53 protein-coding genes and 3 tRNA genes (1 of these 56 running past the window's edge) are annotated in these 55,318 nt (G+C 41.7%); 42 read left to right on the top strand and 14 right to left on the bottom strand.

Features of this window, described 5'->3' with window-relative positions; translation table 11 throughout:
* Positions 1 to 132 precede the first annotated feature (132 nt).
* From ABIL39_00500 to speY, 3 genes are read left to right on the top strand one after another with little or no spacing between them, the layout of a single operon-like run.
* Positions 133 to 1,005: a DUF2330 domain-containing protein gene (locus ABIL39_00500; GenBank protein MEO0164602.1), complete on the top strand. Its 873-nt coding sequence runs from the start codon at positions 133 to 135 to the stop codon at positions 1,003 to 1,005.
* 12 nt (positions 1,006 to 1,017) lie between these two features.
* Positions 1,018 to 2,145: a type III PLP-dependent enzyme gene (locus tag ABIL39_00495; GenBank protein MEO0164601.1), complete on the top strand. Its 1,128-nt coding sequence runs from the start codon at positions 1,018 to 1,020 to the stop codon at positions 2,143 to 2,145.
* A gap of 8 nt (positions 2,146 to 2,153) precedes the next feature.
* Positions 2,154 to 3,317: a deoxyhypusine synthase gene (gene speY, locus ABIL39_00490; protein MEO0164600.1), complete on the top strand. Its 1,164-nt coding sequence runs from the start codon at positions 2,154 to 2,156 to the stop codon at positions 3,315 to 3,317.
* Positions 3,318 to 3,386: 69 nt separating this feature from the next.
* Here the strand turns inward: speY and ABIL39_00485 are convergent.
* The 4 genes from ABIL39_00485 to ABIL39_00470 form a co-directional block, all read right to left on the bottom strand.
* Positions 3,387 to 3,458, bottom strand: a tRNA-His gene (locus ABIL39_00485).
* A gap of 6 nt (positions 3,459 to 3,464) precedes the next feature.
* A tRNA-Lys gene (locus tag ABIL39_00480) sits at positions 3,465 to 3,537 on the bottom strand.
* A 3-nt stretch (positions 3,538 to 3,540) separates the two neighbouring features.
* Positions 3,541 to 3,614, bottom strand: a tRNA-Arg gene (locus ABIL39_00475).
* Between the two features lie 83 nt (positions 3,615 to 3,697).
* Positions 3,698 to 4,642, bottom strand: coding sequence for a GNAT family N-acetyltransferase (locus tag ABIL39_00470; GenBank protein ID MEO0164599.1), 945 nt, complete (start codon positions 4,640 to 4,642; stop codon positions 3,698 to 3,700).
* 129 nt (positions 4,643 to 4,771) lie between these two features.
* Between ABIL39_00470 and ABIL39_00465 the strand changes: the two genes are divergently transcribed.
* The 5 genes from ABIL39_00465 (at position 4,772) to ABIL39_00445 (ending at position 8,486) form a co-directional block, all read left to right on the top strand.
* Positions 4,772 to 5,446 carry a glycosyltransferase family 2 protein gene (locus tag ABIL39_00465; GenBank protein MEO0164598.1) on the top strand — a complete coding sequence of 225 codons (675 nt, stop codon included), beginning with the start codon at positions 4,772 to 4,774 and terminating at the stop codon, positions 5,444 to 5,446.
* A complete protein-coding gene (locus ABIL39_00460; GenBank protein ID MEO0164597.1) occupies positions 5,413 to 6,645 on the top strand; it encodes a glycosyltransferase family 4 protein in 1,233 nt (410 codons plus the stop codon). The genes ABIL39_00465 and ABIL39_00460 overlap by 34 nt, the downstream gene beginning before the upstream one ends.
* The gene (gene scpB, locus ABIL39_00455) at positions 6,629 to 7,237 is read left to right on the top strand and encodes an SMC-Scp complex subunit ScpB (GenBank protein ID MEO0164596.1); all 609 of its coding nucleotides are present in this window, start codon (positions 6,629 to 6,631) and stop codon (positions 7,235 to 7,237) included. Before ABIL39_00460 ends, scpB begins: the two co-directional genes overlap by 17 nt.
* Positions 7,237 to 7,881, top strand: coding sequence for a hypothetical protein (locus tag ABIL39_00450; protein ID MEO0164595.1), 645 nt, complete (start codon positions 7,237 to 7,239; stop codon positions 7,879 to 7,881). Before scpB ends, ABIL39_00450 begins: the two co-directional genes overlap by 1 nt.
* Positions 7,882 to 7,964: 83 nt before the next feature.
* Positions 7,965 to 8,486, top strand: coding sequence for a DUF4416 family protein (locus ABIL39_00445; GenBank protein MEO0164594.1), 522 nt, complete (start codon positions 7,965 to 7,967; stop codon positions 8,484 to 8,486).
* A 53-nt stretch (positions 8,487 to 8,539) separates the two neighbouring features.
* Here ABIL39_00445 and ABIL39_00440 read toward each other — a convergent pair whose 3' ends face one another.
* On the bottom strand, positions 8,540 to 10,480 hold the full coding sequence (locus tag ABIL39_00440) for a S9 family peptidase (protein ID MEO0164593.1): 1,941 nt from the start codon (positions 10,478 to 10,480) through the stop codon (positions 8,540 to 8,542).
* Positions 10,481 to 10,691: 211 nt separating this feature from the next.
* Here ABIL39_00440 and queD point away from each other — a divergent pair, with 211 nt between their 5' ends.
* Together queD and ABIL39_00430 are read left to right on the top strand one after the other, a co-directional pair.
* Positions 10,692 to 11,048, top strand: coding sequence for a 6-carboxytetrahydropterin synthase QueD (queD, locus tag ABIL39_00435; GenBank protein ID MEO0164592.1), 357 nt, complete (start codon positions 10,692 to 10,694; stop codon positions 11,046 to 11,048).
* A gap of 93 nt (positions 11,049 to 11,141) precedes the next feature.
* Entirely contained in the window at positions 11,142 to 11,591 is a 450-nt protein-coding gene (locus tag ABIL39_00430; protein MEO0164591.1) for a DUF2703 domain-containing protein, read from the top strand.
* A 247-nt stretch (positions 11,592 to 11,838) separates the two neighbouring features.
* On the opposite strand, the gene ABIL39_00425 is transcribed toward ABIL39_00430, so the two are convergent.
* The gene (locus ABIL39_00425; GenBank protein ID MEO0164590.1) at positions 11,839 to 12,570 is read right to left on the bottom strand and encodes a hypothetical protein; all 732 of its coding nucleotides are present in this window, start codon (positions 12,568 to 12,570) and stop codon (positions 11,839 to 11,841) included.
* Positions 12,571 to 12,704: 134 nt separating this feature from the next.
* Positions 12,705 to 13,268, bottom strand: a complete 564-nt coding sequence (locus ABIL39_00420; GenBank protein ID MEO0164589.1) for a DUF2284 domain-containing protein — start codon at positions 13,266 to 13,268, stop codon at positions 12,705 to 12,707.
* Positions 13,269 to 13,427: 159 nt separating this feature from the next.
* Between ABIL39_00420 and ABIL39_00415 the strand changes: the two genes are divergently transcribed.
* The 20 genes from ABIL39_00415 (at position 13,428) to ABIL39_00320 (ending at position 31,116) form a co-directional block, all read left to right on the top strand.
* Positions 13,428 to 13,739, top strand: a complete 312-nt coding sequence (locus ABIL39_00415; protein ID MEO0164588.1) for an ArsR family transcriptional regulator — start codon at positions 13,428 to 13,430, stop codon at positions 13,737 to 13,739.
* Between the two features lie 6 nt (positions 13,740 to 13,745).
* Complete coding sequence (locus tag ABIL39_00410; protein MEO0164587.1) at positions 13,746 to 14,267, top strand: hypothetical protein; 522 nt, start codon at positions 13,746 to 13,748, stop codon at positions 14,265 to 14,267.
* Positions 14,268 to 14,382: 115 nt separating this feature from the next.
* Positions 14,383 to 15,165 (top strand): hypothetical protein, encoded by a 783-nt coding sequence (locus ABIL39_00405; protein MEO0164586.1) that lies wholly within the window; start codon positions 14,383 to 14,385, stop codon positions 15,163 to 15,165.
* The gene (locus ABIL39_00400) at positions 15,146 to 16,150 is read left to right on the top strand and encodes a hypothetical protein (protein ID MEO0164585.1); all 1,005 of its coding nucleotides are present in this window, start codon (positions 15,146 to 15,148) and stop codon (positions 16,148 to 16,150) included. Before ABIL39_00405 ends, ABIL39_00400 begins: the two co-directional genes overlap by 20 nt.
* Positions 16,151 to 16,173: 23 nt before the next feature.
* Positions 16,174 to 17,331 carry a HAMP domain-containing sensor histidine kinase gene (locus tag ABIL39_00395; GenBank protein ID MEO0164584.1) on the top strand — a complete coding sequence of 386 codons (1,158 nt, stop codon included), beginning with the start codon at positions 16,174 to 16,176 and terminating at the stop codon, positions 17,329 to 17,331.
* Between the two features lie 2 nt (positions 17,332 to 17,333).
* Complete coding sequence (locus ABIL39_00390) at positions 17,334 to 18,677, top strand: sigma-54 dependent transcriptional regulator (GenBank protein ID MEO0164583.1); 1,344 nt, start codon at positions 17,334 to 17,336, stop codon at positions 18,675 to 18,677.
* A gap of 3 nt (positions 18,678 to 18,680) precedes the next feature.
* Complete coding sequence (gene queC, locus ABIL39_00385; protein ID MEO0164582.1) at positions 18,681 to 19,292, top strand: 7-cyano-7-deazaguanine synthase QueC; 612 nt, start codon at positions 18,681 to 18,683, stop codon at positions 19,290 to 19,292.
* 307 nt (positions 19,293 to 19,599) lie between these two features.
* Positions 19,600 to 20,493, top strand: a complete 894-nt coding sequence (locus ABIL39_00380) for a hypothetical protein (protein ID MEO0164581.1) — start codon at positions 19,600 to 19,602, stop codon at positions 20,491 to 20,493.
* Positions 20,490 to 21,101 (top strand): N-acetylmuramoyl-L-alanine amidase, encoded by a 612-nt coding sequence (locus ABIL39_00375; GenBank protein ID MEO0164580.1) that lies wholly within the window; start codon positions 20,490 to 20,492, stop codon positions 21,099 to 21,101. The genes ABIL39_00380 and ABIL39_00375 overlap by 4 nt, the downstream gene beginning before the upstream one ends.
* A 274-nt stretch (positions 21,102 to 21,375) precedes the next feature.
* Positions 21,376 to 22,230, top strand: coding sequence for a dTDP-4-dehydrorhamnose reductase (rfbD, locus tag ABIL39_00370; protein MEO0164579.1), 855 nt, complete (start codon positions 21,376 to 21,378; stop codon positions 22,228 to 22,230).
* Between the two features lie 52 nt (positions 22,231 to 22,282).
* Positions 22,283 to 23,671, top strand: a complete 1,389-nt coding sequence (locus ABIL39_00365) for an HD domain-containing protein (protein ID MEO0164578.1) — start codon at positions 22,283 to 22,285, stop codon at positions 23,669 to 23,671.
* A complete protein-coding gene (locus ABIL39_00360; GenBank protein ID MEO0164577.1) occupies positions 23,616 to 24,575 on the top strand; it encodes a D-cysteine desulfhydrase family protein in 960 nt (319 codons plus the stop codon). Before ABIL39_00365 ends, ABIL39_00360 begins: the two co-directional genes overlap by 56 nt.
* Before the next feature lie 79 nt (positions 24,576 to 24,654).
* A complete protein-coding gene (locus ABIL39_00355; protein ID MEO0164576.1) occupies positions 24,655 to 25,413 on the top strand; it encodes a YebC/PmpR family DNA-binding transcriptional regulator in 759 nt (252 codons plus the stop codon).
* Between the two features lie 52 nt (positions 25,414 to 25,465).
* Entirely contained in the window at positions 25,466 to 25,921 is a 456-nt protein-coding gene (gene ruvC / locus ABIL39_00350; GenBank protein ID MEO0164575.1) for a crossover junction endodeoxyribonuclease RuvC, read from the top strand.
* The gene (ruvA, locus tag ABIL39_00345; GenBank protein MEO0164574.1) at positions 25,918 to 26,463 is read left to right on the top strand and encodes a Holliday junction branch migration protein RuvA; all 546 of its coding nucleotides are present in this window, start codon (positions 25,918 to 25,920) and stop codon (positions 26,461 to 26,463) included. Before ruvC ends, ruvA begins: the two co-directional genes overlap by 4 nt.
* Positions 26,460 to 27,485, top strand: a complete 1,026-nt coding sequence (gene ruvB, locus ABIL39_00340) for a Holliday junction branch migration DNA helicase RuvB (GenBank protein MEO0164573.1) — start codon at positions 26,460 to 26,462, stop codon at positions 27,483 to 27,485. Before ruvA ends, ruvB begins: the two co-directional genes overlap by 4 nt.
* A 29-nt stretch (positions 27,486 to 27,514) precedes the next feature.
* Positions 27,515 to 28,480 carry a GTPase ObgE gene (obgE, locus tag ABIL39_00335; GenBank protein MEO0164572.1) on the top strand — a complete coding sequence of 322 codons (966 nt, stop codon included), beginning with the start codon at positions 27,515 to 27,517 and terminating at the stop codon, positions 28,478 to 28,480.
* Positions 28,455 to 28,979 carry a HEAT repeat domain-containing protein gene (locus ABIL39_00330; GenBank protein ID MEO0164571.1) on the top strand — a complete coding sequence of 175 codons (525 nt, stop codon included), beginning with the start codon at positions 28,455 to 28,457 and terminating at the stop codon, positions 28,977 to 28,979. The genes obgE and ABIL39_00330 overlap by 26 nt, the downstream gene beginning before the upstream one ends.
* Positions 28,980 to 28,981: 2 nt before the next feature.
* Positions 28,982 to 30,085 carry a DNA-processing protein DprA gene (dprA, locus tag ABIL39_00325; GenBank protein ID MEO0164570.1) on the top strand — a complete coding sequence of 368 codons (1,104 nt, stop codon included), beginning with the start codon at positions 28,982 to 28,984 and terminating at the stop codon, positions 30,083 to 30,085.
* Positions 30,085 to 31,116, top strand: a complete 1,032-nt coding sequence (locus ABIL39_00320) for a DUF1028 domain-containing protein (GenBank protein ID MEO0164569.1) — start codon at positions 30,085 to 30,087, stop codon at positions 31,114 to 31,116. The genes dprA and ABIL39_00320 overlap by 1 nt, the downstream gene beginning before the upstream one ends.
* 9 nt (positions 31,117 to 31,125) lie before the next feature.
* Here the strand turns inward: ABIL39_00320 and hflX are convergent, their stop codons facing one another.
* From hflX to ABIL39_00300, 4 genes are read right to left on the bottom strand one after another with little or no spacing between them, the layout of a single operon-like run.
* Positions 31,126 to 32,244, bottom strand: a complete 1,119-nt coding sequence (gene hflX / locus ABIL39_00315; protein ID MEO0164568.1) for a GTPase HflX — start codon at positions 32,242 to 32,244, stop codon at positions 31,126 to 31,128.
* Positions 32,237 to 32,821, bottom strand: coding sequence for a CDP-alcohol phosphatidyltransferase family protein (locus ABIL39_00310; protein ID MEO0164567.1), 585 nt, complete (start codon positions 32,819 to 32,821; stop codon positions 32,237 to 32,239). The genes hflX and ABIL39_00310 overlap by 8 nt, the downstream gene beginning before the upstream one ends.
* On the bottom strand, positions 32,796 to 33,479 hold the full coding sequence (gene rsmI, locus ABIL39_00305; GenBank protein ID MEO0164566.1) for a 16S rRNA (cytidine(1402)-2'-O)-methyltransferase: 684 nt from the start codon (positions 33,477 to 33,479) through the stop codon (positions 32,796 to 32,798). The genes ABIL39_00310 and rsmI overlap by 26 nt, the downstream gene beginning before the upstream one ends.
* Entirely contained in the window at positions 33,479 to 34,432 is a 954-nt protein-coding gene (locus ABIL39_00300) for a hypothetical protein (GenBank protein MEO0164565.1), read from the bottom strand. The genes rsmI and ABIL39_00300 overlap by 1 nt, the downstream gene beginning before the upstream one ends.
* A gap of 92 nt (positions 34,433 to 34,524) precedes the next feature.
* On the opposite strand from ABIL39_00300, the gene ABIL39_00295 reads away from it, so the two are divergent.
* Positions 34,525 to 37,764: a choice-of-anchor J domain-containing protein gene (locus ABIL39_00295; protein ID MEO0164564.1), complete on the top strand. Its 3,240-nt coding sequence runs from the start codon at positions 34,525 to 34,527 to the stop codon at positions 37,762 to 37,764.
* 65 nt (positions 37,765 to 37,829) lie between these two features.
* On the opposite strand, the gene lnt is transcribed toward ABIL39_00295, so the two are convergent.
* Genes lnt through glnA form a run of 3 tightly spaced genes read right to left on the bottom strand, consistent with a single transcriptional unit; the run spans position 37,830 to position 41,668 of the window.
* Positions 37,830 to 39,305: an apolipoprotein N-acyltransferase gene (gene lnt / locus ABIL39_00290; GenBank protein ID MEO0164563.1), complete on the bottom strand. Its 1,476-nt coding sequence runs from the start codon at positions 39,303 to 39,305 to the stop codon at positions 37,830 to 37,832.
* 9 nt (positions 39,306 to 39,314) lie between these two features.
* Positions 39,315 to 40,322 (bottom strand): Gfo/Idh/MocA family oxidoreductase, encoded by a 1,008-nt coding sequence (locus ABIL39_00285; GenBank protein MEO0164562.1) that lies wholly within the window; start codon positions 40,320 to 40,322, stop codon positions 39,315 to 39,317.
* Positions 40,319 to 41,668: a type I glutamate--ammonia ligase gene (glnA, locus tag ABIL39_00280; GenBank protein ID MEO0164561.1), complete on the bottom strand. Its 1,350-nt coding sequence runs from the start codon at positions 41,666 to 41,668 to the stop codon at positions 40,319 to 40,321. Before glnA ends, ABIL39_00285 begins: the two co-directional genes overlap by 4 nt.
* Before the next feature lie 107 nt (positions 41,669 to 41,775).
* Between glnA and iorA the strand changes: the two genes are divergently transcribed.
* From iorA to ABIL39_00225, 11 genes are all read left to right on the top strand, one after another.
* Positions 41,776 to 43,536 carry an indolepyruvate ferredoxin oxidoreductase subunit alpha gene (gene iorA / locus ABIL39_00275; protein ID MEO0164560.1) on the top strand — a complete coding sequence of 587 codons (1,761 nt, stop codon included), beginning with the start codon at positions 41,776 to 41,778 and terminating at the stop codon, positions 43,534 to 43,536.
* Between the two features lie 3 nt (positions 43,537 to 43,539).
* Positions 43,540 to 44,148 (top strand): indolepyruvate oxidoreductase subunit beta, encoded by a 609-nt coding sequence (locus ABIL39_00270; GenBank protein MEO0164559.1) that lies wholly within the window; start codon positions 43,540 to 43,542, stop codon positions 44,146 to 44,148.
* A gap of 64 nt (positions 44,149 to 44,212) precedes the next feature.
* Positions 44,213 to 44,827 (top strand): outer membrane lipoprotein chaperone LolA, encoded by a 615-nt coding sequence (lolA, locus tag ABIL39_00265; GenBank protein ID MEO0164558.1) that lies wholly within the window; start codon positions 44,213 to 44,215, stop codon positions 44,825 to 44,827.
* Positions 44,828 to 44,879: 52 nt separating this feature from the next.
* Positions 44,880 to 45,215 carry a PaaI family thioesterase gene (locus ABIL39_00260; protein MEO0164557.1) on the top strand — a complete coding sequence of 112 codons (336 nt, stop codon included), beginning with the start codon at positions 44,880 to 44,882 and terminating at the stop codon, positions 45,213 to 45,215.
* Positions 45,208 to 46,437: a 30S ribosomal protein S12 methylthiotransferase RimO gene (gene rimO / locus ABIL39_00255; GenBank protein MEO0164556.1), complete on the top strand. Its 1,230-nt coding sequence runs from the start codon at positions 45,208 to 45,210 to the stop codon at positions 46,435 to 46,437. The genes ABIL39_00260 and rimO overlap by 8 nt, the downstream gene beginning before the upstream one ends.
* Entirely contained in the window at positions 46,427 to 47,182 is a 756-nt protein-coding gene (locus tag ABIL39_00250) for a hypothetical protein (GenBank protein MEO0164555.1), read from the top strand. Before rimO ends, ABIL39_00250 begins: the two co-directional genes overlap by 11 nt.
* On the top strand, positions 47,152 to 48,783 hold the full coding sequence (locus ABIL39_00245) for a tetratricopeptide repeat protein (protein MEO0164554.1): 1,632 nt from the start codon (positions 47,152 to 47,154) through the stop codon (positions 48,781 to 48,783). The genes ABIL39_00250 and ABIL39_00245 overlap by 31 nt, the downstream gene beginning before the upstream one ends.
* 1 nt (position 48,784) lies before the next feature.
* Positions 48,785 to 50,038 carry a tryptophanase gene (locus ABIL39_00240; GenBank protein ID MEO0164553.1) on the top strand — a complete coding sequence of 418 codons (1,254 nt, stop codon included), beginning with the start codon at positions 48,785 to 48,787 and terminating at the stop codon, positions 50,036 to 50,038.
* A gap of 97 nt (positions 50,039 to 50,135) precedes the next feature.
* Positions 50,136 to 52,538: an ATP-dependent Clp protease ATP-binding subunit gene (locus tag ABIL39_00235; protein MEO0164552.1), complete on the top strand. Its 2,403-nt coding sequence runs from the start codon at positions 50,136 to 50,138 to the stop codon at positions 52,536 to 52,538.
* Positions 52,535 to 54,727 (top strand): outer membrane protein assembly factor BamA, encoded by a 2,193-nt coding sequence (bamA, locus tag ABIL39_00230; GenBank protein MEO0164551.1) that lies wholly within the window; start codon positions 52,535 to 52,537, stop codon positions 54,725 to 54,727. Before ABIL39_00235 ends, bamA begins: the two co-directional genes overlap by 4 nt.
* A gap of 14 nt (positions 54,728 to 54,741) precedes the next feature.
* A protein-coding gene (locus tag ABIL39_00225; GenBank protein ID MEO0164550.1) for an OmpH family outer membrane protein crosses the window boundary here: on the top strand, positions 54,742 to 55,318 show its 5' portion. Its footprint extends 377 nt past the window's final position; the window shows 577 of its 954 coding nt (coding positions 1–577); its start codon is at positions 54,742 to 54,744; its stop codon lies beyond the right edge, outside the window.

Genomic DNA, 55,318 nt, shown 5'->3' with positions numbered 1-55,318 from the left:
GATAAGCTGGATTTATCCAAATACCCGTGGCTTTTTTGTTTCAAAAAGTTATGCCCAACCGAAGATTAAAAGTGAGGAGTACTCAGGGAACATTCCTATTGATTTTTTTATAATAATTGTTATAATCGACTTATGTTCAAAAATTTTTTGCTAACAGAAATGCTTTTGATCTCAATGATTTTCGCTGACCGCGGGTTGATTCCATTCAATCCCAATGTCACAATCTTTGAACCCAATCAAAGGGCAATCATTGCCTGGAATGGAATAGAAGAAATTCTTTTGTTATCGACGGATTTGAAGGCTTCGGATTCCACGATGGTTCTGGAAATCCTCCCTTTGCCTTCAGAACCTGAGGTAAAGAGGGGTGATATCGAAACCTTCCGCCGGGTAACGAATCTTATAAATCAAAGAATTTATCTCAGTAAGAAAAAGAATGGTGGTAGATTATCTGAAGGAACAATTCCGCCACCCGCTGAGATAACATTTCACGAAAAAATTGGTGCCCATGATATTTCGGTTGTCCATCTCAAAGAGATTAGTGGTTTTGTAGAATGGGTGAAGAAATACATTGAGTCCCTTGGGTTTGAAGGAGAGATAATCAGCGATGCCCACAAAGATTTGATTGAGGACTATATTCACAATGGCTTCGTCTGGTTTGTTTTTGATATCATTAATCTCAACCAGGAAGAAAATACCCTTGAGCCAATTCAATATCGATTTTCTACTGAGAGACTTTTTTATCCATTAAAGATAACACGCCTCGCGTCAGGATATACCACGGTGGAACTCATTATTCTTACCCCCCGCCTCCTCTCCCGATTTTCCGGAATATCCATTAAGAGAATAATCCTCGCCCACGAACCGATAACTATTTCTAAAGAAGATTTACGAAATATAGATGCAGAGATCTATAAAATCTTGAAAGATTTTTCAGAGATGAAATTGAGAATCTGGAAGATTGAGGGAGAACTGGATTCTTTTGACCAAGATTTAATTGCTCAATAGAAAAGGAGTAAAGTGAAAGTAAAATCAACCAATAACATAAAAAAAATTATTCAAAACTTGGTGCGTAAGCACAATACCCCGCTTTTTTTAATAAGTAAGAGCAAATTACTTAACCAATTAAAGCGCTTTCAGACGCTCTTACCACGTGTGAAACCGTTCTATGCGGTGAAATCCAATTCCCATCCATTTATCCTTCAAACCTTTGCCGATGCCGGCATCGGTTTTGATGTGGCATCAATCCAAGAAATGAAGACACTGCTTGATATGGGTGTTACACCAGAACGGATGATCTTTGCCAACACGGTTAAAACCCCCGAGGCACTGAAATTTGCCGCCGCCAATAAGATTGATCTGATGACATTTGATAATGAATACGAATTGAATAAGATCGCCCGCTATGCGCCGGGGGCTAAAGTGCTGGTTCGGATCAAAGTACCCAATGTTGGTTCAATGGTGGAATTGTCATTGAAATTTGGGGCAGAACCACCCGATGCGATTCCATTTTTGATAAAGGCAATCCGCCTCGGATTAAAGCCCGTAGGGGTCAGCTTCCATGTCGGTTCCCAGAATACCCACATTGAAAATTATCTCGATGCCCTGGAGATTGCCTCAATTATCTTTAAAGATGCACAGTTAAAAAAGATTCCCCTGGAAATACTTGACATTGGAGGAGGTTTTCCAATCAAACATTTCGACTATGAAAAAGATCTTTTTGCCCAGACTGCTGGGAGCATAAATAAAGAACTTAATCGCTTGTTCCCAGATAATATCCAAATCATCGCTGAACCTGGAAGAGTGTTGTGTGGGCCAGCTGGGATATTGGTGATGAGGGTCATCGGTAAATCAATCAGAAACAACAAACACTGGTATTATCTCGATGATGGGGTCTACGGCTCACTTTCAGGCATTGTCTATGACCACTGTAAGTATCAATACAAGGTCTTAAAAAAAGGTGTTACGCAAATAACCACCCTTGCTGGTCCGACCTGTGATTCTTTTGATATTATCTCCACGAGTGAAGAACTTCCCGAACTGGATATTGGCGATATCGTGTATGTAGAAAATATCGGTGCCTATTCCTGGGCAACCGCCACCAATTTCAATGGTCTGCCACCGGCAAAGGTGGTAATCATCCCATAGGAGGAATAATGAAAAGAATGCATCATGTGAAAAAAGATTTAGATGAAACTCCGGATTGGCTAAAAAAGAAACATTATCCGCACAAGAAGCGGTACTTATCCGGTCCGCGAATCTTTCCGCCTGCCTTGACCGGGAAAGAGAAACTTGAAGATATCATCGAAAAAGTCTTTCTGGCTTATAATTCAGCACGTTTGCGTGAAGGTTGCCGCCTTTTTGTGGAAAAGATGCTGGAACCTGATGTGACCGTGGGAATGAGTTTAGCAGGCGCACTTATTCCTGCTGGTCTGGGAAAGGCGGTGATCATTCCCATGATGAAGGCAGGATTTATCGATTGGGTCGTTTCCACCGGCGCCAATTTATACCATGATTTACATTTTGCTTTTAACTTTCCTTTACATGTCGGAACCCCGCTGGTAGATGACGCAGACTTGCGAAAGAACGATGTGGTTCGGATTTATGATATCTTATTAGGCTATAGCGATTGTTTGATGGCGACCGATGAAATTCTCCGGAAGATATTAAAACAGCCCGAATTCCAGAAAGAAATGGGAACCGCTGAATTTCATTATCTCTTGGGCAAATACGCTGCGGAATGGGAAGAGAAGACCGGAAATAAAGATGTTTCAGTCCTTGCCTGTGCTTATCGACTGGGGATTCCTCTCTTTACCAGCTCACCCGGTGATTCCACCTTGGGTATGAATATCGCCGAAAGAGAGATCGTCGGTGGCAAACTCCGGATCAATCCTTCAATCGATGTTAATGAGTCGACGGCGATCGTTCTGGCCGCGAAAAGGCAGGGAGGTAAGTCCGCCGCCCTTTTGATCGGTGGTGGTAGTCCCAAAAATTTCCTGTTACAAACCGAACCTCAGATTCAGGAAGTTTTACGTATTAAAGAAGTGGGTCATGATTACTTCTTCCAGATTACTGATGCCCGTCCGGATACCGGTGGTTTATCGGGTGCTACACCCCATGAGGCTGTTTCTTGGGGAAAGGTGGATCCTACCCGATTACCCGATGCGGTCGTATGTTATCTGGATGCGACGGTTGCCCTACCCATCCTTGCCCATTATGCTTTGGCAAAACATAAAAAAAGAAAAATAAAGCGGTTATATTTCAAGCGGCAGGAGTATGTGCAAAATTTGATACGTGAATACTATGCGCACCATAAGTGAGCTGTTGGTTGATAGGTGATAATTCGTTACTACAAGTCTTTAGAGTAAAATTCTTAATTTCTCGATCAAGGTGGGTAACGGGACTTGAACCCGCAACACCTGGAGCCACAGTCCAGTGCTCTACCATTGAGCTATACCCACCGCTGATACCCCGCGCAGGACTCGAACCTGCAACCCGCGGATTAAGAATCCGCTGCTCTGCCAATTGAGCTAGCGAGGCCCACGCGCCTGGGGTGAATCGAACACCCAACCTACGGATTAGAAATCCGTTGCTCTATCCTGTTGAGCTACAGGCGCTATGGAATTATTATATCCAATTTTTGCTTTTAGTCAATTGAGCGTTATAATGGATTTCTTTTTCGGGGAGTAAATGATTTGTTCTATAATTCTCTTTCATATGTATCCCTTAAAAATCCTCGGGCGTTGAAGTTCTCTTTGAACCTAGCAAGTCCCCAGTTGGGTTCCATATTTAGCGTGAATGTGCCTAAATCAAAATATTTGAAACCCTTGAGCCGGGCCCATTTTATGACTTCGTAAAATAACAAATTCACTGGTCGATATGCTTGATAATTATTATCATGGCTGATATAAAAAGCAAGGATTACTTGGGGATTGGTCACAAAAATTACCATTCCACCGATCATTCTTTCTTTAAGATAAGCACCAAAAAGGATGATCTCGTTGGGAAACATGTTTTTTAATTTCAACAACTCTTGGAGGGTATGAGTTGGTGAAACATTGTGACGCATGCTGAGATTGTTTTTTAATATGCCATAATACTGAGCAAGGTCATCCGAGATTTTAACCAGCACACCTTCTCTTACGGCTTTTTTTGTCGACCGCCGGGCATCGGGATGGAATGTGAATAATGGTTCGGCACTATCAAGCGATATGACGGAAGTTATTTCCCGTTTCCGGTAGATAAACCCATGCTTCATTAATGCAAAGTCAATGTATTGATTCGGTTCACGATAATAAACGAGCGGTGTCTGGGTGAGTAGAATTTTTTTAATGCCTTCTTTTTTTAAAAATTCTAAAAGATGCCCTACTGCCAGGTAGATCTCATGGATTCCTAATCCCGATTTCAAAACAAACCCGCCGTAGGAGGCACCTTTATGGGAGATGATAGTTTTATCTTCAATAACGGCTGGAAAAAGAGCAATGATTTTTTCTTTTTCCTTTATCAAGAGATGATGACTTTTGAACCTTTCTGGCGGATGGTAACTTAAGAATTTCAGGGTATGAAAGATTGTTCCGTTGTTTGCCTTTTTTACAAATTCTTCCCAGTGATGATGATCTTTTTCGGTGAGTTTGATAACTTCCATATGGAATTTTACCCAAATACCGCTTAAAGTCAACAGCACTGAAAGGAACTTTTTATAAGTTAGCTTTTTGGTGACTCGCTTTGGGGTTTTTATAATTGACATCTGCATATTTTTTGCTATAATCTAAAAGTGGTGCATGATTTGACGCTTTCAATAATCATTCCCGTATATAACGAACTGGATAATATTGAAAAATTGATAAATGCGGTAAAGGCGGTTAACATAAAAAAAGAGATTATAATCGTTGATGACTCCTCCACGGACGGAACAAGGGATTATTTAAAGAAGATTACCGATGCGAAAGTTCTTTTCCATGACAAAAATTTAGGGAAGGGTGCAGCAATCAGGACCGGTTTGAAGTATGCTACAGGGGATGTGGTGATAATCCAGGATGCGGATTTGGAATATTCTCCTGGCGATTATCCAAAACTTTTAGAACCGATTATTCTTGGTAAGACAAAAGTTGTCTATGGTTCGCGGATTCTGGGTAAAGGTAAATTTTTAAAGAAGAGTTATTTTGCTAATCGGGTGTTGACCTTATTAACCAATTTGTTATTTAAAGGGCATGTTACCGATATGGAGACCTGTTATAAAATGATTGATAGGAGATTGATGCTGAGTTTGAATCTTGTTTCCTCACGATTTGAGATTGAACCCGAGATAACCTGTAAATTGCTGAGGAAGGGCATTAAAATCTTTGAAGTTCCTATTTCCTATCATGGCCGAACTGCAGGTAAAAAAATCGGTGTGAAAGATGGCATCCAGGCGATATGGAATATTGTGAAATGGAAAATCAAGCGATAAGTTCAAAAAAACGCTGTAGAATCTACCAAACGCAGGTTTTATTTGTTGCTACTGCATTCCCTCGGTATAAAGGTGATGTCATAACTCCCTGGATGATTGAATTGATTGAACGATTGTGGAGGAAGGGGATAGTGGTATCGGTTTTTACCTCATCTTACAAAGGATTAAAAAACCAATTGTGGAATGGAATGTCTGTTTACAGATTTAGATATTTTTTCAAAAAATATGAACGATTGACCCATGAAGAGACTGCAGTGGATAGATTCAGCAAGGGCGGATTTAATATATTGTTGAGTTTTCTTTATGTCATATTTGGAACAATCGCAATTGTAAAATTGGTTCGTGCAAAAAAATTTGATATTGTTCATATCCACTGGCCCTTTCCCCATATTTTATTTGGAGTGGTAGCAAAAGCGGTCTCTCGCTGTCGTGTATTTGCGACATTCTACGGTCTTGAAATCCGCTGGTTGAAAAAGAGATTTCCATTTTTTGTGAAGCCATTCTCGTGGTTAATAAACCGTGCCGATGTGATTACTGCGATATCAAACCATACCGCCACGGAGTTGCGCGGCATTGTAAAGAAAGATATTCACCTCATTCCCTTCAGTATTACCGTTGATTTTTTGGGTGGGGCAATCAGCGATGAGAATTTCATTCTCTTTGTTGGTCGACATGTAGAGAGGAAGGGCGTTCATGTTTTGATTGAAGCTTTCAGGATGATTCATGAAGAGATACCCCATGATATCATAATTGTGGGTGATGGTCCAGAAAGGAGAAAATGGGAAAAGATGAGTTTGGATTATGGATTAGGTCGCAGAATTAAATTTACCGGCTGGGTCTCTAAGGAAGATTTACACAATTATTATCGGACTTGCAGTTTCTTTGTTCTCCCTGCGATATATGATAAACACGGTGACACTGAAGGCCTTGGGGTAGTAATGATTGAGGCGATGAGTTATTCAAAACCCGTGATTGCCTCCAATGTAGGGGGAATAACCGATGTGGTGATAAATGGGTATAACGGTCTGCTTGTGAAGGATAATGACCCAAAAGAACTTGCCGAGGCGATAAAGAGACTTGTTCATGATGAAGCACTTCGGAAGAGACTTGGTGATAATGCAAAAAAAGTTATTGACGAAAGATTTAATTGGGATAAAATAGTGGATAAATTGATTGAACTCTATGAAGCAAATCATTGAAGCTCTTTTGATTGCCACCGATACTCCACTTAGTTTGGCGCGAATGGCGCAGATTATTAATTGTTCGGAAGAGGAGGTGAAAAAGAATCTCGAGGTTTTAAATGAGGAATATCGTCAAAGCGGACGGGCATTTGAGATAAAAGAAGTAGCGGGTGGCTACCAGATCTATACCCTTCCCGAGTATGCGGATTATGTGGGAAAGTTGAAACAGAAAAAAGAGAAATTATCCAAAGCCGCCCTGGAAACCCTGGCAATCATTGCCTATCACCAGCCGATTACACGAGCGGAGATAGAGAAAACCCGGGGCGTGGATTGCTCTTACATCCTTGAGAGTTTACTTGAAAAGAAGTTGATTAAGGTAGCGGGAAGATTACCTACACCGGGAAGGCCGATAAAATATGTGACGACCGATGAATTCTTACGCCATTTCGGGATCAAGGACTTGAGTGAACTACCCAGGGAGGAGGATTTTGCCGAACCGGCGATTGAAACCCCACCGAGTTTTCAATCTGCTCAGGAACCAGTTGTGGAGGAAAAGCAGGAGAATCTTGACAAAGCAATAGAAGAAGAATTCAAAGACCTCACTGATTAATGTCGATAAAACAAGAAATTAAAGAATTTCTAAAAAAATTCGGGGTTAAAATCGTGGGTTTTGGTAATATTCCTGAGGATGTTGAGATGCTTGAAATAAAGTATCAATACCCACGGGTGATTGTGTTTGGTTATTCAATCTCGGATGAAGTTTTAAAGACGATTGAAGACCGCCCGACTTTGATCTATAAACAACATTATAAAACTGTGAACTGGCTTTTAGATCAGACCGCGTATCATTTGGTGCAGTTCATAGAAGAAAAAGGGGGGAAGGCGATTGCAATTCCGGCATCCCAGACCGTGGACTGGGAAAATCAGAAAGGTCATATTTCCCATAAACTTCTAGCCGTTGAATGCGGACTCGGGTATATAGGCCGGAGTGGACTCGTTGTGCATCCAGAATATGGGGCGAGGGTCAGGTATATTTCTGTTCTTACCGACTTTGAATTTGAACCGGATAAAAAAATCACCGGTGACTGCGGTTCCTGCAAAAAATGTATAATTGCCTGTCCTGCGGGTGCGATTGGTGAAGAAGGTGTAGATTTAAACAAGTGTCTGGCAAAATTGAAAGAATTTTCCAAGATGCCGGGTATAGGGCAGTATATCTGTGGTATTTGCGTAAAGGTGTGCAGTGGAAAGACTTAATATGTTATATTCAGAAGGATGTTACAAAATTTAATCAAGTCCCCTTTTTAAAGGGGGATACAGGAGGATTTAGAAAAAAAACAATGGCAGAGATTCGTGACCCCAATAAAGTCCTTGCCTTTGCGGGCTTGATTTTTGTAAAAGATTTCAACGTTGATTTAGCACTGGAGTATTTCAACGAGTTACTCGGCAGGGTGATTAAAAAATCGGAAGTTATTCCCTTCATTCACACTACATACTACAACAAAGAGATGGGTGAAAATCTCCTAAGACAATGGGTATTATTTGAAAAATCAATTTACCCGGATTTGTTGATTGAGTTGAAGCATAAGTCAAATGAGATTGAAAATAAATTCCTGAATGAGAAGGGCGGCAGGAAGATAAATATTGACCCGGGCTTGATTTCATTGAGCAATATCATTCTTGCCTCAACGAAAAATTATTCGCATAGAATCTATCTTGGTAAAGGGATATATGCAGAAGTCACCCTTATTTACAAAAACCATCAATTTCGTCCGCTGGAATGGACTTACCCAGATTATCGGGAAGAAATGGCACTAAAATTCTTTGACGAATGCCGGATGGTGCTGAAAAGAACTCATTAAATAATCTTTTTAAACTATAGAGTTCCTGCGAAACCGCGGATTTTTAGATAGACTTACTTCAACAAATACTTTTCCAGAAACAATACCACTGCCTGTTGATAATAATCGCGATTTGGTTTTTTGCTGAAGCCGTGTCCTTCATCCTCGGCGAGTAAGAACCAGACATCAACATTATTCTTTCTCACTGCTTCAACAATCTGTCTTGCCTCACCCACCGGCACCCTCGGGTCATTAAGTCCCTGGACAACAAATAGCGGTTTTTTTATCTTATGGCTGTTGGTGAGCGGCGAGATGCTTAATAAAAATTCCTGCATCTTCGGGTCACGCTCATCTCCGTATTCAGTCCTTCTGATATCTTTGCGATAATCTGCAGTATTCTTCAAAAATGTGACGAAATTGCTTATACCACAGAAGTCTATCCCGCATTTAAGATAATCAGAATAATGCACCATGGAGGCAAGGACCATATAACCACCATAAGAGCCGCCGATTACTGCAATCCGTTTCGAATCAAATTCAGGGTGTTTTTTAATCCATTCAAGCAATTTGCCGATATCCTTTACTGCATCTTCGCGTTTATAGCCATCATCAAGGGTTAAAAATGTTTTGCCATAGCCACTTGATCCACGAAAGTTCGGGCAGATAACTGCACAACCGAGTTCATTCACATAATACTGAGTCATCGGAGAAAATACGGGGATATATTGTCCAGAAGGTCCACCATGCAAATCAATTATCACCGGATGGGGTCCTGATTTTTTTGGTTTGTATACAAATGTCGGAATCATTCTTGGTTTGCCATCAACACTATCAAATGTTTCGTAAAAAATCAACTCCGGTGCAACAAAGCGGGTTGTATCAAGACCGGCAATCTCAGAATATGTCCAGCGTATCAGTTTTTTGTTTTTAAACTCAAGGGTATAGACATCACTCGGCGCCCGATAGGTAATTAAAGTCAATGCCAGACTTTTGCCGTCGGGTTTGTATTTTATTCCTCCGATCCAGCCTATGGGTAGATTGATTAGACTGATTTTTCTTGTGGGAATTTCAAGGATATATAATTTTCCGATTCCATTTTCATTGCTAACAAAGGCGATGGTGTCGCCATTGGGGGATAGATCAAAGGTAATAATATCCCAGGGAATGCTTTTGGTTAAGATTTCTTTTGCCCCGCTTGTTATGTCATAATAAATGAGTTGATTGAATTCTCCGAATTCATCCGAGATATAGAAAATTCCTTTATCACCTTTTGCCCATTTTGCCCTGCCGTAAGCGACTTTTTTATCTATTGGATTGATTTCAGTAAGATTTCCTGATTTTATATAAAAAACAAAGAGGCGGGATTCATTCGCGGAGATATATTTATAGAGCAATAATTTTGCATCATCAAATGACCAGTCAAGAGGTGCCCAGTTACCATCGACTTTCAATATCAATTTCTGATTCTTTTCTCCACTCAAATCCCCAAGATAGATATCAAAATCTTTGTTATTCCTTTTTGTGCTGGTAAAGGCAAATCTATCGCCCTTCCTTGACCACAGGTAATCACCATATTTCGATTTCCCATCCGTAAGAATTTCGTATTCACCGGTTAGATAATTATATTTATAAATCTGGTCCACTTCATTCCCTGCAGAATCCTTGCTGAATAAGAAATATGGAACCTTATAATCAGGACAGACATCACCGCCTCCCACCGGTTCATCAAAGAATGTTAACTGACGGCGCATCCCGCCAGGAAATTCAACCCGGTGGATTTGATTGACATCTGCAAATCGGGTGGCGATTAAGATTCCTTTGTCATCAGGTAGCCAGTCAAGAAAATAGGCATAGCGGACATCCTGATATGAATTTAGTTTTTTAATCAAACTTGTTGGTATTTCCGGGATGTTTTCAATGACAAGATTTCCTTTTTTGTATTTATTAACTTCACCTGCTAATAAAAATGCAAGTATGATAAAATTTAAGATAATGAACTCTCTTATTTTTACCATAAAGAATTATAGTTATAATACCTTCCTGGTCAATACAAATTTTTACCCCAATTTGGAGATTGGCGCCATTGGATTCTTAAAGTAAGTAAGACAAACCTTTAGAGGCTGTGTAATAAACAGTAAAATGGTAGGCGCAGGCTTTAGCCTGCGTAAAAATATCTTAATCTGTTGAATCTTGATTTCTTTTATATTTTATGGATAATATAAAAGTATGTTTGAGATATCGGTTCAAGGGAATTTTTCCGCAGCGCATCGGGTTAAAGGTTATAAGGGTGATTGTGCAGGTGTGCATGGGCATACTTACAGAATAGAGGTCAGGGTTGGGGTTGGGAAGCTGGATAAACTTGGAATGGCGATTGATTTTAGAAGGGTGAAAAAGACATTAAAAAATATTTTAGCAAAACTTGACCATAAGAATCTGAACAATCTGGCGTTCTTCAGAAAGCATAATGCTACAGCAGAATGGATTGCAGTATATATTTATCAAGAAATGAAAAAGAAAATAAAAAAAATAAAATCAGTTACGGTCTGGGAAGGAATGGAAAATTCAGTGACATATATGGAATAAAACCAAATTTCTAAAAAATTGTAGAGCAAGGCTTTAGCCTTGCAAAAGATTTGATTTAGGATGCGTGATTAACAGCAATGATAAAGGAGGTTTATGAGCAGAAGTGAATACGGATGTTGTGGTTCAGCAAAGAAGAATCAGCTGACCATTAGATGGGAAAGGCTGTTAAGTGATGGTAAAACCTGCCCGCGCTGTGGAGAGACAGAGAAAGAATTACAGAAGGCAGTTAAAATCCTCCGGAAGTCATTGAAACCGATGGGGATTGAAGTTTTGCTTGAAAAGGATTCACTCTCAAAATCAGAATTTGAGAAAGATCCGTTGCGGTCAAATAGGATATTATTTAACGGCATCCCGCTTGAAGATCTTATTGCAGGAAAGACAGGTAAGAGTCCTTGCTGTGATGTATGTGGTCCTGTGGAATGCCGGACGCTTGAAGTTGATGAACAGCAGTATGAGACAATCCCTTCAGAGATTATCGTCAAGGCAGGCTTAATCGCTGCTGGGCGGATGTTAAATGAAGACAATTGCTGTGGGGAGAGATGATATTTCTTTTTTAAGCAATTCTGGTAATTACCGGAATACCAGAACTTTGAAAAAACTACAATTCAGTAATTCTTATCTGTCCCTTATATTACTGGGTAATAAACTTTTCAATGTTTGGTTTGAAGGACGGACCGCATAGATAAATTATTATCTGAGATGTCTCATTTTGTAAAACAAACAAAAAATCCGAATGGGACATCCTGAGCATCTTCATTTCTTTAATAAGATACCGAAAACCAAACGTCCATCATTCCATTTTTGCTTTTCTCTCCGTTGTTATCATTCTCTCAGTGAGAATTAATTCACTCAATTTTGAATGCCATCTTGAGATATCTTCGTAACTCATAAAGGTGACACGCCCTTTAATCGGTACAAAACCAGTGAAGTTTAATTTATTAAGAAATTCTCTCCTGCGGACTGACGGAGCTATTACTGTCATTTTAACATTGAAATCTTGCAACTCAAGGAATTTAATTAGTGCATTCCTGAAGTCTCCAATGTTTTCTATTTCAAATACCTCAGCAGGGAATTTCCGTTCATTAAACCACCATACATCAATTGATTGTACTCTTTCTAAAATAGAGTTATAAGTAAATTCTAATATTGTCTTAAGCCTTATAATATCCCCAAGATTTCTATTCAAAAATTTCTTATTTTGATCCTGAGGTGGAACATAAGTCAAAAAATTTTTTAAGTTGCCGATTTCCACAACCAACCCTTGATAATAAGAATGAACATACTTCCTCTTCTGCTTATCTTCTTCGCCTTCATCGATTAAGGACAGTACATCATCGGGGAGTTTTTCTTTATAACTTTTTAATGCCCACAACCCAGGTTTGATTTTGAAGAAAAATCTTTTGTCCTGAACTATTCTTCTTATGCTTGCAAACGGTGTCTTTGTGCCCCAAACGACATTTGGAACTTTAAGTACCTCATTGTAGAGCAACCCAAGCGTCGCATAGCCGCCATTTTCTTCCATAACCTTTATCACTGCTTCATATTGTTTCATTTTTTTTCTTTTTCCAACAAAATTGCCTGTTCAAGGTTTTTCTCTTTCGGTGCCATAATACTTAGTAATTATATTTTAGTGAGCAATAAAGTCAAGCCAAATTTTCATTCAATCAATATCAATCCTACATAAGAGCAAAAAGATTTTCGTGTTTTGACAACCTCAAGTTTCCAGCCGTTGTTGCGGACGGTTTGATAGACATCTATTCCGCAGGCTTCCATTGAAGGTCGGGCAAAATCAGGATTTACGCACCGCTTTGTCACATCACATTTTTTACAGAAATGGCAGGGACCCGTGGATAATCCAAAGGCTTTGTAATAGCCATCAAGAAATATCTCTCTTTCTAATTTTACAATTATGCGCTTGAATCTCTGCCAAATTTGGTCTTCTTTTTCCGGTGGAATCTTTTCAATCTGCAAGAGCAATGCAGTTTTGTATTCACTTATCACCTTTTTCATATATTCTGGTGTTGGTGAAAATGGCGGGCAGGTGAGATATTTATTATAGCCACTGCATCCATACTGACACTTCAGTCTCACCCAGTTGGCAACGACAATGGTCTTGGTATCAATCAATTTTGCATTGGGAATACCAAGCTTATTCGCTGTTAAAACATATTTTTCTTTATCTTTAATTTTTTTAGTAATCTTTCCTATCATATCTACCATTTTTTTTCTCCTTTTGACGCTAACCTCTATTTTCAATATTATGTAAATCCAGAACTATGTCAATATGTGCAAGCAACATTTCATCATTATTCTTTACAATTCGTTTTCATTTTCACATTTGGTCAATTGACCAAGTGTGAAAATTGGATATAATAGGTCGTGCGAAAAAAGAAAATTCCAGAAATAAGATACAGGGCCTCAAGAATTTGCAGGGTTCTGGCTAATCCTACTGCCTATGAAATACTACATATTCTTAAGAAGGGTGCGAAAACACCGATAGAACTTGGTGAAATTTTGGGATTACATATTTCCACAGTATCTCATGTTTTGAAATCGCTACGCCAGTTAGATCTGGTCAGGTATGATGTTAAGTTCAGAGAAAGGATTTATTGGATCAAGGAAGATGCGATTCTTTTGGTGATGGCAGACCTTGAAGAAATGGTTAAGAGGATAAGATCCAGAGAATATTAAATTTGTATGGAAAATAACCTAAGTGAAATTTTTGGGGTGATTGCAGGTGCGATTGGGCTCTTTGCATTGTTTGACCTGGCAAATTTTTTGAAATTTAGAGAAAAAGAAAAGAAGTCTCTGTGGCAATATATCAGTATTAGCAAGATTCGCCTTGTAGTATGGGTTATAGGGGTTGGTGGATTAATCATTTTTTGTTTATACTTAACAATATCTGATATCCTGCCTGTTGTGAAAACTGGTGATAGCCAAAAGATATTTTATTCAATAACCGGGTATATAATTATAATTATTGGAATTTTAATAATGTTTTATGGTGCAGTTATATTCTTGCACGATACTATTTTTGCCTTTACTTCCGCGGATTCACCCATTACCCAGGGGGTACCTGAAAAAGAAAAAAATAAGTTCCGCTGGGGAAATGCGAAATATCTGTTAAAATTGTGGCGAAAAAGTTTCATTATTATTTTAGTGGGATTTGCGGTGACCCTCATCGGCGCACATCTCGGTTACCGCCTTAATGGGCTTTAACGACAATTTTGTCGAATTGACATAATTGACGAATTATTGAGAGAAAACCGCACGAAATTTCATCACTTTATCAGGCACGGGATTTGCATATTATAAGGGTGTGAAAGGAGGCAAAATGAAAAGGCAGATCTTTCTAATCAGCTTGCTCTTACTCGGTTTATGCGGGGCACTTTTTGCCGCAGAAACGACCGAGATAACCGGCGAGGTTGTTAAGAGTGAGGAAGTAAAAGACCCTGAGACCAATACCTATATGCTCAGGATTCAGGTGCGATTAAAAAATCAGGGTGACGAGAAACAGGTTCAGAACCAGGAGATGGTGAATGCCCATCTCGGTCCTGTCTGGATGTTTGATACGGATTTGAATCCGGGTGATGAAGTAGTTCTTAAGGGCAAGTACAAAGAGCAGAATCAATTTATGGTGCAGGAGATGGTCAGGAATAATGTTCGCTATCGGATAAGGGACGAGAACGGTGAACCTCTGTGGATAAGAGAAAGGGTTAGACTACGCAACCATTTTTATAATCCTGCTACCGAGAAATCGATCAAATGCAAGATTGAGGAACTATATGCTGAAAAAGAGACAAATATGATGGTTGCCCAGGCAAAGTTACAGAATGGCGAGACAATCCAGTTGAGGTTTGCACCAGAATGGTATCTCCAGAATCGTTTAAGAATCGGCGATGAGATTGAACTGCGCGGTTCCGAAGCAGATGTTGACGGACAGAAGATGATAATCGCCCGCGAAATGAGAAACTTAAGGACAAGGCAAGAGATACAATTGAGAAACCGCGAAGGCTTCCCTGAATGGTGCGGCAAGGGTGAATGTGAACAGCACCGGACCGGTAAAGAATCTTGCTGTGGTGAGCATAATAAAGAACATGGCCGAAAGAATAAGTAGGTCATGCACAAGGGGAGGAGTATTTCTGCTCCTCCCTTTTGTTGTTTATGGTGCAGGGGCGCTGTCATTTAATATATCTGCTACCGATAATATCAATATGCTCAGTCTGAAAGAACCGGGTATTGTTTTCAGTCTCACTCCTATTTATGATTTCAAAGATCACTTGGGCTTTCATTACGACGGTGCATTCTCGCTGATAAACTTAACCCCGGAGAATCTTATCATTGAAAATTATCTAAGAATAGAAAAGACCATTGATTTTGAAGGAATTGGCAATAAGAATATTATTGCAGGAAAGATTTACAGTTTCTTTCCGGTTTCTTTCAAAATTTATCAGTTATTTGATTTTGGTTTATCTGATTCACTAAACTATTACATAAAAGACCGATACCTATTTGCTCCAGATATAAAATTCAGATACCGATATTTTCTTTCGGATTCAATCATTGACTACACTGAAGTTAGATTGGGCACAGGAATCAGGTTTCCGCTGCCTTATTTCTTCTTCACACCCTATGGGGCAATGGGAATGCGGTATATCAACCAGAATCTGTTATTTTTATATTCATTAGTTTTTGATTTTTCTTTCCCCTTAACTGGTGATTTTTCATTGAGTGCCTATTTGAAATATGACCGCACAGGAGAAGCAGAGCATTTATCTCCAATAGCATTGGAATATGCTGATGACCCATTCTTTGAGTATGAGAATCTTCATCAGACGCAAGAAATACAGATTGCCATGCATCGCCTTTGGGCAGATACAAGAATTTCAGGTTCTTTTATGTTATACAAAAAAGATTTCTTCCCGGCATATGACCAGACAAGGGCTGATAATGGATTTGTAATAAGTATCAATTACACAAAGATTATTGAAAGAAATATCGCATTATCTGTTGGGATTGAATCCGTTAATAACTATTCTTCTATTAATGATTTTGATTATACCAAAAATAGTGTATTACTGAACATCCGGTTGACATTCTGATTTGAACAGGGTATAATTCTGTTGTGAAGAAGAATTTGTTTATCATATTGGTTATATTCATTACTTGTGGTGCGGGCTTTTTTTCTGTTTACTTGAACAATACCCATCTTACCCAAACCTTTGAGCAGTCATCAGAAAATACCTTTTTTCTACTTACCAGTCTTGTGGAGCACTATTTGTATGAATCAAAGAATAGCGATAAAGGAATTAGTAATATCAAGATAAATGAAATCTTTGATCGGATAGTTGAAACTTCAGACCTTCTGTATTTTGCAGTGCTGGATGAAGATAAAAAGCCCGTGATATTCAGCACTCTATATGAGGACTATCTACCGATTAGAGGAGAAGGTAGATATGTGATAAAGACCCCTGCGGGCAATATTTTTCAGATTGAACGAAAGCTCTTTGATAAATATTTTGTTGCTGGTTTTGCATTGAGACCCCTGGAAAATATTCGATTTACAAATTCTTTTCTTATCATTTCTATTATTGGAATTTTTGCGGTCAGCACTTTGATTCTTTCGGTCGGTGTAATGCAACTTGAAAAATATAAAACTGCAAAAGAAAAGGAAGTTGCCAATTTGCGAGAGATAAATGCCCTTGCTACAGGATTCAGCCATGAATTCAGGAATTCACTCCATACCCTATCGCTTCTTGCCCGCGCACTCAGCGGTGACGAAGCAAAAATCTTGAATGCCGAGATTGAAAGAATGAAGGCAGTGATGGATTCTTTGAAATTGTTGAGTCGGGCTGAAATAAAAAAAGAAAAGATAGAAGTCCAAGACTTGATGAATGAAGCACTCTCTATTTGTAAAGGAATCATACCCGAAGGTGTCAATGTCAATCAGAGTGTAAAGCCAAATCTTATTATCACCGGTGATTCGGTGCTTCTGACCACTGCCCTGGTCAATCTGATAAGAAATAGCATAGAAGCAAAGGCAAAGAATATAATGGTGAGCAGCTTTAAGAAGGGAAATAAGATCTTAATAGAAATCATTGATGATGGAGCAGGGGTTGATAAAAACGATATCAACCGCATATTTGAACCATTTTATTCTAAAAAAGGGCAGACCGGTCTTGGTTTGTATCTGGTGAAAAAGATAATCACCGCTCATTCCGGCAATATAGAAGTATATTCTGATAACGGAACGAAGTTTGTAGTTAGTCTAAAAGAAGGTTAGATATGAAGTTGTTATTGGTTGAAGATGAACAGGCACAGCGAGCACTTTTGAAAAGAATTTTGGAAAAAGAAGGATACATAGTAAGCGAGGCAGAGGACGGCAAAAGAGCAATAGAATTATTCACCAATGAAGATTTTGATATTGTTCTGCTTGACCAGCGTCTGCCGGATATGAGCGGAATTGAGGTGATTGAAAAGTTAAAAGAGATAAGTCCCATTGTTCCCGTGATAATGATTACCGCCTATGCCAATGTGCAGGATGCAGTAAAGGCAATGAAAATGGGGGCATTCCATTATCTTAACAAACCGGTTGACCCTGATGAATTGCTCATAACGATTCAGAAGGCGACTGATACACTCAATCTAAAGAGAGAAAATGAAGAATTAAAAAGACAGTTGAGGATAAAATATCAATCGGACCGGATTATCTATAAATCAGAAAAAATGGAAAAGGTGATGTCCCTTGTTTATCGGGCGGCTCAGAGTGATGCCAGTGTTCTGATCACCGGGGAGAGCGGAACCGGTAAGGAATTAGTTGCAGGTGCTATTCACAACTTATCAAAAAGAAAGGACAAAAACTTTGTGGTGGCACATCTTGCCGCATTACCTGAAACCCTGATTGAGGCAGAATTATTCGGGCACGAGCGTGGTGCTTTTACTGGTGCAGACAAAAGAAGAATTGGAAAATTTGAATTTGCCTCTGGTGGAACGATATTTCTTGATGAGATTGGCGAACTCCCACAGACCGTGCAGGTAAAATTGCTCCGGGTGCTTCAGGAGAAGAAGATTACCCGTCTTGGGTCTAACGAAGAAATACCAGTAGATATTAGAACCATTTGTGCGACGAACAAAAATATTGAAGAAGAAGTAGCGGTGGGAAGATTCCGCGATGATTTATATTATCGGCTCAATGTGATAAGAATACATATCCCACCATTGCGGGAGCGTAAAGAAGATATCCCATTGCTCATTGACAATTTTATAAAAGTCTATTCCGCGCGGGAAAATAAAAAGATTAAAGGGATAAGTGATGAGGCATTGAAGACGATTACAAGATATAATTTTCCGGGCAATATCCGGGAACTGGAAAATATCATTGAACGGGCGATTGTCTTTGCACGGGGTGAGTTGATTACCACAGATGACCTGCCTGAATATTTAATTACGCAAAAAGTATATAATTTAGGAACAGGAAAATTGAACGAAACCGTGGAAAAAATTGAAAGAGAAATGATTGAAATGGCATTAAAAAAACATAATAATAATCAAACCCGCGCCGCTGAAGAACTGGGCATTTCAGAGCGGGTTTTGAGGTATAAAATCAAGAAATACAAGATAAAGGAATAGAATATGAAGCCTAAGAGTATTATTCTTTTATCCGGCGGATTGGATTCAACCGTGAGTGCGGCAATTGCGGCTAAAAAGACAAGGCCGTTATTTGCCTTGACGATTGATTATGGACAGCGTGCCGCAGGGATGGAAATTTTAGCCTCAAGTAGAATCTGCCGCGCCTTGAAAATCAAACATAAAATAATCAAACTACCCTTCTTCAAAGAATTCAAAAAATGTTCTTTAATTACTGATTACCGATCACCAACTAACTTAAAAGACATCTGGGTTCCCAACCGCAACGCCTTATTTATAAATATTGCAGCCTGCTTTGCTGAATACTACAATGCGGATTTGATTGTCACCGGATTCAATCTTGAAGAGGCAAGGGAATTTCCGGATAATACAAAAGATTTTATCAATGCAATAAACAAAACCTTGCAATTCAGTACGCTAAATAAAGTGAAGGTAGTAAGTTATGTAGCAAATTATACAAAAAGAGAGATTTATAAACTCGGCTTAAAATATAATGCACCAATGCAGCATATTTATTCCTGTTATCTCGGTGGCAGAAAAATGTGTGGCAAGTGCCCCTCGTGTTTGAAACTAAAAGATGCAATAAAAAAGTATTAAAAGATTATTCTAAATTAAAGTATACCCATATCCATTATTTTTACACTTAAACCTTGAAGCTATCCATACAATTACACGTCCTCTAAAAACTTTTGAAAATATACTACAAAAATTTACTGCAATTTCAAAGGGCGAAGTTTCACAGAGCCGCATAAATCCAGAAAATTTTGACTGCACACTTTTTTCTTGACAAAAATCTTCTGTTATATATAATAAATTATGCTTTCAGTAGCTGCAATTTGCCACTACCTACCTACCTACCTACTATAATTTTATCTGCTCGGCAGTGCCGGGCAAAGGAGGAACAATGAGACACATAATAATCATAGCCATAATAAGTCTCTTGCCCCTTTTTGCAGATGAGGATTTCCTAAAAGGGGTAAGGGCAGAAGACCTGATGGTGGAAAGAATAGAGCCTCCGCCTGATTCTATCTTAGAGGAGGTAACGAACCTGGGATTCCCTGATTACTGGTATGGTAAGTCACTACATAGTTGTTACTCGTTGGATAGTGCATTTATTGCTGAAGCACGCACAGAAAAACCAGGAGGCAAGGTTATGGGGATATGGGTTATGGACATAAAGAGAAAAACCGAAAAGAAGATCGTAGATGGCATAGCCTATGAGTTAAAGTGGTCACCAAGTGGTAAATTCTTGGCATTTGAGAGGATGGTTCCCTGCAAAGAACTTTATCATGGTCGACAGGTGTATCAAGATGGCGGGAGATGGATATACGATGTTGAGGCTAACCATATAGACTCTCTGCCCATGGCAAGTTATGAGGAATGGTCTCCCACCGGTGACTGCTTGGCGGGTGAAGACTATTCTGAGAATGGAGATTGGATAATAAAAATTTATGATGCCAAAACTAAAAAGATAACTGTCTTAGACCAATTTCTCTTCTTTGAACCAATGAATTACTCATGGTCTCCTAATGGCGAGATGTTGGTGTATGTCATTGCCCAAAAAGCATCAGGACACGGCGAATGTTCACCGCTAGAGTCTGATGTTTATGTAATCAATCGGGATGGCAGTGGAAAAACACAACTAACCCATACCCCACAACCTGAAATTTTAGTTAAATGGCTTCCTGATGGTCAAACTATCGTTGTGGAGAGATTTAAAGAAATGCCCGATGCCATCACAGGTGGTGGAGAAAAAGAGGTTGTTGTCTTAAAACTTAAGAAAAAGGAGAGAAAATGAGGCGTCTTTTTTTCTTACTATCTCTTTTCTATCATTTTCTCGTGGCCGGCCGGGTTCAGATATGTCTAAACCCAGGCCACGGTGGAAAGGACCCGGGAACAGAAAATCCAAGATATGGTGCAAGCGGTCCCTATGAGAAGGACTTTAATCTTTACATTGCGCAGGTGTGCGAAGAAGATTTAGTGTGGACGTTAGGATTTAGTGTTTCTATGACAAGGATTAACGATTTGACTCCCTCTACTAAATTGTCATTGAAGAAAAGGGTGAAGATGGCTAAGGGGGAGATAGAAAATCCATATACTGGCCAGTGTGACACTGCGGATATTTTGATAAATATTCATAATAATGGCCACGAAAGTAGAGCGGCGCATGGAACGGAAACATACTGGTATGCTGATTCCACACTTGCCCATTATGTTCATACTCATATGTTTAATTATATTTCAGGTTTCCCACACGCTTCTAATCGTGGATTAAAAAGGAGGGGGTTATATGAACTAACGCAGTTTCCGGGGCCAGCCTGTTATGCAGAATGTGCATTTGTAACACATGATACATTCCCTAATGGACAGTGGTATCAGCTTAAAGCGAAATACCCTGGTTTTTAAAGACATTTATACGCAGGCTAAAGCCTGCGCCTACCATTTTATCGGTAACCACCCGACTATTTCAGGCTGGCATTTTTTATTTATGCAATGCGAAAGCCTTGCCCTACGAGAGAGCATCAATCAAAACCTTGTCCGACACTGAAATTATTGGATGCCCTTACCAATCTTGCCCATAGGTTTTATTGTCACTAAATAAAACATTTTATAAAAATGTGAAGAGGATTCAGAAAATTGGATCCTTGACGCCTTAAGAAAATCCGTTATAATCAGAAGCATGAAGGTCTTTATCACTGGTGCCCAGGGTTGCCTGGGTCTAGCATTCCAGGAAATCCTTAAATGTCAACGAGTAAATTATTTAGGTATCGATATTCCTCAGTTAGATATTACCGACTTCAAACGGTTGAAAGAGGCTATTTTAAGTTATCATCCCGATGTAGTCTGCCATTTTGCGGCAATTAGTGATGTAGACCTTTGTGAAAGAGAACCGGAAATGGCGCTGAGGGTAAACACACTTGCGACCTTAGGTATAGCTTTGATCGCCCGCAAAATTGATGCAAAGTTGCTTTATACCAGTACCAATTTTGTATTTGATGGTAAGGGAGAAAGTCCTTACTATGAATATGACCAGCCCAATCCGATCAGTATCTACGGAAGGACGAAGTATTTTGGTGAGCAGTACATAAAAGAAGTACACACTCGGTATTACATTGTGCGCACGGCTTGGATATTCGGAAAAAATTCCAAGACTTTTGCATCAAAATTTCTTCTACAAAAGGATAAACCTCATTCAATAAATGTGATCTGCGATCAGATCGGTTCTTTTACCTATGTCGAAGATCTCGCAGAGGCAATTTTCGAGATTATAAAATCCGAAAATTACGGGACCTATCATATTGTAAATAGCGAATACGGGACCTGGCTTGATTTTTTGTTGCGGGCAAAAGAATTAATGCATTTCAGCACTGAATTGATTCCGGTAAAAACCGAAGAGCTTGATCTTCCTGCACCACGACCTCGTTTCGCCCCGCTGGGTTCAAGAAATTATGAATTTTTGTTTGGCAAAAGAATGCCTCCATGGCAAGATGCCTTGGCCGAGTTTATAAAAATGATTAACAGGAATAGCATCTAAGAAGATCTGGCACTCGCATTGACACGACCGAAGTGTTAGATAAAATATACTGATGACCCAGTTAATAGAAGAGATAAGAAAAAATTCATCTATCCAGATGATAGTGGCATTAAGGCGGCGACAAAAGCTTTATCTGGTCGGAGGGACGATTCGCGATTTGTTCTTGGGCATAAAACCGAAGGATTATGATTTTGCGGTCAGTGGTTCCGGCATTAATTTTGCCCGTAGGGTGGCTAAGACGATAAAAGGCGCCTTTGTGTTGCTAAGCGCCGAGGACGATGAAGCCCGGGTGGTAAAAGACGGCATTATCTATGACTTCATCGGATTCAAGGATGATATAATTAACGATTTGAACAGGCGTGATTTTACCATCAATGCCTTGGCAGTTGATTTAGATAACCTGGAATTACTTGATCCTGCCGGGGGTTTGAAGGACTTAAGAAACCGGATAATCCGCCCTACCACGAAAAGTTCTTTACAGGAAGATCCATTGCGGATACTCAGGGCATTCCGTTTTGCCCTGGAATTGAATTTTAAAATTGATGAGACCTTCTACCTATTGGCACAAAATATCAGCCTTCAGGATATTGCCGCAGAAAGGATTGGCTATGAATTCATCCGGATAACTTCGGCAGACCATTCATACGAAATGATTTTAAAAATGAATGAGATGGGATTATTTCAACAGCTCTTTCCTGAAGCTGGAAAGATAATAGAAGATCAATTGCTTTGGGGGCATTCCCTGAATACCTATCGTGCCCTTGAGATTTTAATGGAGAAAGGATTTTTTAAAAATTTGGAGCCGGAATTTTCGAATTATTTTGCGCTTGATAAAAGGAAAGCACTGCTTAAGATTGCCGGATTATTTCATGATGTCGCCAAACCGGATACGTTCTTGATCAAAGAAGGGGATGTCCATTTTTATGGTCATGATACAAAAGGTGCAAGAATTGTGGAGGTTATCGGTTATAAGCGTCTGAAATTATCACGCAACGATGTCCAAGTAATGAAGAAATTGGTGAAAGAACACATGCGTCCTCATCTTCTTGCAGCTAATCAAGAATTGACCGATCGGGCGATAAGAAGATTTTTCCGGGATTTGGGGGAGGATTATTTTGGGGCGATGATGCTTGCCTGGGCTGATGGTTATGCTACCGGCGGGAGGACCCGGCATCTGGAAAAGATATTTATACGGATGATTGAATTGAAAAGGGCTGATGAGGCAAAACCGAAAGTAGAGAGGCTTGTAAATGGTTATGATTTGATTGCAATCGGTCTGAAGCCCGGACCGATATTCAAAATCATTCTTCAAGAACTGCTGGATTTACAACTTGAAGGGAAGATCAAAACTAAAGAAGAAGGTTTAACGATAGCCAAGGAGATTTATGAGAAAAATAAAACAACTCAAACCAATCAAAATAACCCACCCCACACCCATTGAGGAGTTAAAGGGGGTGCATAGAAAAACCAAAATCTACCTAAAGCGCGATGATCTGAATGGACTTCTAGTCTCCGGTAATAAAGTCCGAAAACTTGAATATTTAATTGCGGATGCCCGTAATCAAAAGTGTGATACAATCATTACCTGCGGAGCAGTTCAGTCCAATCACTGTCGGACCACAGCTGCCTTCTGTAAGATGTTTGGCTATGATTGTCATCTGTTTTTGCGGACGAAAGACAAGCCCGAGTACACCGGTAATCTACTGCTGGATGAACTGCTCGGTGCCAAGATAAGATTTATTACTCCTGAGGAATACAAAAATCGGGATAAAATAATGCAGGAATATGCCCGCACGCTAAGGGGGAGAAAACCTTACATCATCCCAGAAGGTGGTTCTAATGGCATCGGTGCCCTGGGTTATATTGAATGCATGCGTGAGATGGCAGATTTCATTAAACGGGAAAAGATCGACGCCCTCTATTGTGCAGTAGGTTCCGGAGGAACCTATTCGGGGTTGTTATTGGGCAAAAAACTATTAAAACTTGATATCACGTTAAATGGAGTGATAATTTGTGATACCGTTGAATACTTTACCCAGCGAATTCTGGAGATCTGTAATAGTGCAATTGAGAAATTTAATTTTAAAATAGATGTGCAGGTTTCAGATATTACGCTCATTGACGGTTATGTGGGTGCGGGCTATGGAATTCCTTATCCGGAGGCTATTGCAACAATCAAAAATATTGCAAAAAAAGGGATAATTCTGGAGCCAGTTTATACCGGGAAGGCATTTTACGGTATGCTTGAGGATTTAACAAAAAGAAAGTACAAAAAGGTTCTTTTCATCCATACCGGTGGTATCTTTAGCATCTTCGCCTACGCCCGGGAGTTTGTTAACCCTTGACTTCTCGGGAATTTTGATTAATATATTCATATAGCAGGCGCTTTTATGGTATCAAAGGACTTTCAAAAAGGAGTGTGAGATGTCAGGACATTCTAAGTGGGCAAAGATTAAAAGAAAGAAAGCCGGTGCGGATGCAGCCCGGGGTAGATTGTTCACCAAATTAATTCGGGAAATTACGGTTGCTGCACGGCAAGGGGGTGGTGATCCGAATGCGAACCCCCGGTTGCGGACTGCGATCGAAGAGGCGAAAGCGGCGAATATGCCCAATGAGAATATTGAAAGGGCAATAAAAAGAGGGACTGGTCAGCTGAACGACGGTCAGGCCCTGGAAGAGGTGATATATGAAGGATATGGTCCTAACGGCGTTGCTTTATTGATTGAGGCCGTGACCGATAATCGTAACCGGACGACGAGTGAGATCAAACATGTCCTGGCAAGGCATAACGGTAGTTTAGGAACTCAAGGTTCGGTTGCTTGGCAGTTCCAAACTCGGGGGATCATTACTATCGATGCGAAGAAGTATGATGAAGATATCATCCTTAGTTTGGCACTTGATGGTGGTGCTCTGGATGTGAAGACTGAGGATGATAATTACCAGGTGATCACGACCCCAGAGACTTTCCATAAGATAAAAGAGATATTTAAAAATAACAATATCGAAATCTTGAGCAGTGAAATTACCAAGATTCCGCAGAATACCATCCCCTTGAATGAGAAAGATGCGGAGAAAGTATTAAAACTTTTTGAAGCCCTTGATGAGCTTGATGATGTCCAGCATGTCTATAGCAATTTCGATATTCCGGACGAGATAATGGAGAAAATCTCTAATCAGAGCTAAATTGGCATTTTTCTCCAAGAATTATTGATCTTTGGCTGCGGAATCTCCTAAGATGAAGATATTAGGGCTTGACCCCGGGCTCACCGCCACTGGCTATGGTATACTTAGCGACCACAAAGGAATATCATTCGGAACGATTAGACCGAAGGAGAAGGATTATTTTAAGAAGATTGCTTTTATATGTGAACATATCAGTCTGATTTTACGAAAATATAAGCCAGAGGTCGCTTCTCTGGAAAAGGCTTTTTTTCAGAAAAATGTTTCAAGTTTAATCAAGATTTCAGAGCTGCGCGGGGCGATCATCTATTTACTCCTAAAAAATAATATCCGGGTATTAGAATACACTCCGGCACAGATAAAGCTTGCCACCACCGGCAATGGTCGGGCGTCAAAAAGCCAGGTGCGGTTCATCATGGAAAGAACAATCTTGAAAAGCAAAAAGCCCATTTCCCATCATGCAGTAGATGCCCTGGCTATTGCCTATACGGCGATGAGAAGATTTAGATGATCGGTAGACTTAAGGGCATAATCCTGGAGAAGAATCCCCCTTTTTTATTATTGGATGTTTCCGGGATTGGCTTTTTAATTCAATTACCTCTAAACGCATTCGATTTATTGACATCGAATGAAGAGGTAATATTGTACACGAAGTGTGTGATCAAAGAAGAAGAGATGCTTCTCTTTGGTTTTCTTAATAAGGTGGAATTAGAATTATTTGAGACCTTAATTGCTGTTCCCGGGCTGGGACCAAAATCCGCCCTCACATTACTTTCCAATTTTTCGCCAGAAGAACTTACCCGGGCAATTGAGGAAGAAAATCTGGATCTCCTTTCTTCGGTTCCAAGGATTGGGAAAAAGCTCGCGAGCAAAATTATCTTGGAAACAAAAGGGAAGTTAAGCTTTGTGCGCACTTCGGGCAATTTTGAACAGGCCCTGAATGCCCTCTGTGCCCTGGGATTAAACCGTGCTGAAGCTCTTGCCCGGCTCAAAGGTCTACCCGCGGATTTGCCGATTGAGGAGCTCATCAAAAGAGCATTGAGGGGGAGATGAAAGAAAGGACTCTTTCCGGTATAAAATTTGAAGGGGAAGAAATTTTTGAATTGACCCTCCGACCGAAAAAACTTGAAGATTTTGTCGGGCAGAGAAATACCGTGGAAAACTTAAAGGTTTTTATCGAGGCAGCAAAAAAAAGAAAAGAGCCCCTGGAACACATCCTGCTCTTTGGTCCCCCGGGTTTGGGCAAAACCACCCTTGCCCATATCATTGCCCATGAGATGGATGTAAATATCTATCCCACCTCTGGACCGATTCTGGAGCGACCCTTTGATCTCGCAGGAATCCTGAGTAATCTGCGGTATGGAGATATCATCTTTATCGATGAGATCCACCGGGTCAATCGGACAGTGGAGGAATATCTTTATCCTGCTCTGGAGGATTTCCATCTGGATATCATGCAGGACAAAGGAATGGGTGCACAGAGTTTACGCCTGAAATTAGAACGGTTTACACTCATCGGCGCCACTACCCGTTCGGGTCTCTTGACCGCACCTTTGCGTTCACGGTTTGGGATAAGTTTCCGGCTTGATTATTACCCCCCAGAAGATTTAGAACAAATCGTTCGGCGTTCAGCCAAAATTTTAAAAATAAGGATCACCAAGGATGCGGGTATGGAAATCGCCCGAAGATCCCGGGGAACGCCGCGGGTCGCCAACAGATTATTAAGAAGGGTGCGTGATTTTGCTCAGGTCCAGAATAAAGAGATAATCGACCGGGAGATCTGTGAATATGCCCTGGCAAAACTCGACGTAGACAAAAGAGGGCTAGATGAGATGGACAAAAGGATATTGCTTACCATCATTGAGAAATTCCAGGGTGGACCTGTAGGTATCAACAGCCTTGCTGTGGCAGTGGGTGAGGATGCCCAGACCATCGAAGAAGTCTTTGAGCCTTTTTTAATCATGGAGGGTTTCATAAAAAGGACCCCTCGGGGTCGGGAAGTAACACCCTTGGCTTATGAACATTTAAATATCAAACCCGACCACGGACCCCTGTTCCGCCAAAATCCTGATTGACACACCAAAAAGATTTGTTATAATAAATTGTGAAGTTTGTAGATGAAGCCACGATCTATGTGGAAGGCGGACATGGTGGCAATGGTTGTGTTTCTTTTCGACGGGAAAAATTCGTCCCCCGCGGCGGACCTGACGGTGGCGATGGCGGTGATGGGGGTTCGGTCTACCTGATTGGTGAAAGAAGTTTACAGACGCTCTATGATTTGCATTTGAGACCTCATTATAAAGCAGGCCGCGGCATGCATGGCAAGGGCAAGGGTATGGATGGAAAGTCGGGTGAAGATAAATACATCCCAGTGCCGCTGGGGGTGGAGGTCTATAGGGACGGAAGATTTTTTGGGGAAATCCTTGAACATAAACAGATGTTGTTGGTAGCGAAAGGAGGGAAAGGAGGACGCGGTAATCGTCATTTTGTAACACCGACCAATCAGGCACCACGCCATGCAGAAGAAGGAAAACCCGGAGAAAGATATAAATTGAAACTGATTTTAAAACTCATCTCCCAAATTGGGATTGTGGGTTTCCCCAATGCAGGAAAGTCCACACTGCTCAAAGCGATGACTAATGCGCGTCCTGAGATTGCCGATTATCCATTTACGACCTTGACTCCAAATTTAGGGGTTTTGAAGGATGACTTGAGAAATATCGTCATCGCCGACATGCCTGGAATAATTGAAGGTGCCCATGCCGGCCGTGGACTGGGAATAAGATTTTTACGCCATATTGAGCGGACGAAGATGCTGCTTGTGGTGATTGATATTTCTGCTTCGGAACCTTTGAGACAATACCAGATCCTCCTTGATGAATTCAGAATGTATAATCCGTCACTTTTAAAAAAACCGAGGATTGTAGTATTTAACAAAATAGATTTGATCAAAAACCCTCCAAAATTTCAACTGTCCGAAAAGGTTTTTTACATCTCAGCATTAAGGAACAAAGGTATTGAAGAATTAAAAGCGGCATTAAAAGATGAAGATATCTATCAAAACCGATAAAGAAACCTTGCTTAAGATTCTCAAAGACGGGGATATCAATAAGAAGTTAAAGATTTTTAGTAAACTTGAAGATCTTTCGGAGGCCGACCGGATTAAAATCCTGTTAAAGATACTTGAAGATAATTCATGGTATTTAAGAGAGCAGGCGACCAAAGAGTTAGCAAAATTCGGCAGTCGGTTGTTACCCCGATTAAAAAAACTATGCCACAAAGGCTACTGGTATACCCGGGCAGCGGCCTGCAGGACTTTGGGTGAGATTGGAGATTTAGAAGCCCTGGCTACGGTTATCAACCTTTTGATGAATGATACAAATCCGACGGTGATTAAAGAGGCTAAGGAGGCGGTGAGGAAGATTGCGGAGAAAAATGGTGAAGTTTTCTTTACAAAATTACAGGAATTGAAAGCGGAGTTAAATTTGAAGCAAAATATTTTTGAAACCCTGGCTGATCTTCCACCGGAATTTAAAGCACGGTTAAAAGAAATCTTCGGGAACCAGTAAGGATGGCATCAACAAGGGAGAATCAAGCCCGAGATTTTGTCCTTTTGTGTTCACTTGAAAAACTGACAGAAACAAAACTTTATTTGCTTCTGGAACAATTTAAGACGCCCGAAGCGATAATTAATGCTTCCTTTTCAGCATTGGCTGAAATCGTTGGTTCCGAAATCGCACACCGGATTGGTGAACTGAAACCAAATGATGAGATAAAAAGGAAGTGGGATACTCTTGAACAACACCAAATAAAAGTAATACCTTATTATGATGAAGAATATCCAGATTGGTTAAAAACAATTCCTAATTTTCCTCCGGTCCTTTTTGTGCGGGGGAATATCAAACCCGAGGATGAGGTTGCACTCGGGGTGGTGGGCACCAGGGGTGCTACTATCTATGGCAAGTCCATCGCGGAAGAATTTGCCGGCAAGTTTGCCCGGGCTGGGGTATGTGTGGTGAGCGGGATGGCACGCGGCATTGATACCTCGGCCCATTGGGGAGCAATAAAAAATAAGGGCCGGACCATCGCTGTTCTTGGCTGCGGAGTGGATATTGCCTATCCCCCGGAAAATCGGACACTTATGGAAGAGATAGTGAAATGCGGGGCGGTAATCTCGGAATTCAATATCCGAACACCACCCCTTGCCCAGCATTTTCCCAAGCGCAATAGAATTATCGCCGGACTTTCCAAGGCGATCGTGGCGATAGAAGCCAAAGAAAGATCCGGGGTGATGAATACTGTGGAATGGGCATTACAACAGAGTAAAGAAATTTTTGCAATTCCCGGTAATATCTATTCCAAGACATCTGCGGGGACGAATCGGTTGATTAAAGAAGGTGCGATACCGGTTACTTCAGCAGAAGAGGTGCTTGACTACTTGGGTATAAAATTTACACGTAAAGAAAGAGAAATAAAAGAGATGGTTTTGAATGAAGAGGAGAAGAAGGTCTGGGAGGGGCTATCTTACGAGCCCATCTATCTTGATGCCCTTAAGGAAAGGATTGATATGCCTACTGGAGAAATTCTTAAGATTTTGCTCGGGCTGGAGATAAAAGGACTGATCAAACAACTGCCCGGAATGATGTTTGTAAAGAATTTTGAAAAGGAGGGTTGATGAGTTGGGTGCTGTTATTTTTGATTATTTGCAATTCCTCTGGAACTTTCTCTATTGTCGCTATTGACACAGCTACCGGTGAATTGGGGATTGCAGTAGCATCCAAGGTATTTGATGTGGGATATATTGTTCCCTGGTTAAAGGCCGGGGTTGGGGCGGTGGCAACCCAGGCCTTAGCCAATCCCTTTCTGGGACCGATGATACTTGAAGCGATGGCAAATGGTCATTCGGCAGAAGAAGCACTGCGACTTTCTCTAGCTCAAGATAGTGTCTCAGAGGAGAGACAGGTGGGAGTGGTTGATTTTAAGGGAAATCCAGCGGCGTTTACTGGCAAGAATACCTTACCTTGGTCCGGACACAAGACTGGGACAGGTGTTTCTGTTCAGGGTAATATCCTGGTGAGCGCTACGGTGATTGACACGATGCTTAAGGTTTTTGAACAATCCTCTGGTCCGCTGGGTGAAAGATTGCTGAAGGCCCTGGAAGCGGGTGATGCTGCAGGCGGAGACAAGCGGGGTAAACAATCAGCCGCCTTGATAGTGGTGCGAAGACGTGGAGGATACCAGGGAGTTGATGACCGGCTTATTGATCTAAAGATTGTGGATGATGCCGAACCAATAAAGACCTTGAGGGAGAAATACGAAGTCTGGCAGTATTATTTTCTCGCACCGGCATATTTACGTCTTGCCCAAGAAGAGAAAGACAGAGCCGAGATTTTTTTTGAACGATGTTATTATCTTTTAGAAAAGGCAATCGAGAGTGAAATCACCGATGCCCAGGTATTAAATAATCTTGCCTGGGAATTTGCACTGAGCAAAAAATATCCAGAAAAGACACTCCAGGCAGCAAAAAGGGCTCATGAACTTGCTCCAGAGGACGCGAATATCATGGATACCCTGGCCGAAGCCTATTATGCCTTGGGGGATTGCCGGGAGGCAGTTTATTGGGAAAAGGAGGCTTTGAAAAGAGAACCGCAAAATGCCTTCTTCAAAAAACAGCTGGCAAAATTTAAACGGGGATTGAAAAAATAGAAAAAATTTTTAAACTAAACTTTTTTGATTCTCGGTTCCAAAGAAATACCTTTGCAGGTATTCTTTTAATTCATCGATCCCAGTTCCTTCTTTTGCAGAGACAAAGAGCGCTTGTGGATATTTCTCCTGCAAGCGGATTTTTTGTTCGTTAAATAATCGGTCCAATTTATTGAAAACCAGAAGGCGTGGTTTGGTCTCGGCACCAATCTCCTTAAGGACTTCCACTACGGTCTGCATCTTTGCCTCAATATCATCTTCAGTCGCGTCAACGACATGGATTAGTAAATCTGCTTCCAGGACTTCGGCGAGTGTGGCCCGGAAGGAAGCGATGAGACTATGGGGCAACTTTCTTAAAAAACCAACGGTATCACTGATTAAAATCTTATGGTTGGGCGGCAGGAATAGAATTGAAGTATTGGAATCAAGGGTGGAAAACAAGTAATCCGCGGTTAAGAGATTACCCCGGGTAAGGGCATTGACCAGAGATGATTTTCCCGCGTTTGTATAACCAACCGTGCAGATTTTGTAAAAATCTCGACGTCGCTTGCGCTGGACCTGCTTGGAAAGTTCAATCTTTTTTAATTCTTTTTTTAACACCGCGATGCGTTCTCTTATCCGCCGGCGGTCTACTTCCAATTTCTTTTCACCTGGACCCCGTGTTCCAATACCTCCACCCAGACGGGAGAGTTCTGTACCTTTGCCGGTGAGTCGGGATAGACGATATTCAAGTTGTGCCATTTCGACTTGAAGTTTTGCTTCCTTGGTCCGGGCATGTTTAGCAAAGATATCTAGAATCAGGGTGGTACGATCAATCACCCTAACTCCTGTAGCCATCTCGATATTTCTTATCTGAACCCCGGAAAGTTCGGTATCAAAAATCAAAAGGTCAATATTGTATTCTTTAGCCAATCGGCCGAGTTCTTCGGCCTTCCCCGACCCAATCAGAAGTGCAGGATTGAGACGGTCGCGGAACTGGATAAAACTCTCTACGACCTCACCACCAGCCGTCCGGGTGAGATTGGCGAGTTCCTCCAGCGACTGCACCATTTCCCAGCGCTTTATCCGGCCGTCGCTTACTCCAACGAGAAAAACCCGTTCTTTCTTTTCCATAATTATGGAATCACTCAATCGGTTTTGAATTATTTAAAAGATAAAAAATGCGCTGAAATGTAGTAATAAATGTGCCAATGGTGATGACGACCAGGAGATAGACCATGATTTGGGGACCTAAAAAAGAACCGATTATTAAAAAGAGCAATCGCACAAATCTTTCGAATATACCCACCTGGGGTGATATTCCTACTCCTTCGCCCCGCGCCCTGGTATAACTTACCATTAAAGAACCGAAGAGGGCTAGAAAAATCCAGAAGAGAACATACGGGGCATGGTGATAATAGAAGAAGAATATTCCTAAAAAAATTAAAAATTCGTTTATTCGATCAATCGTGGAATCTAAAAAGCCACCGAATTTGGTAACCCGGTTTGTCTGGCGCGCAATTTCACCATCAAATGTGTCCAAGAGACTGGCAATCAGGATTATCATTCCTCCGAGGCAAAATTTTCCAGCCTTGTAGGCAAAGAAGGCAATCAGAGCGACTCCCAGACTTAAGAGGGTGATTAAATTCGGCGAGATATTCAATTTGATTAGTGCTTTGACGAGCGGCAAAAGAAAAACAGTTCTATAGATTTCCTTTATTTTTTTCATCTTTGCCTGCTACAATGATGGTGAATTCACCACGGTCGGTCTTCAGGTTATTCAGAATTTCGTCAATACTACCCCGAAGAATTTCTTCGTAATACTTCGTCAGTTCGCGCACCAACACAATTTTTCTATCCGGGATAACTTCTTTTAGTTCATTCAAGGTTTTAACTATCCGATGTGGTGATTCTAATATCACCACCGGTCGGGATTCTTCTTTGAGTGCGGCAAAAAATTGTGCACGCTGTTTTTTCTTTTTTGGTAAAAAACCTTCAAAAACAAACCGGTTTATGGGCAGACCAGAGATGACGAGGGCAGCAATTGGGATCGAGGGGCCAGGTATAGAATAGACCGGAATATTGGCAGCGATAGCCTCCTTCACTAGGATGTACCCAGGATCAGAGATGAGCGGAGTTCCGGCATTGGAGATAAGGGCTATATTCTTCCCAGCCCTGAGCAGAGAAAGTAATTCGGGGGTTCGTTTTTTTTCAATCCGATCATAATACGAGATGAGTTTTTTGTTGATGTTATACTTCTCCAGCAAAATTCGAGCACGTCGGGTATCTTCGCAGGCGATTAAATCCACCTGCTGGAGGGTTTTGATTGCCCGAATGGTGATATCTTCAAGATTGCCAATCGGCGTGGCGACGATGTATAGGGGCATTAAAATTTTATCTTGGTATAATCAAAGAAATTCAGAGACATCAAGGCATAACGGTAATCGTTAAGAACCTTTTTGGCGATATTTTCACTCTCTTTGCCGAGAATCGTCGAAAAGGATTCAAATATTAAATCAAGCCAGCGGGCAATCCCCCGGGCAAGGATTCTGGGTTCAATTACCAATTTTGCAGTGATATTGAAGTCGGGATCAATCTGAAATTCGTTGATAAAAGGGTATTCTTTTTGGGCAGTAGATTTTGCCATGATTACAGTCTTCAGAACCATGGCGTTGCCGAGGGGCCGGGCATAATTTTTCATTAACGAAGAGATGATTTTGCAGAACATCTCCACCTGAGCCGGTGTTGCCTGTACCGGCATACCAACTTCAATACGGTCAAAGATTGAGATGATGGAATTCGGGCGGTTTAAAAAATTGGCGATAACATTTTCGTCCTGAACCCTTTCAGCGCTGCCTGCTGCATAAAGTCCAATGAGTTCACCCTGTTGGAAGGCAATAAAAGATTCTTCAATCCCCGATTTTATCCAGATAAACCCATCAAATTTGGTAGATTTTAATTTATCAATCAAAATCTTTGGTTGGAGCCGGTTAAGGTCAATTCCCGCTTTTATCGGCTGGTTGGTTATTGAGGTGATAATCATATTCAAAAGAATTTCGTCTGTCGCATATTCGGAAAGGATACCGGAAGTTGCCTTTTTCGCCTTTTCTATCACCTCGGCAATCGGGATGATGCTCCGTTCCTGGAGACTCAGCCGCGCGGCATTAAATGGTTCTCCTAACTTGAGGAATATCAATTCTTCCATCTCCGGATAAATTATGGAGATATAACCCGAAATACGATGTGCCCTTTCACGTTTTGAGGCCGTTAGAACATTATCAAGATTGATAAATTCCAAGCGCGTGTTTTCCAGGATCGGACGGCCTTTGGGCAATTTCATAAGATAATATTAAACAATTTTCGAAAAAAGTCAAGGATATGTCGGTGTTGACATGATGGGAAAAGTCGATATAATTAACAAGAGGAGGTACAATGAATCTTTTTAAAAAACTGGTGATCGCTTTTGGGTCTTTTCTGCTCATCTTTCTATATGCCAAAGAGATTCAACCGAGCTCAGAATTCGAGATCCTAAAGGCGAACGATGCTGGAACAGCGGTCCGTACACCCGCTCCATTATACGATTCAAACCGGGTCTGGATCGGTTCTACTGCTAATCTGACAAGGAAAATTGCGTTTGGAAAGTATTTTAAAGGTAGTGCAGATGATACTCTAAGGATTATTACGGTTCAATCCGGTGGAACAAGGTATCTTGTTATTGCCACTGATACAATGAGTACGAATTTCGTAAAAAACGGTTTTCGGATCGAAACGCCTTACTCATTTACGAGTGGTAGCACCGCCTATGCAGTGGCAGTGGGGGATGTGGATGGTGATGAATATACCGATATTCTAACCGGACATTCGGCTACACCATACCGATTAATCTGGTTTGAATGGGATGGGGCTAACTGGGTAGCCCGTGATTCCTTTGCGGTGAATAGTTCAATAAACGATATTGTCTTCGGCGATGGAGACAATAATCCGACAACAAGGGATTTTTATATCAATATTGCCCAGACTTCACCGAGTGCAGCGATAATGAGGGTGCAATGGGACGGAAGTGCCTGGGATACAACAAGGATTCTTTTGAGTGGAACGGTAGCAGCAAGGGGTATCGCAATTGGTGATATCGTGCCCACGCTTTCCGGAAACGAAATCTATGTGGTCGGTGGTGCACGGCTCTGGCAATTATACTGGAATGGAACATCCTGGGATACCCTTACTATATCCAGCGCTTTATCCAGTGCTTATGATGCAGTAATCGGTGATATCAATCCTCTCTTTCCTGGAAATGAAATTGGAATTGTGCATGGTTCAACTTCTTATCAAGTTTCAATCTGGAACTGGACCGGGGCCTACTGGTATGGGGTTGCCTGGGCGTGGACATCAACCTGGGGAGCTGCGGATAATTGTATCGCCATTGGTGATATATTGACCGATAATCCGGGAGATGAACTTGTTTTAGTCGGTGGTGCCAGCACCACAGCAATACCTTATATCTTCTGGTATGCACCGAATGGCAGTGCATGGATAAGGGGATTACAAAAATCGGTCGCCTCCCAGAGTGATTATGGAGTTATAATCGGCAATATCAACCGATTTAGAAATTTAAATCAGGAGATTGTGCTTTCGGGCGGTGGCTCACTTGTGGAGATTGAGCAGCGCGACCTGATAAACGACATTGGGACATACTATTTCCGATTATTAAATCCAACATCAATTATCAATGCACCTGATACAATCCTTGTTACTATCTTTAATTCCGGCTCTAATCCCCAGAGTGGTTTTCCTGTTCAGTTTGCATTCAAGAATAATCCGATAAGTGGCGCAATACCATTTCCTGGCACCCTTCAACCAGGTGCTGTGGATTCCATAAAAATTCCTGTGGTAATGAATTTCCTCGGCATGGATACCCTTTATGTATTTACCAATTTATTAGGAGATGTTAATCCGATAAACGATACCACCAAACTCCATGTTGAGGTCTATGACGAAAGCACGAAGGTAGCATCAAACTTCAATGCGGTGACATTTCCGCCAGTAAATGCAACGACTTCTCCAGCCTTTGATACTCCTTATAATTGGTGGCGGACAATCCTTGCCGGATCCTATAATTGGGCAAGATATACCAGCGGTTCGAACCCAACTTGCACCCCGCTGGAAGGTTATGCAATGGCGGGTTATCAATCCTATAGTGCGAGCAGTGGTTCAGGTGCCAGATTGAGAACACACAGAATTAATATCGGACCTCAGAATCGAAGATTGATGCTCCGTTTCTATATGTATCATGACCCTGGTTATACGACCAATCCAGACTCAGTCATAGTTGAATTTTCTTCCAATGATACTGCCTATATACCGGTTGCGGCGTTTCACAGGTACAGTGCAACAGCCGGCTGGTATGTCCATGATGTAGAAATTGGTAATTTCCATGCCGACCGAAATCTGTATCTCGCCTTCCGCGCACGGAGTGGTTATGGCAATAATATGTTTATAGACTCAGTCCGGGCGTATGTCACCCCACCTACCGCATTTAACAATGACGCCGGAATTATCGCGGCGACACTGGGACCTAAACCATACATCGTCAATAAGCCCACGCCGGTTAATGTAGTGATTAAAAATTTTGGATTTAACCCGGTTACATCAATTCCGATTTTCTACACCACCGGTGGGGCGGATACGACATTTGAGACCTGGACCGGTTATCTTGAGATTGGACAGATTGCAAACTATTCGTTCACGCAACAATTTATACCAACGGCTTCCGGCGATAATACTATCTGGTTTGGAACAAAATTGTCGGACGATCAGAATCCACAGAATGATACAATCGTTAAAGTAGTTACAGTATGTCCTTATTCCCACACGCCGCCTTATACGAAGGATTTTGATGAACTCTGGATTAATTCAACCGAGCCGCCATTCTGTGGCTGGTATATAATTGATGGTGGTTCACAAACCCCGCCGGTGACCGATAATAATGACTGGCATCGCTATACTTCTTCCAGTCCGGCACGGACCGTGGCAAGGGTTTACTTCTCACCAACCGAAGTCCATGACGACTGGCTCATTTCACCGAGGTTTGATTGCAGTGCCAGTGGTAATTACACACTCAATTACTGGCATTACTATAATGATTATACTACCTCAAGGTTGGATTCGGGCCGCGTCCTTGTCAGCACTGACGATGGCGCAACCTGGCAGACGATTCATTTCTATTCCAATGTCGATGATTCGGGCTATAAGTCCGTGGATGTGACATCTTTGGTCCAAGGTGAGAACGATGTGCGCTTTGCCTTCCACTATGTGGCGAATGACGAAATGTACTGGTATGTTGACGACTTCGTCCTTGATTTCAATGTGGGAGTAAGCGAATTAGACAAGAACATGGTTAATGAATATTTTCTTAATACGCATCCTAATCCATTCTCAGGGCAGTTAACGATCGGCTACGGAGTGCCCAAGAGTTCTGATATTGAGATTGTAATATACAATGCGGCAGGACAGATGGTAAGAACGCTGGCGAAGGCAAAGGTTGATAAAGGTTTGTATAAATTGAACTGGAACGGCTATGATGATTATGGTCGGAAATTGCCCAATGGCGTGTATTTCGTTCGTATGAATACCGATAGCCGGAAAATAACAAATAAGGTGCTAATGGTAAAATAAACACCTATAGCGATTGATTGGAAGAAAGCCCCTTCACATGAAGGGGCTTTCTTATTTAAAAAATTTTAAAGCCAACGGTTTCTTAAAAAAATTTTATAGGCAGCAAAGAAAGGGGTTAATAAGAGACAGAGTAGCCAGAATAAATCTCCAATGACAAGATAGATGGTATGCATATTGAAATGCGGTAAAGAAAAAGTTATTATATCCTCAGTAAAGAGTTCTGTTTCTTTTTTTATCCTACCATACTGGTCTACGACCATTGATATGCCGGTATTGGCACTGCGCACCAGGGGAACACCAGTTTCTACTGTTCTTAAGATTGCCATATCATTATGTTGCTGGGGTCCGGAAATCTTTCCAAACCAGCCGTCGTTCGTGATATTGACGAGTAATTGGGCTCCCTTTTTCACAAACTCTCTTGATATTTCCGGGAATATTGATTCAAAACAAATAAGACACGAGAATTTTATACCATTAGTCGAAAATACCGTATATTCATTTCCGGGTGAATAATCACCTTCGCCAAAGTCGATCTTTCTAAATAAGGGGATGTATTTATCAAAAGGGATATGTTCGCCGAAGGGAACGAGATGAATTTTTTTGTATTCCTGGGTTATGTCTTTTTCAGGATCAATTAGGACCGCCCCATTGTAAATCTCGTGTTTTTGCCTGTCGTATATGGGTGTTCCAGTCAATATTGGAACACCGAGCCTATTTGTCAGACCTATTACCGAATCCTGGTAGGTACCCGGAGCTTTGATATTAATCGGAGTTGCAGTTTCGGGCCAGACAATCAAGGAAAGTTTTTTATCTGGACTTCTTTCCTGACACATTTCAGAGAGTTTTAATAGACGTCGGAATGTTTCATCGCGCATCCTGGCAGTAAATTTCAAATTTGGGTCGATATTGGGTTGGACGATACCAACAGTGATTTCTTTTGAAAAATTGGGTTTATTATTTAACCTTATATACCCGAATAAAATTGGTAATAGAAAGATGATGATAGATATAACGAAGTTTCGTATCTTTTTGTTGAGCAAAAAATAAAAAAGTGAAACATTGAAAAGAACCAGCCAGAAAGATATCCCATACACTCCATAAATAGAAGCCTGCTGGATTATTAAAGGATAACGGGCTTGGGAATATCCAAGCGAAAGCCAGGGAAAACCAAGTTCTCCGAGCCCTTTTAAATATTCAAGACCTGCCCAGATAATAGGCAACGACCAGAGTCCGAGTAATTTGGAGAATAAAAAGCCCACGGCACTGTATAACCCCAGATATAAAAACATCAACACCATGCCCAGGATCATCAGCATTTTTATATTAGTTTCAATCTGGAGAAAGATGATCCAGAAGAGGGAGAAGAGGGCGAATAAAAAGCCCCAAATAAGTCCGTAAAAAAATGTTTTAATCAAATCCGTCTGATAAATTACAAATAATAACGGGATGAGTCCAAACCAGGCGAGAAAATGAAACTTAAGCGGATGAAATGCAAGGGAAAGGAGGATCGCCGAAAGCAGAATCAAAAAAATTTTTTTCATTGGGCATCTTTAAATTTTCACCAATTTATTTTTCGTAGCAGATTCATAGAAGGCATCAGTGAGGCGGGCAATTAATACGCCTTCTTCAGCCGAGAAAGGGGGTGGGGAATTTTTTCTGATCGCGTCAATAAAAAACTGCGCCTGAAGTTCATAAGCAACTTTATAGAAGTTTTTCACAGGAAACGAAGGCGTCACATTTACCAGTTCATTATGTAATTCTTTGTGGATCTTTAAAGGATTAAGAAGGGCGCCGCCTTTTCGGCCGAAGATGTTACAATATAGGAAGTCTTTCTCAAACAATAATGACCAGCCCACTTCCACGGTAAGGAGTGTCCCGTCACGATAATTAATGATACACATGGCGGTATCTTCAACATCTACTTCGGATTCTTTTTTATGTAAAGAACCAAAAATGGTGGTGGGTTCTTTATCCTCAAGGAAATAAAGGGCAATCGCTAAGACCTGAGAGCCAAGGCTTAAAAATGCTCCCCCGCCACTTTTTAATAAGTCCATACGCCAGTCGGAGAGAATCCATTCTTTCATACCCAAAAGCCATCCGGCCTTGAGATAATAAACATCGCCTAATTCACCTTCTTTGATAAATTTTTTCAAGGTCTGAACATCCGGTCGGAATCGTCCGGTAAGGGCCAGGGCAACTTTTTTCTTGGTCTGTTTTGACACCGTCAGGACCTCCCGGGCTTCCTTAAGATTTATTGCCATGGGATTTTCACATAGCACATCTTTGCCATATTTTAAGGCCGCAATCGTCATCGGGGCATGGAGGTAATTGGGGGTAGCAACTACCACGGCGTTGATTTCGGGATCTTCAATCATCTCTTGAAAATCACTGTATCTTCGGGGGATATTATATTTGTTGGCAATCTGTTCTAATTTCTGGGTATCAATATCACAAAGAGCAAGCAGATTGCAATCTTCATTTTTTTTGAAAACCGGAATATGGGCAATCTGGGCATGAATACCACAGCCCACGATCCCGATGTTGACCTTTCCCTTCATACCCCTAAATAGAGATTAAACTCATAATGATGGGGACGGAGATGGATTTCTTCAAACTCCTTGGTTTTTACTTCAATCCAGCGCTCGATGAGATCCATGTTGAAGACATCGCCCTTGAGCAGGAATTTGTAATCTTCTTTCAGGGCATTTATAGCCTCATAGGAATTGGTTGGTAGTTTTTCTCTTTTATCGGGTTTAAGGTTATTTTCAATCCCATCAAGCCCTGCCAAGAGGATGGCACTAATCGCCAGATATGGATTGCTGGTAGCATCGGGAATTCGGTATTCGATGTCCAGTTCTTTTTTATTGCGGATATAGGCCGGAACGCGAATCGCCGAGGTCCGACTGCCTAAGGCAAAATCGGTATAAGTGGGGGCTTCAAAGCCGGGGATTAGACGCTTATAGGAGTTGGTGCTAGGGTTGGTAAAGGCACAAAGAGCCCGGGAATGATGAAGGATACCGCCGATGTATTTGAGACATAATTCGCTCAGATTATTGTTTTTCTTTGGGTCATAAAAAAGCGAATTGTTCCTTTCACCCAAATACTGGTGAAGATGGAGTCCGTTTCCTGGTTCGCCGAGGAACGGCTTGGGCATGAAGGTGAGATATTTGTTGTGCCTATGGGCAAAAGATTTCAGTAGATATTTGGCCAAAAATATATTATCCGCAGCCTTCAGGAGTGGTTCCAGTAGCAACTCTATCTCCATCTGAGCTCGGGAACCGACCTCATGGTGATGATATTTTGCCTTTATCCCACAATTGTTGAGCAATTTTATCATCTCATTGCGGAAATTAGCATAACGGTCTTCGGGTGGACCGATATGGTATCCACCTTTATAACGTATGGGATAGTAGACATTGTTTTCTGCATCGCCACCGGTTTCAATCCTATAGTAACCGCAACCCGGACCTTCACCGAAGACACATTTCTCAAAGATATAGAATTCAAGTTCAGGTTGGAAGAAAGCCTGAGTGCGGAGGGTTTTTTGCAGATAGTTGGTGGCTTTGATGGCAATATTCCTCGAATCCCTTTCGTAAGGCACGAGTTTATCTGGTAGATAGACACTACATAAAAAGGAGAGAGTTTTATCTTCAAAAAATGGGTCGATGAAGCCGGTATTGAGGTCAGGAAATAACAGCATGTCTCCTTTTTGAACACCTTTGTAGCCAGGCAAACTCGAACCGTCAACCCCGACACCTTCATTTACCATTTCTTCAAATCTTTCCACCGGGATGGTGATGTGATTGAGTGTTCCGATGAGGGTGCAATACTTAAGGTCAATAAATTTTACGCCTGCCTTTACCAGGGTACTTTTTTTTAAGTCAGTAGAAGTTTTTTTCCTCATAGGTCTTTTATTATACATGAAAAAATACGAGCGTCAAGAAGATAATTAATTTTTCCGATAGAAGAAAAATCATTGACCCACTGCCACTTTTGATTATAATAACGATTATGACGACGATTGCCAAAAGAATTCTTTCTGGTAATGAAGCAGTGGCACGGGGTGCCTGGGAAGGTGGTTGTCATTTTGCTGCGGCCTATCCCGGGACACCATCCACCGAGATACTGGAGAATATCATCAAATATCCGGATATTTATACCGAATGGTCGGTGAATGAAAAAGTGGCACTTGAAGCCTGTGCCGGAGCATCATTTGTTGGTGCGCGGGCGCTCACTGCGATGAAACATGTGGGACTGAATGTTGCGGCGGACCCGATGTTTACCTTGGGCTACACCGGGGTCACCGGCGGACTGATCATCGTCACCTGTGATGATCCAGGTATGTGGTCTTCTCAGAATGAGCAGGATAATCGGCACTATGCCCGACATGCCAAAATTCCGCTTTTGGAGCCAGCCGATTCTAACGAAGCAAAGCTCTTTACTCAAATGGCATTTGAACTCTCGGAAAAATTTGATAGTGTCTTTCTTTTACGCCTCACCACCCGGATTTCTCATTCCTCAGGGATTGTAGAATTAGGATCGCGCAAGGAAATTCCGATAAAAGGCTACATCAAAGATATTCGAAAAAGACTCGTGCTGCCAGCCCATGCGCGAATCTTACATCAGAAGCTGGAAGAGCGGTTGAAGAAAATTGCCGAATATGGGGAGATTTTTCCCTACAACAAGATTGAATGGGGGGACCTAAACTTAGGAATAATAAGCTCCGGGGTTAGTTATATGTACGCCAAGGAGGTTTTTCCGGAAGCCAGTTTTTTAAAACTTTCTTTGACCTACCCCTTACCCAGAAATCTGATAAAAAAATTCGCCCGGCAGGTCAAAAAGATCTTGGTTATTGAAGAAGGCGATCCGATATTGGAGCAGGAGATAAAGGCAATGGGAATAGAGGTTATTGGAAAAGAGAAGATTCCGTTATGCGGAGAACTTGACCCCACGGTGATAAAAAAGAGTTTTGGTAAAAGGGTTTATAAACCAAAATTTGATTTGAAAGATATTCCGGAAAGACCACCTGTGCTCTGCCCGGGTTGTCCGGAACGGGGTGTGTTCTATGTGATAAATAAATTGAAACTCATCGCCACAGGAGATATAGGGTGTTATACCTTGGGTGCCCTTCCCCCTTTGAATGCCATGGATACTTGTATCTGCATGGGGGCTTCGGTGACGAATGCCCACGGAATGGATAAAGCTGGCGGCAAGGAATTGAGTAAAAAATTGGTTGCGGTTATTGGGGATTCTACATTCTTTCATATGGGTGTCACAGGTTTGATGAATGCTGTATACAATAAAGGAAATTTGAACCTTATCATCCTTGATAATTTGACGACCGCCATGACCGGTCATCAACCTCATCCCGGTACAGGAAGACTCGCCCACGGTGAAGAAGGAAAAAGAATTCTCCCCGAGGATGTTGCCCGGGGTTGCGGGGTGGAGTTTGTGAAGGTTGTGGATCCGATGAATCTTAAGGAAACCGAACAGGCAATAAAAGAAGCACTGGATTTTGAAGGTGTCACTGTGCTCATCTTCCGGAGTCCTTGTGTCTTCCTTAAGAAACCCCAGCCTTCGCTGGTGGTAGATATTGAAAAATGCAATGGTTGTAAATTATGTCTACGCCTCGGCTGTCCAGCGCTCCGCCTGGAAAGGATTGTGGGGCGGGAGAAGCCAGTTGCATTTATTGAACCAACGCTCTGCAACGGATGCGGTCTCTGTATTCAAGTATGCCACCATGGGGCAATTCATTCTTCAAAAAAGGATTGAAAAATGAAAAGAAAGAATGAACAGATGAAATCACATGGAGATAAAACGACGAATGTCATCATCTGTGGAGTGGGCGGCCAGGGTATCCTGCTGTCGTCGGACATTCTCTGCACCGCCGCCTTTTTATCTGGCTATGATGTAAAAAAGAGCGAAATCCATGGTATGGCTCAACGCGGCGGGAGTGTGATTACTCATGTCCGATTCGGAAAAAAGGTATATTCGCCACTGATTGAAGAAGGCTGTGCGGATTTTATCCTGGCATTTGAAAAACTTGAAGCTTTACGGTATAGCTATTTTCTAAAAAAGGATGGCTGGATAATTGTGAACGATCTGGAACTGCCGCCGATGAGTGTTTTAGCCGAAGAGAAAACATATCCTAAGGGGATAATTGAGACATTAAAAACCATTGGTAATGTGGAAGTGGTGCCAGCTCAGGAGATTGCACTCGGTTTGGGCAATGTGCGGGTGGCTAATGTTGTGCTGCTCGGGAGTCTGGCTCATTATCTTGATCTTCCGGATCAAATCTGGATGGAGGCGATAAAGGAAAATGTCAAACCACAGTACCAAGATTTAAATATCAAGGCTTTTGAACTGGGACGAATGCGAAAATAATATCCCGCAATCATTGACATTGACTTGTTTCTATGTAAAATTAAAATCATGAAAGGAAGGACCAATGGGTAAAAATACTCTCATAGTATTGATCGGTGTTTTCGTCATGGGTTTTACCCAAGATCTTGATACAGTAATCGAGAGGACAATAGCCAATTATCAGAATTTGAAGAGTTTTTATATCGAATTCCATCAGCAGTTCTGTGACAAAGAATCGGGGAGCTGCGAAAGCTTTGAAGGTTTGATTTATTTTCTCAAACCCAATTTCTTCCGGATGGAGATAAAAAATCCGCGGCAAATTTATGTTGGAGATAGCATTTCGTTATGGATCTATTTTCCCGAACGGAAAAAGGCGATAAGGCAGCATTTGGGTGCGAATATCCCCTTTGCTGTTAATCCCGATATCCTGCTTAAGGATTATCAGGAGAAGTTTAACGCCCAATTGAATAAAAATAGCGATTATGAGATAATTTTGACACCTAAGCAGGCTACGGAAATCTATAAGAAAATAGTCGTGAGTATTGACCGGCAGAGATATGAGATCAAAGGGGTCAGTATTGTAGATGAAACCGATTCGGAGAACAAGTTTACTTTCCGGAACATCCAGTTAAATAAAAAAATTTCCCGGAAACTATTTGAATTCAAACCACCTAAAGGGACCGAGATCATTGAACAATAAATTTTTGATGGACAACCGGTGTTTTGCCTGCGGGTCGGAAAACCCGGTGGGTATGCATCTTGAGATACGGGAGAACGAAGCCGGGGTTTGGGCACCACTCCGTCTTACTCAATTATTCCAAGGATATCAAAATATCATTCACGGTGGGATTATCGCTACCATCCTCGATGAAATGGCGGTCTGGGCATCTTTTAAAAAAGGTCATAAGGCGGTGACCGCTGAGTTGAATGTCCGGATAAAAAAGCCGATGTTTGCCGGTGCGGAATACCTTGCTACCGGTCGGATAATGGCGGTGAAATATAAACTCGTGAAAGCGCAGGCTGAAATCAAACAGGTTGATGGTGAGATAATCGCCTGGGCAGATGTTAAATTGATAAAAATTGATTAAGGTATATTTTATTGCACTCGGCTGTCCGAAAAATCTTGTGGATACCGAAAAGATAATGGGGGAATTGGAAAATAAAGGAGCGATCATTGTTTCTCACTTAAAAGAGAGCGATGTGGTAATCCTAAATACCTGCGGCTTTATTGAACCGGCCTTGCGTGAGACCCGCACGGAGATAAAACGACTCCTTAAATCAAAGAAAAAAATTTTTGTCTATGGTTGCGCGGTCAACCGGACACGCAAAATTTGGAAAAAAGAATTTCCTGATGTGGCAGGTTGGTATTTCATAGAAGAGAGAGACCAACTCATCCGCCATATTGTCAAAAAAAATTCCCGGCGTGATGCCCGACTTCTCACCACTGCGGGCTATGCCTATTTAAAGATTGCTGATGGGTGCTCAAACCACTGCTCATATTGCACAATTCCTTTTATCAAAGGTCCGTATAAAAGTATCAAATTTGACCATCTACTTGCAGAAGCCAGGGCCCTGGCTGGGCTTGGGGTTAAGGAGCTGATTCTCATTGCCCAGGACACCGCTCGATACGGGGTGGATCTTTATGGCAAAAAGATGCTGGTGCCTTTAATCAGGGAGATTTCCCAGATAGATGGTATTGAATGGATAAGATTGCTCTATCTCCATCCCCGTTCGCTTGATGATGAAATCATCGCGGAGGTAAGGAATAACCCGAAAGTTTGTAAATACCTGGAGATGCCGCTCCAGCATATCAACGAACGTCTTCTCAAATTGATGAATCGTAATATCACAAAAAGAGAAATCATTGAAAAAATTGAAAAATTAAAGGGAATAACTTTACGAACCACGGTCATCGTCGGGTTTCCTTCAGAAACCGAGGAAGAGTTTAAAGAACTCTATGATTTTTTGAAAGCAGGTCATTTTGACTGGTTTGGGGTTTTTAAATACTATCGCGAAAAAGAGACACCGGCTGGCGCTTGGGAACCATTGCCATCGCAAATTGTGAACAAAAGATTTTCAACAATGCTGAATCTGCAGCAAAAATTAATTCAGGAGAAAAACCGGCGGCGTTTGAATAAGACCTACCGTGTGCTTATTCACGGGAAAAATAAATATTACATCGGTCATGCTGAATTTGCCACACCTGAAATCGATGGACAGGTGATAATAAAACAAACCAAAGTAAGAATAGGGGATTTTTATTGGTGTAAAATCAAAGGAATGAATGGGGCGGACTTGTATGGCGTTTGATATTATTTTTATCTTATGGGCGCGATTGGAATTTCCCATGGAATTTAATGGCCGGGCATTTCTTGGCAAATATCTGAATAGTGATACTACCCGATTCAACATGGATGCCTCGGTCCAGTTACGCTGCAGGATGGTAAGATGGAATACCGGGGCTTTTTTCATGGATTATCGGGATGACCTGGATATGGCCGAGCAAAAGGGCGGAGTTTCTCTGGATCCGCGCTATGCCCATTACTATTTTACTGCTGGATTTGAATATAATTTCTCAAAATTTTTTGGTCAGTTTTCTTTTATTCACGACTGTATCCATGATATCGATTATGAAGTATCCGGAACTCCAGTATTTAATCGTTTTTCTCTGTTAGTAGCAAATGCGGAATATCATCCATCCCGGATAATCTCGACCAAAAAGACATCTCTTTGGGCATTAAACGGGCGTTTTTATCCCCACTGGCGATATCACGGTTGGGATATAAATGCAGGTGCTGATTACCGGTTTGATGGGAGTGTTGATCTGATATACAATTTTCTGAATGGCGATAACTATGGTGGATTTATCAATCTCAACCTATTGGTCTGTCGGAGTGATACAGCATTTTATCATCAAGATTATGCCAGAATTAGTTTATTCTACAAGAACCTTGACAGGCGTATCGGGATGGAGTTGAAGTATCACATCTACAATAACGACCCCATAAAAAATCCAGGAGGCTTATGGTTACTCTCTACATTTGTCGAATTTTAGCGTTCTGGTTTATTTCTTTCAACCATTCCGGCAATTCCTATGAGCTCTTCAGCATTGGCTGTCAACTGGAACTTGAAGGCAAGATTGTTGAGGCAATAAATTACTACCAGAAGGCCCTCCAGTATGATCCGATGAGCAGCGAGATCTATTATACATTAGCCAGTGCATTTTACAAACTCCGGGAGTTTGATAAAGGGATTGCTCATGCCAATCAGGGGCTTTTGTATACCCGAGATAGTATTGAGTTCTATGGGCTCATTGCTGCCGGTTATATTGGCAAAGGAAGCCTGCCTGAGGCGATCAAAATCTACGAGAAAATAAAAGAGCTAAAACCATCGGATGTGAGTATAGTGCAGGGTATTGCCGTCCTTTATGAAGGCATGGGAGATTTGAGCCAGGCGATAAACGTGCTGCTGGAGATCCCGGATAGTTTAAAGAATGTTGATATCTACAACCGACTGGGGACACTATTTGGTAAGAAGCAGGATCATGAAGAGGCGATAAAATACTACAAAAGAGCCTACACCCTTGATAGTATGAATGTTCTTGCCTTAATAGGCATTGGCACAGGTTTTGATCTCATGAATGTAAAAGACTCGGCAATCTATTATTATGAGCAGGCATTGAGGATGAGCAATTCTATTGATTTACGCAAGCGGCTACTCGATCTTTACGGGGATACCGAGCAGTACGAAAAGCTCATTTACATCGCCCGGGAGATACTCCATTATGATTATTACGATGCCTTTGTCCGGCGGAGTCTGGGATTTGCTTTATACAAAACCCAAAACTTTGATGAGGCATTAAGTGAATTTCTGATCAGTGCCGGACTTAATCCCCAGGATGATTATTCCCGTTTCTATATCGCCCGGATCAATCTGGAGAGGCGAAAGTATGATGAGGCTCAGAAAGCAATTGCCGAGGCAATAAGAATAAATCCGGATTTTGTGGAGTTGTGGATATATGCAGGATTTATCGCCATGGATAAGAAAGATTATAAAAGCGCCCGCTATTATTTCACTGAGGCAGCGTATCGTAATGCGGATATGGCGCAGATTTATTATCTTTTGGGCGCTGTCTGCGAGCTGGATAGCGCCTTTAATGATGCATATTTTAATTATAAAAAGGCGCTTACCTTGAATCCCAATGCATTATTTGGTTTGACCGCCCTCGCCAATCTTTGTGACCGCCTGGGAAGAAAAGAAGAGGCGTTGGAGCTTTTTGAAAAGATTATTGCCCTGGATTCACTGGATGCTACGGCATTGAATTATGTGGGCTATACCTATGCTGAAAGAGGCGAAAGGCTTGATTATGCTCTGACTTTAATTGAAAGGGCATTGAGCATTGAACCGAATAACGGTTATATCATCGACTCGCGCGGCTGGGTCTATTATCAGCTGGGTGATTACGAATCAGCATTTAATGACCTGAAACGAGCAAGCGAACTCGTTGAGGACCCAGTGATCCTGGAACATCTAGGTGATGTATATCTAAAACTGGGTGAGTTAGAAAAGGCCCGAGAAACTTACAAAAGAGTCCTTAAACTTGAACCCCAAAATAAGAAAGTAAAAATTAAACTTTTGAATCTAAAAGGAGAATGAGATGGAACCGTTCCGAATAAAAGTTGTGGAACCATTGAATAAGACTACCCATGAAGAGCGCAAGAAGATATTAAAGCAAGTGGGCTACAATCTTTTTATGATTCCCGCGCGTTATGTCTATCTGGATTTTATTTCCGATTCCGGGACCGGGGCAATGAGTTCTCGCGCCTGGGCGCAAATGATGGAAGCCGAAGAAGATTTTTCCGGGCAAAAAGCGAGTGAAGAATTCATAAAGGTTGCTCAGGGGATAACTAATTTCCCCTTTATCCAACCGGTGCATCAGGGACGGGTGGCAGAAAATATTCTCTTCAACCTGCTTTTTAATAAAGGAGATAAAATCTTTTCTAACACCCATTTTGAGACAACCCGGGCGAATCTGGAAAGAATCGGCTGTATGGTTATTGATATTCCGGATTTTACACCGCCTTTCTGCGGTAATATTGATTTACAAAGGCTGGAGAATGCAGTAAAAGAAGAGAAAAGACTGAGAGCAGTGATATTGACCCTGACCAATAATGTAAAAGGGGGGCAACCGGTTTCCCTCGAAAATATCCAAGCTGCTTATGATTTAATAAAAAAACGAAATGGGCTGATTATCTTTGATGCCAGCCGTTTTGCCGATAATGCCTTTTTCATAAAAAGGTATACAAAAACAAAAAAATCGATCTTAGCGATTTGTCACGAGATGTTCCGATATTGTGACATATTATATCTGAGCAGCAAAAAAGATTGTTTGACGAACATCGGGGGATTCATTGGCGTGCGGGACAAGGGGTTGTATGAAAAGTTAAAAGCCCGAATCATTGAACAGGAGTCCTACCCGAGTTCCGGTGGGCTTGCGGCACGGGATTTAGCGGCGATGGCAGTTGGTTTAAAAGAGGCGATCGAAGAGGATTTTCTCCGTTCCCACATTGAAAAAGTTCATCTCTTAGGGAATATCTTGAAGGCCAGAGGGGTTAAAGTCTTTGAACCATTTGGCGGGCACGGGGTGGTGCTTATTCCACGGGTCAAGATACCTTATGCCGCTTATGTTCTCGGAGCCGAGATCTATTTACAAACAGGGATAAGGGGTGGGGTATTTGGTGAGGAACTACGTCTTGCTCTCCCCCGCCGGGTATATACCAGCGAGCATTTGACCTATGCAGGTGAAGCAATCAGCGAGGTCTACAGAAAAGAACCGAGATTTAGATTAAAACTAACAAATAAGCCGGAAACTTTCTTTAACTTTTTTGCCCGCTTTCGGGCGGTAAAATAATTCGTCCGGCATAAACTTTTGTACTCATGGCTTGTCTAATTCTTGACAGAAGGGCGATTTTATATAGAATTATAATTAGAATTTAAGGAGGTTTGCTTTGCATGAACGATTCACCGAAAGGGTAAGAAGAATTTTACATTATGCCCGGGAAGAGGCATTGCGTTTTCGTCATAATTTTATTGGCACCGAGCATTTGCTTTTGGCACTCATTAAGGAAGGCGAAGGTGTCGGGGCAATGGTCTTGATAAATCTCGGTGTGGAATTGAATGAGTTGATCAAGGCGATTGAGAATTCAATGAGTTTTGGCCCAGGAGGGAAGATTGATGTCCAACTAAGTGATAGTGCAAAGCGCTGTCTCAACTATGCGATGGAGGAAGCCAAGAACCTCGGACACACCTATGTCGGGACTGAGCATTTATTGTTAGGAATAATAAGGACCGAAGATAGTCTAGGTTCGCAGATACTGGCTTCCATGGGTATTGATTATGAAATCGCCAAGAATGAGATCATTCAATTGCTGAAACCCGAAGGTGTTGCCGCGGGAAAGCCCAAGGGTAAACAAAGAGGTTCGGCACTTGATCTCTTTTCCCGAGATTTGACGCAGCTTGCCCGCGAAGGGAAATTGGATCCGATAATTGGCCGGGAAAAAGAGATTGAACGCGTAATTCAGATTCTTTCCCGGCGCAAAAAGAATAACCCGGTACTCATCGGTGAAGCCGGTGTGGGTAAGACCGCAATAGTGGAAGGCCTTGCTCAGGATATCGTAGCCGGTAGGGTTCCGGATTCCCTTAAACAAAAACGCGTCCTGGCGCTGGATATGGCTTCCATCGTGGCCGGAACCAAATATCGTGGTCAATTTGAAGAAAGACTTAAAGCCGTGATCAATGAGGTGACCAATAGCAAAGATGTCATCCTCTTTATTGATGAATTGCATACCATTGTTGGTGCTGGTGCGGCGGAAGGAGCGATTGATGCCTCTAATATGTTGAAACCGGCACTCGCCCGAGGTGAAATCCAGTGTATCGGTGCGACCACCCTGGAAGATTATCGCCGTTATATTGAAAGGAATGGAGCATTGGAGCGAAGGTTCCAACCCATCATTGTCAATCCGCCTACGGTCCAGGAGACGATTGGGATATTGAAGGGATTAAAGGAGAACTATGAGAAACACCATGGAGTAATATACTCTGATGAGGCACTGGAGGCAGCTGCTTATCTTTCGGACCGCTATATAACCGACCGTTTTCTCCCAGATAAAGCGATTGATGTGATAGATGAAGCCGGAGCCAAAGTGAAACTATCTAAGGTAACCAAGGACCAGAAAATAGTAGAACTGGAAAACAAACTCCAGGAGATAAAGAGAACCAAGGATAGGATGGTGGCGGAGCAGAGATATGAGGAAGCAGCGGAGTTGCATAAAGAGGAGTTAAAAATCCAGGAACAGATAAGAAAAAGAAAAGAGACGCTGGGGGAAAGCACCCGGCCGGTGGTTGGCGAAGAGGATATTGCCTTTGTTGTCTCCCGTTGGACCGGGATTCCGGTTTCGAGGATTGAGGAAAAGGAATCCAAGCGGTTGTTGAGAATGGAAGAGGAGTTGAAGAAAAAGATTGTGGGGCAGGATGAGGCAATAAAGGTGATCTGTCGGGCAATTCGGCGGAGTCGTGCGGGTGTGAAAGACCCCAGACGTCCTATTGGGTCGTTTATCTTTTTAGGACCCACCGGTGTCGGCAAGACAGAACTGGCCCGCAGGCTTGCAGAATTTTTGTTCAATGATATCAATGCCCTCATCACACTGGATATGTCCGAATATATGGAAAAATTTAACGTTTCACGATTAATCGGTGCACCGCCGGGATATGTTGGCTATGAAGAAGGTGGGCAGTTGACCGAAAAGGTGCGGCGCAAACCTTATTCTGTAGTGCTCTTTGACGAGATTGAAAAAGCCCATCCTGATGTTTTCAATATTTTGCTCCAGATCTTGGAAGATGGTCAGCTTACCGACTCTTTTGGTCGAAAGGTTGATTTTAAGAACACCGTGATTATCATGACTTCCAATATTGGGACCGCAGAGATCAGAAGGAGTGATGGTTTAGGCTTTGCGAAGGTAGACCCCAATGTCTCTTACGAGAAGATGAAAGAGCGGTTGCTTGAGGAAGTGAAGAAATTGTTCAATCCGGAGTTTTTGAATCGTGTAGATGAAATTGTGGTATTCCGGCAATTGACCAAAGAGGATATGATGAAGATAGTGGATATTCTTATTGCGGAATTAGAAGAGCGGCTGGATGATAAAAAGATGGTATTGGAAATTGATGAGTCGGGCAAAGAATTGTTGGTAGAGGAAGGCTTTGATCCACAGTATGGAGCCCGGCCGATAAGAAGGACGATAAGGAGATTGATTGAAGACCCCTTGGCAGAGGAGATATTAAAGGGGAATATCAAAGAAGGTAAACACATAAAACTGGTTCGCGCCGGTGATAAACTGGAATTCAAGGTTAAATGATCTTTCTCATCCTTCTGGCGTATACGATTGCGGGCATCAGTGTTGATGCCCACTATACCAATAAAGACCTCATAATTCAAACCAGCGGCTTCAGAATTGGTGAACAGTTCAAGGAATCAATGATTCCACAGGCGATAAACAATCTTTATCGCCTGAAGTTATTTGACCACATCGCTATCGATACCACGATAGTTGCAGATGGGATATTTATAAAAATCCTTTTAAAAGAAGCACCCTTTCTTAGCGGCGAGGTGGAATTCATCGGCAATAAGAAGATAAAAAAAACCGAACTTAAAAAAAGGGTGGATTTAAAAGCGGGACAGGTTTTAACCCAAAAAGCAGTCTTTGATGCCCGGGTTAAACTCAGGGAACTCTATCAAGAAAAAAATTTTTACCATACTACAATACGGGATAGCCTCGTGCCTGATACTTTGAATCGGGTAAAACTTTATTTTCTAATCAACGAGGGCCAGGTTTTGAAAATTGGAAAGATCAAGATTGAAGGTAATAAAATTCTGCCTGAAGGGGCAATAAAGAGAAAGATGCAGAATAAAGAAAAGGGTTTTTTAAGGAGTGGAAAACTTGACCATGCCAAACTGAAGGAGGATATCGAGCGGATTAAAACATTATACAAAGATAATGGATTTTTAGATGTGACCGTTGAGGAACCGAAGATTGAAGTAGTCAATAATCAACTTGTAGTTACAATTAAAATTCAGGAGAATCAACGGTATTATGTGGGAAACATCAAATTTAAGGGCAATACCCTCTTTTCGGATTTGCAGTTGGAAAAGATGCTGAAGATAAAACCCAACGAGATATTCAATCTTACCAAAGCCCAGAACAGTTTACAGAAATTCTATGAGGCCTATGCGGATGAAGGGTATATTTATTGTTCAATTATTCCGGTGGAGACCATCCGGGATAGTTTTCTGGACATTGAATATCAAATTAATGAGTCAAAACCGGCGAATATTAATCGGGTGATCATCACGGGTAACCACCGGACCCGGGAAAAGGTGATTCGCCGGGAGATCGTTACCTTTCCCAGCACCCGTTTCCGACGTTCCCAGGTGATAAGGAGTATGCGCGAGATTTTCAATCTTGGTTTTTTTGAAGATATTACTCCGGAAACAGGTACACCGGATGACAGTGGTAATATTGACTTGATTTATCGGGTGAAAGAAAAAGAAGGGGTGGGTTCTATTGGTGCGGGTATGGCTTATTCAGCTCAGGACAAACTTACCGGGTATATCGAACTGAGCCATCCCAATGTTTTCGGCCGGGGACAGCGTATCTATACCAAATTTGAAATCGGGGGGAGGCTTACTAATATCCAGTTCGGGTTTACCGAACCCTGGCTTTTTGATACCCGCACGACCGCAGGCTTTGACATTTATTATACCAATCGTTTGTGGGATTTTTACACCAAAAGGGATGTGGGAGGAGCGACGAATTTTTCTTTTCCTTTCTATCTTGATTATACCCGATTCAATTATACATTTCGTGTTGAACGGACGCAGATTCTGGATATTGCCAAAGAATATCAACCTACTACCGGCTATGATTTAAGAAAAGATACCATTCCTAAATGGACGCTTGCCAACAACTACGGAATAACCCGGGACACCCGGGATTTTATCTTTAATCCCTCAAGCGGATCTTATATATCAATCCAGAGCGAAATCGCCAAACCCTGGTTATTTGCCAATATTGACTATAATCGGTTCACCTTTGAAACGCGGACCTATTTCCCCCTCTTCTGGAAGTTCGTTTTTATGACGCGTATCCGCATAGGAATTGTGACGAGTCGTGATGAGGTTCCTTACTACAAAAGATTTTACGCCGGGGGAACTGGTGAAGACGGCGTTCGAGGATACTCAGATCGTTCGCTTTCACCAATCCAGGATGGCAAGAGGATCGGCGGCAATGCACTTTTCATAAACAACATTGAATTGAAACTGAAGTTCTCACAGAATTTTGCCCTTCTGGCTTTTTACGATATGGGAAATGCCTTTGCCTCGCATCGGGATTTCAATCTTTACGATTTAAAAAGAGGTGCCGGCGTGGGAATTCGGGTGGAAATTCCAATGATGGGGGTTTTGGGTTTTGACCTGGGTTACGGTTTTGACCGCGCCCAGCCCGGCTTTGAGCCGCATTTCCAGATCAACCCCTTTGGTATGTTCTGAGAACGGAGGTTATTATGATAAAATACCGCTTGATTTTCATCATGATAATGGTACCTTTAGTTATCTTTGCCAAGGAGCAAAAGGTTGGCTTTGTGGAATCATCAAAAATCCTCGCCCAGTATCAGGCGACCGCGAGCGCCAATGAACAGTTTAATGAATTTGTGAATGCCTGTCGGGACTCGGCTGCCAAGTTACAGCTCAATATCCAAAACCTAAAAAATGAATTTGAAGCCCAGAAATTGATGTTGAGCGAGGAAGCACGTTTAAAAAAACTGGATGAGATTGAAAGATATACCCAGCTTTACAATCAGTACCTCCAGGAGGTATTCGGTCCTGGTGGGAAAATTGAGCAGAAGAACGATGAATTGATGGCGCCCCTGTTGAAGAAAATCAATGATGCGATTGCCAAGATTGCACAGCAGGAAGGCTTCTCAATGGTGTTAGACCTTTCGGAAGACATCTTTTATGCCTCTCCAGAGTTGAACATCACCGAGCTGGTGATCAATGAATTAAACCGGGAATATGGCATCGCCGCGACAGCACCCGGGGCAAAGAAATATATCGGCATTCTGCCTTTGAAAGAAGAAAATA

This window comes from candidate division WOR-3 bacterium (assembly GCA_039802205.1).
Taxonomy (GTDB): domain Bacteria; phylum Hydrothermota; class Tepidihabitantia; order SM23-42; family JAOAFX01; genus JAOAFX01.
The sequence above is the reverse complement of the archived record's forward strand: the minus strand, read 5'-3'. Positions and strand labels throughout refer to the sequence as shown.

Excerpts from the sequence above, each read along its gene's own strand:
- ABIL39_00500 (MEO0164602.1), top strand. The coding sequence starts at position 133 with ATGTTCAAAAATTTTTTGCTAACAGAAATGCTTTTGATCTCAATGATT.
- speY (MEO0164600.1), top strand. The coding sequence starts at position 2,154 with ATGAAAAGAATGCATCATGTGAAAAAAGATTTAGATGAAACTCCGGAT.
- ABIL39_00470 (MEO0164599.1), bottom strand. The coding sequence starts at position 4,642 with ATGGAAGTTATCAAACTCACCGAAAAAGATCATCATCACTGGGAAGAA.
- ABIL39_00460 (MEO0164597.1), top strand. The coding sequence starts at position 5,413 with ATGGAATATTGTGAAATGGAAAATCAAGCGATAAGTTCAAAAAAACGC.
- scpB (MEO0164596.1), top strand. The coding sequence starts at position 6,629 with ATGAAGCAAATCATTGAAGCTCTTTTGATTGCCACCGATACTCCACTT.
- ABIL39_00450 (MEO0164595.1), top strand. The coding sequence starts at position 7,237 with ATGTCGATAAAACAAGAAATTAAAGAATTTCTAAAAAAATTCGGGGTT.
- ABIL39_00445 (MEO0164594.1), top strand. The coding sequence starts at position 7,965 with ATGGCAGAGATTCGTGACCCCAATAAAGTCCTTGCCTTTGCGGGCTTG.
- ABIL39_00440 (MEO0164593.1), bottom strand. The coding sequence starts at position 10,480 with ATGGTAAAAATAAGAGAGTTCATTATCTTAAATTTTATCATACTTGCA.
- queD (MEO0164592.1), top strand. The coding sequence starts at position 10,692 with ATGTTTGAGATATCGGTTCAAGGGAATTTTTCCGCAGCGCATCGGGTT.
- ABIL39_00430 (MEO0164591.1), top strand. The coding sequence starts at position 11,142 with ATGAGCAGAAGTGAATACGGATGTTGTGGTTCAGCAAAGAAGAATCAG.
- ABIL39_00425 (MEO0164590.1), bottom strand. The coding sequence starts at position 12,570 with ATGGAAGAAAATGGCGGCTATGCGACGCTTGGGTTGCTCTACAATGAG.
- ABIL39_00420 (MEO0164589.1), bottom strand. The coding sequence starts at position 13,268 with ATGGTAGATATGATAGGAAAGATTACTAAAAAAATTAAAGATAAAGAA.
- ABIL39_00410 (MEO0164587.1), top strand. The coding sequence starts at position 13,746 with ATGGAAAATAACCTAAGTGAAATTTTTGGGGTGATTGCAGGTGCGATT.
- ABIL39_00405 (MEO0164586.1), top strand. The coding sequence starts at position 14,383 with ATGAAAAGGCAGATCTTTCTAATCAGCTTGCTCTTACTCGGTTTATGC.
- ABIL39_00400 (MEO0164585.1), top strand. The coding sequence starts at position 15,146 with ATGGCCGAAAGAATAAGTAGGTCATGCACAAGGGGAGGAGTATTTCTG.
- ABIL39_00390 (MEO0164583.1), top strand. The coding sequence starts at position 17,334 with ATGAAGTTGTTATTGGTTGAAGATGAACAGGCACAGCGAGCACTTTTG.
- queC (MEO0164582.1), top strand. The coding sequence starts at position 18,681 with ATGAAGCCTAAGAGTATTATTCTTTTATCCGGCGGATTGGATTCAACC.
- ABIL39_00380 (MEO0164581.1), top strand. The coding sequence starts at position 19,600 with ATGAGACACATAATAATCATAGCCATAATAAGTCTCTTGCCCCTTTTT.
- ABIL39_00375 (MEO0164580.1), top strand. The coding sequence starts at position 20,490 with ATGAGGCGTCTTTTTTTCTTACTATCTCTTTTCTATCATTTTCTCGTG.
- rfbD (MEO0164579.1), top strand. The coding sequence starts at position 21,376 with ATGAAGGTCTTTATCACTGGTGCCCAGGGTTGCCTGGGTCTAGCATTC.
- ABIL39_00365 (MEO0164578.1), top strand. The coding sequence starts at position 22,283 with ATGACCCAGTTAATAGAAGAGATAAGAAAAAATTCATCTATCCAGATG.
- ABIL39_00360 (MEO0164577.1), top strand. The coding sequence starts at position 23,616 with ATGAGAAAAATAAAACAACTCAAACCAATCAAAATAACCCACCCCACA.
- ABIL39_00355 (MEO0164576.1), top strand. The coding sequence starts at position 24,655 with ATGTCAGGACATTCTAAGTGGGCAAAGATTAAAAGAAAGAAAGCCGGT.
- ruvC (MEO0164575.1), top strand. The coding sequence starts at position 25,466 with ATGAAGATATTAGGGCTTGACCCCGGGCTCACCGCCACTGGCTATGGT.
- ruvA (MEO0164574.1), top strand. The coding sequence starts at position 25,918 with ATGATCGGTAGACTTAAGGGCATAATCCTGGAGAAGAATCCCCCTTTT.
- ruvB (MEO0164573.1), top strand. The coding sequence starts at position 26,460 with ATGAAAGAAAGGACTCTTTCCGGTATAAAATTTGAAGGGGAAGAAATT.
- ABIL39_00330 (MEO0164571.1), top strand. The coding sequence starts at position 28,455 with ATGAAGATATCTATCAAAACCGATAAAGAAACCTTGCTTAAGATTCTC.
- dprA (MEO0164570.1), top strand. The coding sequence starts at position 28,982 with ATGGCATCAACAAGGGAGAATCAAGCCCGAGATTTTGTCCTTTTGTGT.
- ABIL39_00320 (MEO0164569.1), top strand. The coding sequence starts at position 30,085 with ATGAGTTGGGTGCTGTTATTTTTGATTATTTGCAATTCCTCTGGAACT.
- ABIL39_00310 (MEO0164567.1), bottom strand. The coding sequence starts at position 32,821 with ATGAAAAAAATAAAGGAAATCTATAGAACTGTTTTTCTTTTGCCGCTC.
- rsmI (MEO0164566.1), bottom strand. The coding sequence starts at position 33,479 with ATGCCCCTATACATCGTCGCCACGCCGATTGGCAATCTTGAAGATATC.
- ABIL39_00300 (MEO0164565.1), bottom strand. The coding sequence starts at position 34,432 with ATGAAATTGCCCAAAGGCCGTCCGATCCTGGAAAACACGCGCTTGGAA.
- ABIL39_00295 (MEO0164564.1), top strand. The coding sequence starts at position 34,525 with ATGAATCTTTTTAAAAAACTGGTGATCGCTTTTGGGTCTTTTCTGCTC.
- lnt (MEO0164563.1), bottom strand. The coding sequence starts at position 39,305 with ATGAAAAAAATTTTTTTGATTCTGCTTTCGGCGATCCTCCTTTCCCTT.
- ABIL39_00285 (MEO0164562.1), bottom strand. The coding sequence starts at position 40,322 with ATGAAGGGAAAGGTCAACATCGGGATCGTGGGCTGTGGTATTCATGCC.
- glnA (MEO0164561.1), bottom strand. The coding sequence starts at position 41,668 with ATGAGGAAAAAAACTTCTACTGACTTAAAAAAAAGTACCCTGGTAAAG.
- iorA (MEO0164560.1), top strand. The coding sequence starts at position 41,776 with ATGACGACGATTGCCAAAAGAATTCTTTCTGGTAATGAAGCAGTGGCA.
- ABIL39_00270 (MEO0164559.1), top strand. The coding sequence starts at position 43,540 with ATGAAAAGAAAGAATGAACAGATGAAATCACATGGAGATAAAACGACG.
- lolA (MEO0164558.1), top strand. The coding sequence starts at position 44,213 with ATGGGTAAAAATACTCTCATAGTATTGATCGGTGTTTTCGTCATGGGT.
- ABIL39_00260 (MEO0164557.1), top strand. The coding sequence starts at position 44,880 with ATGCATCTTGAGATACGGGAGAACGAAGCCGGGGTTTGGGCACCACTC.
- ABIL39_00250 (MEO0164555.1), top strand. The coding sequence starts at position 46,427 with ATGGCGTTTGATATTATTTTTATCTTATGGGCGCGATTGGAATTTCCC.
- ABIL39_00245 (MEO0164554.1), top strand. The coding sequence starts at position 47,152 with ATGGTTACTCTCTACATTTGTCGAATTTTAGCGTTCTGGTTTATTTCT.
- ABIL39_00240 (MEO0164553.1), top strand. The coding sequence starts at position 48,785 with ATGGAACCGTTCCGAATAAAAGTTGTGGAACCATTGAATAAGACTACC.
- bamA (MEO0164551.1), top strand. The coding sequence starts at position 52,535 with ATGATCTTTCTCATCCTTCTGGCGTATACGATTGCGGGCATCAGTGTT.